Origin of the sequence: Actinomadura rudentiformis (genome assembly GCF_008923185.1) — a bacterium.
Lineage (GTDB): Bacteria > Actinomycetota > Actinomycetes > Streptosporangiales > Streptosporangiaceae > Spirillospora > Spirillospora rudentiformis.
The window spans coordinates 1-56,902 of record NZ_WBMT01000037.1; the positions used below are offsets into that span (position 1 = coordinate 1).

General features: G+C 69.9%; 50 protein-coding genes, 2 tRNA genes and 3 pseudogenes (1 of these 55 cut by a window edge). 20 read left to right on the forward strand and 35 right to left on the reverse strand.

Features of this window, described 5'->3' with window-relative positions; translation table 11 throughout:
• The first annotated feature begins 2,345 nt into the window (after positions 1–2,345).
• Positions 2,346–3,317 (forward strand): ATP-binding cassette domain-containing protein, encoded by a 972-nt coding sequence (locus F8566_RS48550; RefSeq protein WP_151571116.1) that lies wholly within the window; start codon positions 2,346–2,348, stop codon positions 3,315–3,317.
• On the forward strand, positions 3,314–4,111 hold the full coding sequence (locus F8566_RS48555) for an ABC transporter permease (RefSeq protein ID WP_151571118.1): 798 nt from the start codon (positions 3,314–3,316) through the stop codon (positions 4,109–4,111). The genes F8566_RS48550 and F8566_RS48555 overlap by 4 nt, the downstream gene beginning before the upstream one ends.
• Positions 4,112–4,130: 19 nt before the next feature.
• On the opposite strand, the gene F8566_RS48560 is transcribed toward F8566_RS48555, so the two are convergent.
• The gene (locus F8566_RS48560) at positions 4,131–7,397 is read right to left on the reverse strand and encodes an AfsR/SARP family transcriptional regulator (protein WP_151571120.1); all 3,267 of its coding nucleotides are present in this window, start codon (positions 7,395–7,397) and stop codon (positions 4,131–4,133) included.
• A 45-nt stretch (positions 7,398–7,442) separates the two neighbouring features.
• Here F8566_RS48560 and F8566_RS48565 point away from each other — a divergent pair, with 45 nt between their 5' ends.
• The 6 genes from F8566_RS48565 to F8566_RS48590 all read left to right on the forward strand — a co-directional run bounded on the left by F8566_RS48565 (position 7,443) and on the right by F8566_RS48590 (position 10,965).
• Positions 7,443–8,246, forward strand: coding sequence for an MBL fold metallo-hydrolase (locus F8566_RS48565; RefSeq protein WP_151571124.1), 804 nt, complete (start codon positions 7,443–7,445; stop codon positions 8,244–8,246).
• Between the two features lie 45 nt (positions 8,247–8,291).
• The gene (locus F8566_RS48570) at positions 8,292–8,549 is read left to right on the forward strand and encodes a DUF7218 family protein (RefSeq protein ID WP_151571127.1); all 258 of its coding nucleotides are present in this window, start codon (positions 8,292–8,294) and stop codon (positions 8,547–8,549) included.
• A 4-nt stretch (positions 8,550–8,553) separates the two neighbouring features.
• Positions 8,554–8,907, forward strand: a complete 354-nt coding sequence (locus F8566_RS48575) for a VOC family protein (protein ID WP_151571129.1) — start codon at positions 8,554–8,556, stop codon at positions 8,905–8,907.
• Positions 8,904–9,398, forward strand: coding sequence for a DUF1360 domain-containing protein (locus F8566_RS48580; RefSeq protein ID WP_151571131.1), 495 nt, complete (start codon positions 8,904–8,906; stop codon positions 9,396–9,398). The genes F8566_RS48575 and F8566_RS48580 overlap by 4 nt, the downstream gene beginning before the upstream one ends.
• A gap of 28 nt (positions 9,399–9,426) precedes the next feature.
• Positions 9,427–10,479: a baeRF2 domain-containing protein gene (locus tag F8566_RS48585; RefSeq protein WP_151571133.1), complete on the forward strand. Its 1,053-nt coding sequence runs from the start codon at positions 9,427–9,429 to the stop codon at positions 10,477–10,479.
• A gap of 114 nt (positions 10,480–10,593) precedes the next feature.
• Positions 10,594–10,965, forward strand: coding sequence for a VOC family protein (locus F8566_RS48590; RefSeq protein ID WP_151571135.1), 372 nt, complete (start codon positions 10,594–10,596; stop codon positions 10,963–10,965).
• Positions 10,966–11,110: 145 nt separating this feature from the next.
• On the opposite strand, the gene F8566_RS48595 is transcribed toward F8566_RS48590, so the two are convergent.
• Positions 11,111–11,983 (reverse strand): helix-turn-helix domain-containing protein, encoded by an 873-nt coding sequence (locus F8566_RS48595; protein WP_151571137.1) that lies wholly within the window; start codon positions 11,981–11,983, stop codon positions 11,111–11,113.
• A 177-nt stretch (positions 11,984–12,160) separates the two neighbouring features.
• Here F8566_RS48595 and F8566_RS48600 point away from each other — a divergent pair, with 177 nt between their 5' ends.
• Positions 12,161–12,460, forward strand: coding sequence for a putative quinol monooxygenase (locus F8566_RS48600; RefSeq protein WP_151571139.1), 300 nt, complete (start codon positions 12,161–12,163; stop codon positions 12,458–12,460).
• A 159-nt stretch (positions 12,461–12,619) separates the two neighbouring features.
• On the opposite strand, the gene F8566_RS48605 is transcribed toward F8566_RS48600, so the two are convergent.
• The 7 genes from F8566_RS48605 to F8566_RS48635 form a co-directional block, all read right to left on the reverse strand.
• Positions 12,620–12,692: transfer RNA gene (locus tag F8566_RS48605), tRNA-Ala, on the reverse strand.
• 60 nt (positions 12,693–12,752) lie between these two features.
• The gene (locus F8566_RS48610; RefSeq protein ID WP_225994218.1) at positions 12,753–12,944 is read right to left on the reverse strand and encodes a hypothetical protein; all 192 of its coding nucleotides are present in this window, start codon (positions 12,942–12,944) and stop codon (positions 12,753–12,755) included.
• A 443-nt stretch (positions 12,945–13,387) separates the two neighbouring features.
• Positions 13,388–13,460, reverse strand: a tRNA-Ala gene (locus F8566_RS48615).
• An 83-nt stretch (positions 13,461–13,543) separates the two neighbouring features.
• Positions 13,544–14,203: a histidine phosphatase family protein gene (locus tag F8566_RS48620; RefSeq protein ID WP_151571143.1), complete on the reverse strand. Its 660-nt coding sequence runs from the start codon at positions 14,201–14,203 to the stop codon at positions 13,544–13,546.
• On the reverse strand, positions 14,196–14,609 hold the full coding sequence (gene rsfS / locus F8566_RS48625) for a ribosome silencing factor (RefSeq protein WP_151571145.1): 414 nt from the start codon (positions 14,607–14,609) through the stop codon (positions 14,196–14,198). The genes F8566_RS48620 and rsfS overlap by 8 nt, the downstream gene beginning before the upstream one ends.
• 174 nt (positions 14,610–14,783) lie before the next feature.
• The gene (nadD, locus tag F8566_RS48630) at positions 14,784–15,386 is read right to left on the reverse strand and encodes a nicotinate-nucleotide adenylyltransferase (protein WP_151571147.1); all 603 of its coding nucleotides are present in this window, start codon (positions 15,384–15,386) and stop codon (positions 14,784–14,786) included.
• 139 nt (positions 15,387–15,525) lie between these two features.
• Positions 15,526–16,818: a phenylacetate--CoA ligase family protein gene (locus F8566_RS48635; RefSeq protein ID WP_225994219.1), complete on the reverse strand. Its 1,293-nt coding sequence runs from the start codon at positions 16,816–16,818 to the stop codon at positions 15,526–15,528.
• Positions 16,819–17,130: 312 nt separating this feature from the next.
• Between F8566_RS48635 and F8566_RS48640 the strand changes: the two genes are divergently transcribed.
• Positions 17,131–18,171: a M48 family metallopeptidase gene (locus F8566_RS48640; protein ID WP_151571149.1), complete on the forward strand. Its 1,041-nt coding sequence runs from the start codon at positions 17,131–17,133 to the stop codon at positions 18,169–18,171.
• A gap of 304 nt (positions 18,172–18,475) precedes the next feature.
• Here the strand turns inward: F8566_RS48640 and F8566_RS48645 are convergent, their stop codons facing one another.
• The 7 genes from F8566_RS48645 to F8566_RS48675 form a co-directional block, all read right to left on the reverse strand.
• On the reverse strand, positions 18,476–20,245 hold the full coding sequence (locus tag F8566_RS48645; protein ID WP_151571151.1) for a TIGR03767 family metallophosphoesterase: 1,770 nt from the start codon (positions 20,243–20,245) through the stop codon (positions 18,476–18,478).
• 126 nt (positions 20,246–20,371) lie between these two features.
• The gene (locus F8566_RS48650; protein ID WP_151571153.1) at positions 20,372–21,721 is read right to left on the reverse strand and encodes a glutamate-5-semialdehyde dehydrogenase; all 1,350 of its coding nucleotides are present in this window, start codon (positions 21,719–21,721) and stop codon (positions 20,372–20,374) included.
• 21 nt (positions 21,722–21,742) lie between these two features.
• Complete coding sequence (gene proB, locus F8566_RS48655; RefSeq protein ID WP_151571155.1) at positions 21,743–22,867, reverse strand: glutamate 5-kinase; 1,125 nt, start codon at positions 22,865–22,867, stop codon at positions 21,743–21,745.
• A 107-nt stretch (positions 22,868–22,974) separates the two neighbouring features.
• On the reverse strand, positions 22,975–24,369 hold the full coding sequence (obgE, locus tag F8566_RS48660) for a GTPase ObgE (RefSeq protein ID WP_151571157.1): 1,395 nt from the start codon (positions 24,367–24,369) through the stop codon (positions 22,975–22,977).
• A 96-nt stretch (positions 24,370–24,465) separates the two neighbouring features.
• The gene (rpmA, locus tag F8566_RS48665; protein ID WP_151571159.1) at positions 24,466–24,723 is read right to left on the reverse strand and encodes a 50S ribosomal protein L27; all 258 of its coding nucleotides are present in this window, start codon (positions 24,721–24,723) and stop codon (positions 24,466–24,468) included.
• A gap of 14 nt (positions 24,724–24,737) precedes the next feature.
• Positions 24,738–25,052: a 50S ribosomal protein L21 gene (gene rplU, locus F8566_RS48670; protein WP_151571161.1), complete on the reverse strand. Its 315-nt coding sequence runs from the start codon at positions 25,050–25,052 to the stop codon at positions 24,738–24,740.
• 568 nt (positions 25,053–25,620) lie between these two features.
• On the reverse strand, positions 25,621–25,809 hold the full coding sequence (locus tag F8566_RS48675) for a DUF397 domain-containing protein (RefSeq protein WP_151571163.1): 189 nt from the start codon (positions 25,807–25,809) through the stop codon (positions 25,621–25,623).
• Between the two features lie 103 nt (positions 25,810–25,912).
• Here F8566_RS48675 and F8566_RS53220 point away from each other — a divergent pair.
• Both F8566_RS53220 and F8566_RS48680 read left to right on the forward strand, forming a co-directional pair.
• Positions 25,913–26,338 (forward strand): annotated as a pseudogene (locus tag F8566_RS53220) (hypothetical protein); the annotation flags it as partial.
• Between the two features lie 35 nt (positions 26,339–26,373).
• Positions 26,374–26,592: a hypothetical protein gene (locus F8566_RS48680; RefSeq protein WP_151571165.1), complete on the forward strand. Its 219-nt coding sequence runs from the start codon at positions 26,374–26,376 to the stop codon at positions 26,590–26,592.
• 501 nt (positions 26,593–27,093) lie between these two features.
• On the opposite strand, the pseudogene F8566_RS48685 reads toward F8566_RS48680, so the two are convergent.
• Both F8566_RS48685 and F8566_RS48690 read right to left on the reverse strand, forming a co-directional pair.
• Positions 27,094–27,177: pseudogene (locus tag F8566_RS48685) on the reverse strand (IS5/IS1182 family transposase); the annotation flags it as partial.
• A gap of 103 nt (positions 27,178–27,280) precedes the next feature.
• On the reverse strand, positions 27,281–28,012 hold the full coding sequence (locus F8566_RS48690; protein ID WP_151571167.1) for an SDR family oxidoreductase: 732 nt from the start codon (positions 28,010–28,012) through the stop codon (positions 27,281–27,283).
• Positions 28,013–28,107: 95 nt separating this feature from the next.
• Between F8566_RS48690 and F8566_RS48695 the strand changes: the two genes are divergently transcribed.
• Positions 28,108–28,938: a LysR family transcriptional regulator gene (locus tag F8566_RS48695; protein WP_151571169.1), complete on the forward strand. Its 831-nt coding sequence runs from the start codon at positions 28,108–28,110 to the stop codon at positions 28,936–28,938.
• 8 nt (positions 28,939–28,946) lie between these two features.
• Here the strand turns inward: F8566_RS48695 and F8566_RS48700 are convergent.
• A pseudogene (locus tag F8566_RS48700) lies at positions 28,947–29,145 on the reverse strand (transposase); the annotation flags it as partial.
• A gap of 453 nt (positions 29,146–29,598) precedes the next feature.
• Here F8566_RS48700 and F8566_RS48710 point away from each other — a divergent pair.
• Positions 29,599–30,069: a nuclear transport factor 2 family protein gene (locus F8566_RS48710; RefSeq protein ID WP_151571170.1), complete on the forward strand. Its 471-nt coding sequence runs from the start codon at positions 29,599–29,601 to the stop codon at positions 30,067–30,069.
• 25 nt (positions 30,070–30,094) lie between these two features.
• A complete protein-coding gene (locus F8566_RS48715) occupies positions 30,095–30,643 on the forward strand; it encodes a TetR/AcrR family transcriptional regulator (protein ID WP_151571172.1) in 549 nt (182 codons plus the stop codon).
• Between the two features lie 73 nt (positions 30,644–30,716).
• Here F8566_RS48715 and F8566_RS48720 read toward each other — a convergent pair whose 3' ends face one another.
• Positions 30,717–34,106 carry a S8 family serine peptidase gene (locus tag F8566_RS48720; RefSeq protein WP_151571174.1) on the reverse strand — a complete coding sequence of 1,130 codons (3,390 nt, stop codon included), beginning with the start codon at positions 34,104–34,106 and terminating at the stop codon, positions 30,717–30,719.
• Positions 34,107–34,279: 173 nt separating this feature from the next.
• Here F8566_RS48720 and F8566_RS48725 point away from each other — a divergent pair, with 173 nt between their 5' ends.
• Complete coding sequence (locus tag F8566_RS48725; protein ID WP_151571176.1) at positions 34,280–34,777, forward strand: MarR family winged helix-turn-helix transcriptional regulator; 498 nt, start codon at positions 34,280–34,282, stop codon at positions 34,775–34,777.
• A 70-nt stretch (positions 34,778–34,847) separates the two neighbouring features.
• Positions 34,848–35,906, forward strand: a complete 1,059-nt coding sequence (locus F8566_RS48730; RefSeq protein ID WP_151571178.1) for a beta propeller repeat protein — start codon at positions 34,848–34,850, stop codon at positions 35,904–35,906.
• Here F8566_RS48730 and F8566_RS48735 read toward each other — a convergent pair whose 3' ends face one another.
• The 3 genes from F8566_RS48735 to F8566_RS48750 form a co-directional block, all read right to left on the reverse strand.
• On the reverse strand, positions 35,907–36,473 hold the full coding sequence (locus F8566_RS48735) for an HD domain-containing protein (RefSeq protein WP_225994221.1): 567 nt from the start codon (positions 36,471–36,473) through the stop codon (positions 35,907–35,909). It abuts the gene before it with no gap.
• Between the two features lie 23 nt (positions 36,474–36,496).
• Complete coding sequence (locus F8566_RS48740) at positions 36,497–37,072, reverse strand: SMI1/KNR4 family protein (protein ID WP_318836484.1); 576 nt, start codon at positions 37,070–37,072, stop codon at positions 36,497–36,499.
• Positions 37,073–37,583: 511 nt separating this feature from the next.
• A complete protein-coding gene (locus F8566_RS48750) occupies positions 37,584–37,802 on the reverse strand; it encodes a hypothetical protein (protein ID WP_151571186.1) in 219 nt (72 codons plus the stop codon).
• Between the two features lie 71 nt (positions 37,803–37,873).
• Between F8566_RS48750 and F8566_RS48755 the strand changes: the two genes are divergently transcribed.
• Entirely contained in the window at positions 37,874–38,446 is a 573-nt protein-coding gene (locus F8566_RS48755; RefSeq protein ID WP_151571188.1) for a TetR/AcrR family transcriptional regulator, read from the forward strand.
• Between the two features lie 70 nt (positions 38,447–38,516).
• Positions 38,517–39,596, forward strand: a complete 1,080-nt coding sequence (locus tag F8566_RS48760) for an SDR family oxidoreductase (protein ID WP_151571190.1) — start codon at positions 38,517–38,519, stop codon at positions 39,594–39,596.
• Positions 39,597–39,691: 95 nt separating this feature from the next.
• Here the strand turns inward: F8566_RS48760 and F8566_RS48765 are convergent, their stop codons facing one another.
• The 12 genes from F8566_RS48765 to F8566_RS48820 all read right to left on the reverse strand — a co-directional run bounded on the left by F8566_RS48765 (position 39,692) and on the right by F8566_RS48820 (position 56,273).
• Positions 39,692–42,583 (reverse strand): Rne/Rng family ribonuclease, encoded by a 2,892-nt coding sequence (locus F8566_RS48765; RefSeq protein ID WP_151571192.1) that lies wholly within the window; start codon positions 42,581–42,583, stop codon positions 39,692–39,694.
• A 208-nt stretch (positions 42,584–42,791) separates the two neighbouring features.
• The gene (locus tag F8566_RS48770; protein WP_192810281.1) at positions 42,792–43,652 is read right to left on the reverse strand and encodes a TIGR03936 family radical SAM-associated protein; all 861 of its coding nucleotides are present in this window, start codon (positions 43,650–43,652) and stop codon (positions 42,792–42,794) included.
• Between the two features lie 141 nt (positions 43,653–43,793).
• On the reverse strand, positions 43,794–45,716 hold the full coding sequence (locus F8566_RS48775; protein WP_151571194.1) for a TIGR03960 family B12-binding radical SAM protein: 1,923 nt from the start codon (positions 45,714–45,716) through the stop codon (positions 43,794–43,796).
• A 56-nt stretch (positions 45,717–45,772) separates the two neighbouring features.
• Positions 45,773–46,987 carry a rod shape-determining protein RodA gene (gene rodA / locus F8566_RS48780; RefSeq protein WP_225994222.1) on the reverse strand — a complete coding sequence of 405 codons (1,215 nt, stop codon included), beginning with the start codon at positions 46,985–46,987 and terminating at the stop codon, positions 45,773–45,775.
• The gene (gene mrdA / locus F8566_RS48785; RefSeq protein ID WP_151571196.1) at positions 46,984–49,086 is read right to left on the reverse strand and encodes a penicillin-binding protein 2; all 2,103 of its coding nucleotides are present in this window, start codon (positions 49,084–49,086) and stop codon (positions 46,984–46,986) included. The genes rodA and mrdA overlap by 4 nt, the downstream gene beginning before the upstream one ends.
• On the reverse strand, positions 49,083–49,676 hold the full coding sequence (gene mreD, locus F8566_RS48790; RefSeq protein ID WP_151571198.1) for a rod shape-determining protein MreD: 594 nt from the start codon (positions 49,674–49,676) through the stop codon (positions 49,083–49,085). Before mreD ends, mrdA begins: the two co-directional genes overlap by 4 nt.
• 1 nt (position 49,677) lies before the next feature.
• Positions 49,678–50,676 carry a rod shape-determining protein MreC gene (gene mreC, locus F8566_RS48795; RefSeq protein ID WP_151571200.1) on the reverse strand — a complete coding sequence of 333 codons (999 nt, stop codon included), beginning with the start codon at positions 50,674–50,676 and terminating at the stop codon, positions 49,678–49,680.
• Between the two features lie 42 nt (positions 50,677–50,718).
• Complete coding sequence (locus F8566_RS48800; RefSeq protein ID WP_151571202.1) at positions 50,719–51,753, reverse strand: rod shape-determining protein; 1,035 nt, start codon at positions 51,751–51,753, stop codon at positions 50,719–50,721.
• Between the two features lie 254 nt (positions 51,754–52,007).
• The gene (ndk, locus tag F8566_RS48805) at positions 52,008–52,418 is read right to left on the reverse strand and encodes a nucleoside-diphosphate kinase (RefSeq protein WP_151571204.1); all 411 of its coding nucleotides are present in this window, start codon (positions 52,416–52,418) and stop codon (positions 52,008–52,010) included.
• 74 nt (positions 52,419–52,492) lie between these two features.
• Positions 52,493–54,409: a hypothetical protein gene (locus tag F8566_RS48810; protein WP_151571206.1), complete on the reverse strand. Its 1,917-nt coding sequence runs from the start codon at positions 54,407–54,409 to the stop codon at positions 52,493–52,495.
• A 124-nt stretch (positions 54,410–54,533) separates the two neighbouring features.
• The gene (locus F8566_RS48815) at positions 54,534–54,860 is read right to left on the reverse strand and encodes a DUF4233 domain-containing protein (protein WP_151571208.1); all 327 of its coding nucleotides are present in this window, start codon (positions 54,858–54,860) and stop codon (positions 54,534–54,536) included.
• Positions 54,861–54,902: 42 nt separating this feature from the next.
• Positions 54,903–56,273, reverse strand: a complete 1,371-nt coding sequence (locus F8566_RS48820; RefSeq protein ID WP_151571255.1) for a bifunctional folylpolyglutamate synthase/dihydrofolate synthase — start codon at positions 56,271–56,273, stop codon at positions 54,903–54,905.
• Between the two features lie 149 nt (positions 56,274–56,422).
• On the opposite strand from F8566_RS48820, the gene F8566_RS48825 reads away from it, so the two are divergent.
• Positions 56,423–56,902, forward strand: partial view of a folylpolyglutamate synthase/dihydrofolate synthase family protein gene (locus F8566_RS48825; RefSeq protein ID WP_225994223.1) — the 5' portion only. The gene runs 753 nt beyond the window's last position; the window shows 480 of its 1,233 coding nt (coding positions 1–480); it begins with the start codon at positions 56,423–56,425; its stop codon lies off the right edge, out of view.

Consider the following 56,902-nt stretch of genomic DNA (forward strand, 5'->3'; position numbering starts at 1 on the left):
ACAAAGTGCCTGGCCTATAAAGGCACTGGCTTTTAACACGCTGTTGAGTTCTCAAGAAACGGACACCCACCGCACCAGACCACCGCTCCCGCAGCGCCCGGTTCCGGGGCAACCCTTCTAACTTACCGGAATCTTCGCTCCTGTCAACCGATCCAGCTGAATCGATCTTGTCGGAACGCAGCCCACCCGCCGTGCATCGTCACGGACGACAAGAACCGTCCGTAATCGATCTTCGGAGGAGTCCCTCGGGCCGGCCACCTTGCGGCGTCCTGCATCCCGTCTGGGCTGACCACTCCAGAGTACATCGACTCGAAGCAAGCTTCGAACCGTTTATCTGAGTGGCTTCCCCGCCGGGGCCGACCGCCTCTCGGCGTCCTGCATCCCCTCGGGGCATTGGAGACACTAGGTACTCACGAGTCACCCGTCAAATCGAAAGACCTACCCCGCACCGCCGACCAGCAAACCTGCTGGTCAACGACCCGGCCATGCGGTTCGCGCGTCGCGCCGTCCGCCGTGGCGTCCTGCACTGCTCCGCGCTGGTGTCTCTTCAACCCACCTCCTCCGTCACGTATTCCAGCCCCGGCACGCCGTCATGCTTCTGGTCGAACGCATCAGGTGTATGACTCAGAACACGTCCCAACCGTGGCACTGAGCGATCGGTTGGGCGAGCGCTCAGAGTGGCCGACGATTCGGCGGGCTGTCGGAGCTGGCCGCGCACTGCACCGGCCGGTATCAACGCCTGGTGTTGTCCGTCAGTGAACGCGACCAGGGCGCGTCTCAAAGTCGGCGTCCGTGGCGAGCGGCCTGTGCATTGTGTCGCCCGAACCCCACCTCGTGCGTGCATCGTGGGACCGGAGGAGGGGGTCGGGTCGCGTTTGGTCGTCGACCGCTCGCCCGGGCCCCCGCCGAACGCGTAGCTCTGCGGAAGCGGAACACCTCGGGGCGCGGACCCTGCGGAACGCGGAGGTCTGCGGAACGCGGAGGTCTGCGGAACGCGGAGGTCTGCGGAACGCGGAGGTCTGCGGAACGCGGAGGTCTGCGGACGCGGACGCTGCGGAACGCGGAGCGCCGCAGGACACGGAGCGCCGCGGAAGTAGACCCTGCGGAACGCGGAGGGCTGCGGAACGCGGAGGGCTGCGGAACGCGGAGGGCTGCGGAACACGGAGCGCCGCAGAAAGTGGACCCCGCGGAAGCCGGACCCCGCGGAACATGGAGCGCCGCGAAACACGGACCCTGCCGAACGCGGTGCCCTGCGGAACGCGAAGCGCCGCAAGACACAGAACACCGCGGGACACAGGCTCTGAGGAACGCGGAGCGCCGCGGAAAGCTGCCGAACGCGCAGGGCTGTGGGACACGGACCCTGCGGGACGCAAAGCGCTGCGCAAAGCGGATCCCGCGGAACACGGATCCCGCGGAACGCGCAGTGCTGCGGAATACGGACCCCACCGAACGCGGAGCCCTGCGGACGCGGGCTCTGCGAAAGCGGAGCGTTGCGGGAATCGGAACGCCGCGGGACACAGACTCTCTGGAACGCGGAGCGCCGCAGAAAGTGGACCCTGAGGAACACGGACCCCGCGGAACGTGGAGCGCCGCGAAACGCGGAGCCCTGCCGAACGCGGCGCGCCGCCGAACACGGAGCGCCGCTGAAAGTGGACCCCGCGGAACACGGACCCCGCGGAACGTGGAGGGCCGCGAAACGCGGAGCCCTGCGGAACGCTTTTTGGTGGGGTGGTGACCCCGCGGGTGTGTGCCTGGGCGTCGTACAGGAGGGGAGCTGACTTTGAGACGCGCTCTGGTCCTTGGGCCTACGGGTGGCGGCGCGTTCCACGGCCTCGTGTTTCGTGGCTTCACCGTGGAGCCGGAGCGCGACGACATGGGGGCGCGTCCCTTGGATGGGCTCAGCCTGGTGTTCCACATTGAGTGAGATCTGACCGCTGCGTCGTGGCAGCGTTCCGCCTGGTCGTAGCCGTCAGGTTCGACGTGTGCGTTGATGACGCCACCGCTCGTCTGCGGCGACCACCACGGCGAAGTCAGGTGCCGCGTTTCACACCAAGGGCTCGACCTTTCCGCTGATCCAGCCGACAGGCGGCTTTCGCCACGATGACACCAGAGAGCATCGGTCGCCGTTACGCCGCCCAGGGCGCGGCCTTCCGGCTGATCAGGTCGGCGATCCGTCGCTCATCACGGCGGTCGAGGACTTGGCCTCCTGGGGTGGGACCACTCAACCGAATCGAGCGAAGGCCTTCGGGGTGATGTCAGCGCGTGTAAGCGCCGCATCGGTGTCGCGTCAGTGAGGTCGCCGAACGTGGAGCTCGTCGAATCGGAAGAGCGACTGAGGACGGGATATGGACCATGTGATCCGGGCCGAGGGGCTGCGGAAGGCGTTCGGGGCCACCCAAGCGCTTGACGGAGTCGACCTCGCCGTACGCCAAGGCACGGTCCTGGGCGTTCTGGGGCCGAACGGCGCGGGCAAGACCACCGCCGTCCGGGTGCTGGCCACCCTGCTCAAGCCCGATGCCGGGCGGGCCGAGGTGTGCGGGTACGACGTGCTGAACGATCCCGCGCGGGTTCGCGCGATGATCGGGCTGACCGGGCAGTACGCGTCGCTGGACGAGGAGCTGACCGGGACCGAGAACCTCGTCATGATCGGACGGCTTCTGGATCTGAGCCGGAGCGCGGCGCGGGGCCGGGCGGCTGAGCTGCTGGACAGGTTCCGGCTCACGGACGCAGGCGGGCGCGCGGTCAAGACGTACTCCGGCGGTATGCGGCGCCGGCTCGACCTGGCGGCGAGCCTCGTCAACCGGCCGGCGGTCATCTACCTCGACGAGCCGACGACCGGGCTGGACCCGCGCGCCCGCAACGAGGTGTGGGAGACGGTCCGGGATCTGGTCGCGGACGGCGCCACGGTGCTCCTGACCACGCAGTACCTGGAGGAGGCGGACGCGCTCGCCGACCGGATCGCGGTGTTCGACCACGGCCGGGTCGTGGCGGAGGGCACGCCGTCCGAACTCAAGTCGCGGATCGGCCTGCAGACGCTGGCGGTACGGACGGCGGAACTCCACCGGACCGCCCAGCTCGCCGCGATCATCGCGGAGCTCACGGGTGAACGGCCGGACGTGCATGAGGGGACCGGTCTGGTGACGGCGCCCGCGTACGACCCGGCCGTTCTGCCGGCTCTGGTGCGGCGGTTGGACGAGGCGCAGATCGTGGCCGCCGAGCTCGCGCTGCGCATGCCGAGCCTCGACGAGGTCTTCCTCACCCTGACCGGCCAATCCACGACCACAACGGCCAAGGAGCTGGAAAGGACCCCGGCATGACGACTCTCGCCATCCCGCCTCGGCGGATCAGTCCGCGACGGACGCTGCGGCATGGGCTGACGCTGGCCTGGCGCAAGGTCGCCCAGTTGAAGCACTCACCGGAGAAGCTGCTGGACACCACTTTGACGCCGCTGGTTTTCCTGTTGCTGTTCCTGTACGTCTTCGGCGGCGCTCTAGCAGGCGATACGCATTCGTACCTGCAGAAGCTGCTGCCGGGACTGGTCGCCCAGATGACGTTCATCGGCACGATGGGCCTGGGGATAGCCCTGAACGAGGACATTCACAAGGGCGTCTTCGACCGTTTCCGGAGCCTGCCGATCGCGCGTTCGGCACCGTTGATCGGCTCGGTGCTGGGCGAGACGGTCAAGTTCTGCGTGATGATGACGATGCTGGTCGGCTTCGGCATGATCCTGGGGTTCCGGTTCGACAGCGACCCGTTGTCGATCGTGGCGGCGCTGGCGCTGGCGTACGTGTTCTATCTGGCCGTCTGCTGGATCTTCGTGCTGGTCGGGATGCTCGCGCCATCGCCGGACAGCGTGCAGGGCATCGGGTTCATCTTTGTGATGCCGCTGACGTTCGGCAGCAGCGTCCTCATGCCGAACATCGGCACAATGCCGGGCTGGCTTCAGGCCTGGGTCAAGGTCAATCCGGTCACGCATCTGGCCGAGTCGCTGCGTGCGTTGATGATCGGCGGGCCCATGGGCAACCACGTCTGGTACACCCTCGCTTGGGCGGCCGGGATCGTTCTGGTGACGTTTCCGCTGGCTCTGCGTTTGTACGCGCGCCGCACCTAGGGATCACGGCGCGCCGTGCCTAGGGCACCAAGGCGAGGACGCCTTCGCGGGGCATGGCCCGGCCTCGGTCGTACGCCTCCGCGAAGGCCTTTTCACCGAGGGCGCCGATGGCTGCGGACGTGACGCGCTTGGCGTCGATGCTCCAGCGGTCCCTGTAGCCGCGCAGGGAATGGGCGGCGCCCAGCAGTTCGGCGGCGCGTTCGTGGTCGCCGCGCGCGGTGTCCAGCGCCGCCACGCCTTCGATGATCTCGGCGAGCGTGGGGTTGCCGATGAGGACGCTTTCGGCGATGTCACTGAGGGCGCGGGCGTGGAACCGTTCCGCCGATTCGAGGTCGCCTTGCTGTTCGGCCAGGCGGCCCAGATGGCTGAACGTACGGGCGCACACCGAGCGGACGTCGGCTCGGTAGGCACGCGGTTCCACCAGTTCACGTGCCCGTTCGAGCAGGATGCGGGTGGTGGCCAGGTCGCCCTCACGGCGGGCCAGCTCGCTCAGGTTGAGGTAGCCGTTGGCGGCGTCGGCGTATTCGCCGAACCGCTCCATGTCGGCGACAGCGCGTTCGGTTTCGGCACGGGCGCGCACAAGGTCGCCGGTTTCCGCGCGGGCTCGCGCCAGGCTGAGGAGCACGGTGCCGCCCTGCTCGGGACTGACCCCTTCGGCGGCGTAGCCGTACGCTTCCTCGCCGAGTCGTACCGCCTCCTCGGCATCGCCGCGCGCGAGCGCCACCTGCATCGCACCGCTCAGCGCGGTGATCATCCCCCAGCGCTCGCCGATCGCGCGGAAGCCGGCGAGGCCCGCGCCGAGTTCGGCGCCCGCCCGTTCGACATCGCCGCCGTTCGCCGCCATGACGCCGAGCCCCACACGGGCGATCGCGCGGATCCACGGATCAGGGTGGTCGTAGGCGTTGCGCATCCCGCGCTCCGCTGCCGCGAGGTCACCCGTGAGGAACGCTCCCACTCCGCGCGCCAGGATCAGCGCGGGGTGCTGCGGCTCCTCGGGCACCGTGGCCATGATGACTTCCAGGGCCGCCTGCAAGTTCTCCAGAGTCGCAGGGTCGCATGACATCTCGGTGATGAGCGATGCCGCGCACTTCGCCATGGCGTACTGCTCTTCCAGGCCGGGCGGCGCGGTGTCATCGGCGATGTCCATGACCGCGACCGCCCAGGTGCCCGCCTCCATCTCCAGGTCCCGCATGACCCAGAACCACACCAGCGCGGCGACCAGCCGCAGCCCCGTGGTCACGTCGCGGGTTTCGATGATGTGGCGGAACGCGGCGCTGCAGTTGTCGCGTTCGGCGGTCAGCCGGTTCATCCAGAGGAGCTGGTCGGCGCGGCGCAGCTCCGGATCGGCGCGTTCGGCGAGTTCGAGGAAGTACGCGGCGTGCGCGGACCGGATACGGTCGCCTTCCCCTGCCTCCTCCAGCCGCTCCGCCGCGTACACGCGCACGGTCTCCAGCAGCCGGTACCGCACCTCGGCGTGCCCGTCCGCGATGACGAGCGACTTGTCGATCAGCGCGGCGACCACGTCGATGACGTCGTCGGTGAGCCGCCCGGGCGCGCACACCCGTGCGACGCCGTCCGGCGTCGCTCCCCCGGCGAACACCGAAAGCCGCCGCAGCACGGTACGTTCGGCGTCGTCGAGCAGGTCCCAGCTCCAGTCGACGACGGCGCGGAGGGTCCGGTGCCGCGGCAGTGCCGTACGGCTGCCGCCGGTGAGCAGCCGGAAGCGGTCGCCGAGACGGCCCGCGATCTGCGTCGGGGTGAGCGACCGCAGCCTGGCCGCCGCCAGCTCGATGGCGAGCGGAATGCCGTCAAGCTCGCGGCAGATCGCCACCACCTGCGGCGCCGACGCGTCGTCCACCGCGAAGCCGGGGCGGGCCGCGGCGGCACGGTCGGCGAAGAGCCGCACCGACGCGTACCGCATCGCTTCGCCCGCGTCAGAACCGGCCGGTGGCAACGGAAGCGACGGAACGGGGCACAACGCCTCTCCCGTGATGCCGAGGGGCTCGCGGCTCGTCGCCAGCACCCGTACACCGGGAGCGTCGCCGAGCGTGCGGTCCACCAGCGCGGCGACGGCATCGATCAGGTGCTCGCAGTTGTCCAGGACCAAAATCATCTGCTTGCCCGCGAGGAAGTCCGCCAGCCGGTCGGCGGGCCGCACCGTCGAACGGCTCTCGGCCGACCGGACCACGTCGACCACGCCGAGCGCGGCCAGCACCGCCTGGGTGACCTCGCCCGCGTCGCTCACCGAGGCCAGCGGAACGAACCACACCCCGTCCGGCAACTCGGCGACGAACGGAGCCGCCGCCTCGCTCGCCAGCCGGGTCTTGCCCGCGCCGCCCGGCCCGGTCAGGGTGACCAGCCGGCCGTCCCGCAGCAGCTTGCCAACGCGTTCGGACTCCTCCTCCCGCCCGACGAAGCTGGTCAACTGAGAGGGCAGGTTGGTCGTGCGACGCGTCCTATGGCTCGTGCGAGACGTCGTATGGCTCATGCGAGAAGTCGTATGGCTCGTGCGAGACGTTGTGCGGACGTCCGCCGTGGCGGACACGGATGCTCGGGGCGTGACCTGGCCCCTCAGGATGGCGAGGTGCGCGGCGGCCAGTTCGGGTGAGGGGTCCACGCCGAGACGGTCGGCGAGCTGCCGCCGACCGTCCTCGTACAGCTGCAGCGCGTCGGCCTGCCGGCCCGCCGCGTACAGAGCGCGCATGAGCAGGGCGCGGAGCCGTTCGCGGAGCGGATTCGCCTCGGCCAGCGCCTCGAGCTCGGGGACCAGCGGTGCCGCCGGGCGACCGAGCGCCAGCTCCGCGTCGGCCCGGTCCTCGATCGCCGACAGCCGCAGCTCGCCGAGGCGGCTCACCTCCGCCACCGCGAACGCCGCGTCCGCGACGTCGGAGAGCGCGGGACCTCGCCACAGGTCGAGCGCGTCACGCAGCCTCTCCGCACGCGACTCGGGCTCATGCTCCCGTCGGGCCGCCAGGACCGCCCGTTCGAACGCGAAGGCGTCGATCTCCGCGGGCTCGACCGCGAGCCGGTAGCCGGCGGGGCCGTGCCCGACCAGATCCCGGCCCGCCGCACCGCGCAACCGCGAGACCAGTGCCTGCAGCGCACCCGTGCCTCCGGCGGGCGGCGCGCCCTCCCAGAGATCGTCCAGCAGCCGTTCGGCGGACACCGCACGGCCCGCCTCGATCGCCAGCCGGATCAGCAGCGCACGCAACCGGCGGCCGCTGACCTCGACGGCCCGGCCGGCCTCGTCCCGTACCTCCAGCGGGCCCAGGATGCCGATGCGCACCCGGTCATTCTCCCCGACCGGGACACCACCTGAGATCGTTAGGCCATGAACCTGATACCGCGCATCGCCGCCGGCATTGAGATCGTCCCGCTCCTCGACGCGGTCGGGCCCATGGGCGGAGCCCTCCGCCGCCCGCCCGGGGAACTGTTCCCGGGCGGCTCCCCCGAGCTGTGGGAGCGGGTCACGGCCGACGAACCGAAGGCCTTCGGTCCCGATGGCGAGTGGGTCCTGCACTTCTACTGCTACTTGCTGCGCGTTCCAGGCGGTCCGAACATCCTGGTGGACACCGGCCTCGGTCCGCTGGACTCCCCCGCAGCGACGTGGGCTCCCGTTCCCGGTGACCTCGTCGGCGCCCTCACCCGGGCCGGTGTCGCCCCCGGCGAGATCGACACCGTCGTGATCACCCATCTGCACAGTGACCACGCGAGCGGCGCCGTGACCGACGGCAAGCCCGTCTTCCCCAACGCGCGCCACATCTTGCAGAACGATGAGCTCGCCTGGCTGGAACGCACGCGCGAGCCCATCCTCGCCGTGATCCTCGAACCCCTCCGCGAGGCGGGCCTGGTCGACACGATCAGCGGCGATCTCCGGCTGGCCCCGGACGTTCAGCTCATCCGCACCCCCGGCCACACACCGGGCCATCAGTCGATCCTGGTCGGTGACGACGAGATGCTGGTCACCGGGGACATCCTGCATCACCCGGTCCAGCTCGCCGATCCCTCGATCATCTACCTCTACGACGAGGACTCCGAGACCGCACGCGCCACCCGTACCGCTCTGCTGGCGAGGGTCCGCGAACGCGGCGGCACGCTGGCCACCCCGCATCTCCCCTCCCCCTTCAATGTGTGAGTTCGCGAGAGGGGGTAGGTGAGGTTGGGAAGGAGGTGGCCGACCATGCCAAGAGCACAGATCAAGGACGAGAAGAAGTACCAGAAACTCCGCGACAAGGGCGAGAGCAAGGAGAAGGCCGCCCGGATCGCCAACGCCCAGGCCGGGCAGGGCAGCAGCAAGGTCGGACGGAAGGGCGGCAAGAGCCCGTCGTACGACGACTGGACCAAGGAGGACCTGCTCAAGCGGGCCCGTGAGATCGGCATCGAGGGACGTTCGTCGATGAACAAGTCCCAGCTGGTCAAGGCCCTGCGCGACCACTGAGCCGATGAAGCTGGTCTTCGTCCTGGACTGCGCCGATCCCGAGGGCCTGGCCGATTTCTGGGCCGGGGCCCTGGGGTACCGGCGCGGCCCGTTCCATCCGCCCTACGCCCATCTGGTGGATCCGCAAGCGGAGCGTCCCGAGATCCTGCTACAGCAGGTCCCGGAACCAAAGGTCACCAAGAACCGCATGCACGTCGACCTGCGCGTCGACGACATGGACGCGGAGATCGAACGGGTGACCGCGCTCGGCGCCCGGATCGTCCGCGGTCCGTTCGTCGACGAGGGCTGGCCCACCACGGTGATGGCGGATCCGGAGGGCAACGAATTCTGTCTGATCGTCAACCCGGGAAATTCATGACGTCTGTCGTCAACACGGCACGCAAGCACAAGAACGCATACGCGCGAGGCGCGGACCGCCCTCTCGGCTCGTACCTGGGCACGCTGGCCGTCTACGGTCTGAGCGCGGCGGGGCTGGCGTTCCTCGCACGCGGCCGGACCCCGCGCATCACTCTCAGCGATCTGGTCCTGATGACGATCACGACGCACAAGCTCTCGCGGCTGATCGCCAAGGACCCGGTGACGAGCCCGCTGCGCGCTCCGTTCACCCAGTACGAGGGCACATCCGGACCCGCCGAGCTGCACGAGGAGGTACGCGGCCACGGCGCGCGGCACGCCGTTGGCGAGCTGGTGACCTGCCCGTTCTGCCTGTCGCAGTGGGTCGCCACCGCGTACACGGCCGGAATGGTGTTCGCGCCCGACGCCACCCGCCTGGTGGGAACGACCATGACGGCGGTGGCGGGCTCGGACTGGCTCCAGCTCGCCTACGCGCGGCTGCAACAGGCGGTTTGACACAGGCGAGACGGGTAGGGCCAGATTTATGGATTTGTCCTTCCTCAAATCGCTCTACGACCGACCGGGACCGTACGCGTCCGTGTACGCCGATCTCACCAGGACGACCGAGGAGGCGCCGAAGGCACCCGAGCTCCGGTGGCGGGCGCTGCGCGAGACGCTGCACACCCAGGGCACCCCTGAGGACACGCTGCGCGCGATCGATCAGACCGTTCAGGAGGAGCTCGCCGAAAAGCGCTCCGAAGGGCTGGTGGTCTTCGCGGCCGCCGGCGAGGTCGCGCACCTCACCCGCCTGCCCGGCCCGCCCGCCAACGAGCTGGCCCGCGTCTCGCCTCTCCCGCACGTGCTCCCGCTCCTTGCCGAACGCGGCGAACGATTCTCCTACCTCCTGGTCACCGTGGACCGCCGGGGCGGCGAGATCTGCTGCGTCGCACCCGATGGAACCCGCACCACGACCCATGTGGAAGGCGACGAGGAATACCCGATCCGCAAGGTCAAGGCCGGGGACTGGAACCAGTCCCGCTTCCAGCGAGCCGCCGAGAACGTCTGGAAGGCGAACGCCAAGAAGGTCGGCCGGGAGGTGGGCCAGACCGCCAAGCAGTGCGGCGCCGAACTCCTCCTGGTCTCCGGTGACCCGCAGGCCAGAAGCGCACTGATGGAGGAGATCCCCGAGCCGCTCCTGGAGCACACGGTCGAGGCCAAGGACGTCGAAGAGCTTCTGGAGCTGAAGCAGACGGAACGGCTCACTGCCATCGCCGAACGCTACGAACGGGAGCTCGCCCACGGCCAGCGCGCCGTCAAGGGCTTGAGCGCGACCGTGGGCGCCGCGAAGCGCGGGCAGATCGAGACCCTGCTCCTGCCCGACGACCCGCCCGCTCGCGTCTGGGTGGGCCCGAATCCCACCGACATCAGCGTCGACCTGGGCGAGCTACACCGCGCGGGCGTCACCGACCCGGTCGAAGAGCGCGCCGACGCCGCCCTCATCAGGGCCGTCGCCGCCACGGACGGGAACCTCGCCTTCCTCCACCAGTCCAAGATCGGAGCCATCCTCCGCTACACGGACTCCGCCACCCGCCACTAGCAGTTCGAGCTGCCCGGGAACGCCCGGGCAGCTCGAAGACGCGCTGCCGGACATGGATGCGGCCCCTGGCGTCGCCGCCGCTGCCGTAGTGGACTGGTCATTGAGGAGGCAGCCATGTCCATCGACCTCAACCACACGATCGTCCACGCCCGCGACAAGCAGGCCGAAGCCGAGTTCTTCGGGCACATCCTGGGCTTGAAAGTCGGCGCCCCATGGGGCCCGTTCGTCCCGGTCGAAGCCGACAACGGCGTCACGTTCGACTTCATGGACTCGACCGAGGTCCAGGGCCAGCACTACGCCTTCCTGGTCACCGACGAGGAGTTCGACCAGATCTTCGCGCGCATCAAGGAGGCCGGCATCACGTACTGGGCCGACCCCGCCCACCGGAAGCCCGGCGAGATCAACCACCACTACGGCGGCCGCGGCGTCTACTTTGACAGCCCCAACGGCCACAACCTGGAGGCCATCACCTCTCCGTACGCCTAAAACCACAAGAGCCGCTACTAGCGTGTGGGCCTACCCCAAGCTCACGAGCGCGAGGAGCACAAATTCGCGCGGACGGCTGTGCCGGAGTGATGCCGATAGCGTGCGCTTGCTCCTTGCTGGTCTTGGGGTGTGTGCCACCTTGGGATCAGAGGCTGTGTTGCTCCTGGAGGTCGGTTGTGGCCGTGGACGGGGTCGTAAGGCTTGCCAAGAGGTGGAGAGAGGCCGCGGCGTCGGAACCGCCGGGGGCGCTGTAGATCATCATGGTCATGTCAGGGTCGTCGGGGGCGCGCATGGCGACGTAGTCGAGGGCGAGTTCACCGAGTTGGGGGTGGGCGAAGCGTTTGCGGCCGCGGGTCTTGCCGCGGACGTTGTGGTCGGCCCACAGGCGGCGGAAGTCGGCGCTATGCAGGGAAAGTTCGCCGATCAGGGTGGCTAGTTGGGGGTCGTCGGGGTGGCGTCCGGCGTCGAAGCGGAGGTTGGCGACGGTGTCGCGGGCCTTGGTTTCCCAGTCGGGGTAGAGATCGTGGGCCGTTTCGTCGAGGAAGACCAGCCGGGCCATGTTCCGTTCGGCGGTGGGTAGGGCGGGGAAGTCGGCGATCAGGAGCCGGGCCAGTTGGTTCCAGGCCAGGACGTCCAGGCGGCGTCCGATGATGTAGGCGGGGACGGCGGACAGGGCGTCCAGGGCTTGGCGCATCTCGGGCCGGACCTGTTGGGGGCGGCTGGGGCGTTTGCGGGCGGTGCTGGGTTTGGCCAGGTTGTGCAGGTAGGCGCGTTCGTCGGCGTCGAGGCCGAGTGCGCGGGCGACGGCGTCCAGGACGTCGGCGGAGACGTTGCGGGCGCGGCCCTGTTCCAGGCGGGTGTAGTAGTCGACGCTCACTCCGGCCAGCAGCGCCAGTTCCTCCCGGCGCAGGCCCGGCACGCGCCGCTGGCCGCCGAAGTTGGGCGCACCGGTCTGGTCGGGGCTCAGGCGTGCGCGTCGGGTTTTGAGGAACTCGCTGAGCTGCTGTGCACGATCCATGATCCCAGTATCGGTGACGTTCAGCCTGTTCTGCCTGGTCCTGGCAGGCCCAGGCAGGGACGACCCCGGTTGAGCGGAGCTCTGGGTGGCCGGTGGCCGGGACCGCAGGATGGACATCGTTCGCCAGCGAACACACCACCACCCAAGATCAACCGTGGAAGATCAGGAGTTACTGCCGTGTCGAACACCCTCACCATTGTTGCCGGTTTCACCGCCAAGCCCGGTCAGGAGCAGCGCCTGCGGGACGAACTGGAGGCGATGATCGCTCCGTCCCTGGCCGAGGAGGGCTGCCTGGGCTACCAGCCCTATGCTGACCCGGCCCGCCCCGACCGCATGATCATTGTTGAGGAGTGGGTCGACAGCGCCGCGCTCGACTTCCACTTCTCGCTGCCGCACTTCACGCACATCGCCCAGGTCCTGGAGGAGATCCTTGCCGAGCCGTTCACCCTGCGCCGTCTGACTGACATCCCTGCCTGAGGGTCTGCTTCGCAGGCGGCCGCGAGGGCACACGCCATAAGGTGCCCGAACGCAAGCAGGACCCCTCCCCGGGAGGGGAGAGGCCCTGCTTGGACGGATACCGTGAAAGCCCTGCCAGGCGGCCTTGATTCAGCCGTTGTTCTAGTAGGCCTTCTTCGGTGGAGCTATGGGGATTCGAACCCCAGACCTCCTCCATGCCATGGAGGCGCGCTACCAACTGCGCCATAGCCCCGCGCGACCTTCCGGCCGACCAGGAAAAGCTTAGTGCACGCCGACCCCTGCTCGGTACGCGCTATCGCCAGCCAAGCTGCTCGCCCACCTCGTCCGGCGCGTACCCCTGCTGCCCGCCCTCGCCGATCCACACCATCCCATCGGCCTCCGCGACTGCTCCGACCAGGTGTTCCTGCGGCAACCGAGGCTGGACAGCCAGCCGAACTTCCAGATTGGGATCGAACCGGCTCAGCTCATCGATGAGGTCCGCCACTGTGACCTCCCTGCGCGCACCCCTGCGATGTCTGCCCATAACGCAATAAAACCATTCACCCTCCCCTGACCAGCCAGTTTGATCTTGCTTCGATAAAGAGAATTCCGGAAGGGGTGGGGGCGGAGCCCCCGCATCGGGGTTTGGGGCGGAGCCCAATAAGCACTGTCCGAGCGGAGCGAGGGCGATGCCCCTGCCTAGGCGAGGGGCGAAGCCCCACCCAGCGGAGCGGGGTGAAGCCCCCAAAGGGGGCAAGGGGCGGAGCCCCAACGGGGCGCAGCCCCACCCGAGCGGAGCGAGGGGTGAGGGCGGAGCCCTCTGGGGGTGCGGGGGGCGGAGCCCCTGCAGCGGGGATCTGGGGGTCGCCCCCCAGGTAAACATGACGAAGGAGTGGCGGGGAAGCCAGCCCAAAGGGCCTGCGACCACACCACTCCCAAACTCCGAAGTGGAGCTATGGGGATTCGAACCCCAGACCTCCTCCATGCCATGGAGGCGCGCTACCAACTGCGCCATAGCCCCGCAGCTGCGTGGACGTGCATCCCGCAGCGCCTCGCCAGTGTATAGGAAGGCGGGGGTCGTACTCGAATTGATTGCGGGGGGCTCTAGGCGCCGTTGTCGGTGCGGTCGTCGGAGAGGACGGGCTCGGGCAGGGTGCCGGCGTTGTGCTCGACGAGACGCCAGCCGCCGTCGCGCATTTCGGCGAGGACGGACCAGCAGCAGTTGGAGAGGCCGCCGAGGCGTTCCCAGATCTCCTCGGGGAAGCCGAGAAGGTTGGACATGCCGAGGCGCAGCGCGGCGCCGTGGGAAGCCACGACGAGGAGTCCGGTGGGCGGCAGCTCGTCGAGGGCGCGTTCCAGTGCGGTGCCGACGCGCTTGGCGACCTGGGCGCTGGTCTCGCCGCCGGGCGGTTGCCAGCGGGCGTGCTCGGCGGGGAAGCGCTCACGGATCTCGCGGGCGGTGAGGCCCTCCCACTGGCCGCCGTCGCGTTCGATCAGGTCCTTGTCGTGCGCGACCGGCAGCCCGGTGACGTCGGCGAGGGCCTGTGCGGTGTCGGCGGCGCGCTGCAAGGGCGAGGCCAGGATCGCGGTGGGGCGGAGGGCGGCGAGGAGGCGGGCCGCGCGGTGGGCCTGCTCGACGCCGGTCTCGTCCAGCGGGATGTCGGTCTTGCCCTGGAAGCGGCGTTCGACGTTCCAGGCGGTCTGGCCGTGCCGCCAGAGGACCAGGCGGCGCTTGCCGGGCTCGCGCCGGGGGGCGTCACTCACTCGCGCTCCCGACCCTTCGGCCGCGCTGTGCGGAGTGGGCGTTGACGCTCTCCGGAAGCTCCAGGACGGGGCAGTCCTTCCACAGCCGCTCGAGGGCGTAGAAGAGACGGTCCTCCTCGTGCTGGACGTGCACGATGACGTCGGCGTAGTCCAGGAGCACCCAGCGTCCTTCCCGCTCGCCCTCACGGCGGATGGGTTTGGCGCCGGCCTCCTCGCGGAGACGCCTTTCGATCTCGTCGACGATCGCGCGGACCTGGCGGTCGTTGGACGCCGAGCAGAGCACGAACGCGTCGGTGATGACGAGCTGCTCGCTCACGTCGTAGGCAAGAATGTCGTCGGCCAGCTTGTCGCCCGCCGCCTCGGCGGCGATCCGGACCAGCTGTGCGGCCCTGTCGGATGCGGTCACGATGTGTTCGCGATCCTCCCTGTCGGGGACGGTCCCGGTTCTACCCTCTCACGGCTCCCGGACACGGCCCCGTTTTGTCGGCACTTGAACGTTGCGATCCGGATTCGGCCACAACGTGTTCACCATCCAGGGTATGGGCGGAAGGTAAAGGCCGGTAATCAATATGCGCCCTGTTCAGGCTGCGGGATCGCGGTAGAGGCCGCGTTTGTTGATGTACTGAACGATCCCGTCGGGGACCAGGTACCAGATGGGCTCGCCGGCCCGTACCCGGTCGCGGCACTCGGTGGAGGAGATCGACAGCGCGGGCACCTCCATGAGGCTGACCCGGCCGTTCGGCAGGCCCGGGTCGGCCAGCTGGTGGCCGGGCCGGGTGACCCCGATGAACTGCGAGAGCTCGAAGAGCTCGTCGGTGTCGTGCCAGGTCAGCATCTTCGCGAGCGCGTCGGCGCCCGTGATGAAGAACAGGTCGGCGTCCGGCCCGTGCAGGGCCCGCATGTCCCGCAGGGTGTCCACGGTGTACGTGCGGCCGGGCCGGTCGATGTCGATGCGGCTGACGGAGAACGTGGGGTTGGACGCGGTGGCGATCACGGCCATCAGATAGCGGTCCTCGGCCGGCGCGATCTTCTGGTCGGGCTTGTGGGAGGAGATCCCGGTGGGGACGAAGACGACCTCGTCCAGCGAGAAGAAGTGGGCGACCTCGCTGGCGGCCACGAGGTGGCCGTGGTGGATCGGGTCGAACGTGCCGCCCATGATCCCCAACCGCCGCTTTTGCGTCATGCCGACGAGAATAGCCAGCGGCCCGTGATCCGCTACGCCGTGCCCCGCCCGTTGTGTCCGAGGTCACCGGGGCCACCGGCTTCGTCGAGTCAGGCCCGGTACACCGGAAGGGGACCTCAGGCCAGGCCGAGCGGGGACGTCAGGCCAGGCCGGGCAGCGGGGGTTCTCCTCGTTCCCATGTCACGACCCGTACGGCCTTGCCGATCTCCACCCTCGGGATCGTGCCTGCGGGCAGGACCCTCACGTCCGCGTGCAGCCCCAGGTCAGCGCGCAGGTCGGCGACCAGCCGGGCTTGGGGGTCGCCGGGACCGAGGGCCTCGCAGGCCACGATCAGCCGCACCGCCGCCTCCTGGCGCCGGTCCACGACCAGCTGGTAGTGGGGTGCGACGAGGCCGGAGCCCAGCAGGACGCGCTCGACCTCGCTGGGATAGACGTTGACGCCCCTGATCACGAGCATGTCGTCGGCACGGCCGCGGATCTTGCTCATCCGGACGAGGGTCCGGCCGCACGGGCACTCGCCGCGCGTGAGGGAGGCGATGTCACCGGTCCGGTAGCGCAGGAGCGGCAGGGCCTGCTTGGTCGGGGTCGTGAAGACCAGCTCGCCGGGCATCCCTTCGTCTGCGGGTGCACCGGTCTCGGGGTCGATCGTCTCGACGATGAAGTGGTCCTCGTTGACGTGCAGCCCGTTCTGCTCAAGGCACTCGGTCGCCACACCCGGCCCGATGATCTCGGAGAGGCCGTAGATGTCGATCGCCTTGATCGGGAGCACCTTCTCGATCGCGGCCCGCAACTCCTCCGACCACGGCTCGGCGCCGAAGACCCCGGCCCGGAGGGACGTGATGTCCACCCCGGCTTCGGCTGCGGCCTCGCCGAGCCGGAGGGCGTACGCGGGCGTGCAGGTCAGGATGTCGGGCCGCAGGTCGGCGAGCATCCGCACCTGCCGTTCGGTCATCCCGCCCGACATGGGCACCACGGTCGCACCGAGGGCGACCGCGCCCTGGTGGATGCCGATCCCGCCCGTGAACAGCCCGTACCCGTAGGCGTTGTGCACGATGCTGTCGGCGGTCGCGCCCGCGCACGAGAGCGATCGCGCGCACATCGCCGCCCAGAGGTCGAGATCCGCGCGGGTGTACGCGACGAGCGTGGGCCTTCCTCTCGTACCGCTGGACCCGTGCACCGCGACGACCTGTTCCTGAGGAACGGCGAGCATGCCGAACGGGTAGTTGTCCCACAGGTCTTGCTTGACCGTGAACGGCAGCCGGTGCAGATCCGCGAGATGGATGTCCGCGCCACCGGTGACACCCGCGTCCTTGAGGCGGTCGCCCTGCACCCCGCCCGCCGCGATCAGCCTGTCGACCAGGCCCCAGAGCCGGTGGCGCTGCAGCGCCGCCCGCTCGTCCAGCGACATCGCCTCGGCCTTCGGATCGAACATCGCCCCTCCTCGCGCCCCATTGCGCCCCACCCCAGCCACCGTCAGCCCCCACTGACGGTCAGCGTCAGCCCCGGGCTGACGGCCAACGTCAGCACCGACCGACGGCCAGTGACGGTCCCGGCTGACGGCCACAGCGTCAGCCACTGCTGACGGCCGGCGTCGGCCAGGCTGTCGCCCGTGGTTGCCGGAAGTAGAGCGTGTGTAACGCTCCGGGCGCAAGCCCTTCGGGGACCAATGCAGGCCGTTCCTGGTCGGCGCGCCCATGGCGGGAACCCTGGGGGTAGGTGGTTCGTCGGACTTACCATGCCGGACATGACGACGAACACACCGGATCGAGCACGAACGCGCTTCCCGGGCATCAGCTCCCGGGCCTACGAACACCCGGCGGACCGCTCGGCGCTGGTGGCGCTCCGGTCCCTGACGGGGTTCGACACAGTCCTCCGCAAGATGTCCGGCCTCTTCAATGAGCGGGCGTTCCGTCTGATGTTCCTGGGCGGCACCGTGCGGGTCGGCGAGAACCAGTTCCACAATCTGCACGACATGGTCCGGGACGCCTGCTACATCCTCGACCTGCCTGAGGTCCCCGAGGTGTACGTACGGCAGAGCCCGGAGCCGAACGCGATGGCCCTCGGCTCCGACCGCCCGTTCATCGTCATCAACACGGGGCTGATCGACCTGCTCGACGACGAGGAACTGAGGTTCGTCATCGCGCACGAGGTGGGGCACATCCTGTCGGGCCACGCGGTCTACCAGACGATGATGCAGATCCTGCTCTCGCTCGGGAGCCGGCTGGCCTGGCTGCCACTCGGCAATCTCGGCATCGCGGCGATCATCATCGGGCTGAAGGAGTGGTTCCGGAAGGCCGAGCTGTCCTCCGACCGGGCCGGGCTGCTGGCCGGGCAGGACCTGGACGCCGCCAAGCGCACGATGATGAAGCTGGCCGGCGGCACGCGGCTGCAGGAGATGAGCAGCGAGGCGTTCCTTGAGCAGGCGCGCGAGTACGACGCGGCGGGCGACGTGCGCGACGGGCTGCTGAAGTTCCTCAACCTGCTGCCGCAGACGCACCCGTACGCGGTGATGCGCTTCGCCGAGATCGACAAGTGGGCGCACGGCGGCGAGTACGAGCGCATCCTGGCGGGCGACTACCCGCGCCGTGATGACGACGGCAGCGCCTCGGTCACCGACGAGATCCGGAACGCGGCCAAGTCCTACCGGGAGTCGTGGGAGCAGACGGCCGACCCGTTCATCGGCAAGGTCCGCGACGTCGCCGACGCCGCCGCCTCGGCCGCCGGCGGGCTCTTCGACCGCTTCGGCAACCGCCGGGACAACGGCCCCACGAACAGCTCCAACTAGAGCCGCCGGCAAGCCGGACGGCCAGCAAGCCGAGCCGCCGGCAAGCCGGACGGCCGACAAGCTGAGCCGCTAGCGAGCTGGGCGGCCGGCAAACCGAGTGGTCGGCCAACTGGCCACCGGCAAGCTGAGCCCGTCGGCAGGCCAAGCTGCCAGCAAGCTGAGCTGCCGGCAAGCTGAGCCGTCGGCAAGCTGAGCGGTCGGCGAACTCGGCGGTCGGCAAGTCTGAGGGATCAAGCGCGCAGCCCCGCGCTTGATCCCTTTGTTGTTCCACCTGGGCCAGCGGCCGCGCAGGGTGCGTCGCGGGTTAGAACGGGGCGGGGAGAAGGAGTTCGACGTTGCGGTCCTTGCGTTCGCCGCGGCGGTCCTCCTCGCGGTCCTGCCAATCGTTCCCCGCGAGCTCGCGCGACAGGGAGGCCAGGCGGACCGGGTCGCCGATCTTTCCGCCGAACGACTCGGGGCCCGCGGAGTCGAGCACCGTCGCGAAGATCGACAGGGTGCCGTCGCCGTTGTCGGCCAGCTCCACGATGCGGCTCTGCTGAGGGAAGTCGACGTGCGCCGCCGTGTTGACCTCCCAGAAACCGCCGCTTCCGGAGGTCCGGGCGTGCGGGATGACCTCGTTGACGTGCGTGTGCCCGTTCACCCACAGCACCACGTTCGGATAGCGCAGGAGCAGGGCCTTCACCTCGTCACCGAGCACCCGGCCGCCGCCGAGCGGGTTGGCCATCGAGTCGATCGTGTGGTGGCTGAAGAGCACGAACAGACGGTCCTTGACGACCGGGCGCCGTACGACGTTGCCCTTGGCGTCGAAGTAACGGCTGCTGCCCGCCTGGAGCTGCGCCTCCAGCCAGGCGAACTGGTTCCGGTCGAGCGAGCCTTCCGCATAGCCGTTCGGGTTGACCGTGTCGAGCACCAGGCCGCGCACCAAGCCCTTGTCGAACGCGTAGTACGCCGTTCCATCACGCAGGTTGGCCTGGGTGAAGCCGTGGCCTCGCAGTGACGTGCTCGTCGTGAAGTGCTCCCGTACGACCTCGGCACGCGACAACATGCGCCGTTTACGGTCGGGGGTGACCTGGCGGAACAACCCGGTGCCGCCGCTGCCGCGCTGCGTGCTGAGCCGGACGAGCTCGCGGCCGTCGGCGGTACGGAGCATCCGCGCGAGCTGCTCGGCCTGGGCGTCGCTCGCCGGGGCGCCGATCTTGATGCCGCCGGTGGCGAGCCCGGACAGGAGCGGGTTGGGCGGCAGGTTGCCCTGCATGAGCCCGTCGTGGTTGCCGAACACCGCGAGCCACGGCGAGTTGAGCCCGGTCGCCTGGAACGGGCGGCGCGCCGCGTCCAGCAGGCCCCTTACACGCGGGAAGCCGTACTGGGCCAGGGCGACGTCGGGCTTGGCGCCGGGCGGTGGGCCGTCCGGGTGCCAGTAGCGGGTGTCGTACGCGGCCCAGTCCTGCACACCTTCGAAGCGCCGGAGGTCACCGGAGTCGGGGTGGATCCGCCCGCCGTCGAGCAGGTCGATGATCCAGCGGAGCTCGTTGTACTGCACGTTGTCGGCGGCGTCGCCGGTGTTGATGGTGAACGCGAGGCCGAGGCCGGTCGCCGGGCCCCGCCCGACGCGGTTGATCGCGCGGACCATCGCCTCGGCGACCTGGGTCGTGAGGATCTCCTGCGGCCGCCAGGCGCCCTCGACCGGGAGCACGCTCAGCGCGTCCTTGAAGCGGTCGAGGAACTCGACGCGCGCCGGAGACTGCGCGTCGATGATGTGAACGTCGGTCAGATGCCCGAACGCGAGAAGGCCGCGGCGGCGGGCCGCGCGCGTGGGAGCCGCCGTTCCGCCCAGATCGCGGCGGAGCAGGTGCGGCTCGCCCGGTCCGGCGACGATCTTGCGGTAACCGCCGGCGCCGGGACGGCCGAGGAGCAGCGTGCGTTCGAGCGTGGTGCCCGCGACCGGACCGCGCAGCCGGGGGGCGGCGGTCGCGGCGGCGGGACGGGCTGGGAAGGCGGTCAAGCCTGCGGACGCGATCCCCGCGCCGAGGGCGGCGTTCTTCAGAACGCGGCGGCGGCTGATCTCAGCTGTCACAGCCGAGATCAGACCACACCGGTCGACGTGACATCAATAGCCAATTTGTCACACGATGAGTATCGCCAGGTCGCCGCCGCCATGGCCGGTATCGGCGCTCCCGCCGGTCGAGGCGCTCCGGGTGGTTCAGACTCCCTTGAGGTGGCCCTCCCCGACGACCACGTACTTGGTGGAGGTCAGTTCCGGAAGGCCCATCGGACCGCGGGCGTGCAGCTTCTGGGTGGAGATGCCGATCTCCGCGCCGAAGCCGAACTCCTCGCCGTCGGTGAAGCGCGTCGAGGCGTTCACCATGACCGCGGCCGAGTCGACCAGCGCGACGAAGCGCTTGGCGGCGGGCTGGGACGTGGTGACGATGGCCTCGGTGTGCCCGGAGCCGTACGTGCGGATGTGGGCCACGGCGTCTTCGAGGGTGTCGACCACGCGGGCGGCGATGTCGAGCGAGAGGTATTCGGCGTACCAGTCGTCCTCGGTGGCGGTGACGACGTCGTCGCCGTACGAGCGGACACGGTCGTCGCCGTGGACGGTGACGCCCTTGGCGCGGAGGGCCTCCAGCGCACGCGGGACGAAGACGTCCGCGATGTCGGTGTGCACGAGGAACGTCTCGGCGGCGTTGCAGACCGAGGGCCGCTGCGTCTTGGAGTTGACGAGGATGTCGACGGCGAGGTCCACATCGGCGTCGGCGTCCACGTACACCGCGCAGTTGCCGACCCCGGTCTCGATCACCGGCACGGTCGACTCCTCGACCACCGAGTTGATCAGCGAGGCGCCGCCGCGCGGGATGAGCACGTCCACCAGGCCGCGGGCGCGCATGAGGTGCTTGACCGACTCCCGGCTGGTGCCCGGCACGAGCTGGATCGCGTCGGGCGGGACGTCCGTTGAGCGCTGTTGGGGTTCGGCGGGGTGGGATGAACGGAGCGCGTCCTGCATGATGCCGACGAGGGCGGTGTTGGAGTCGAACGCGGAGGACGAACCGCGGAGCATCGCCACGTTCCCGCTCTTGAGGCAGAGGGCGGCGGCGTCGACCGTCACGTTGGGACGGCCTTCGTAGATGATGCCGACGACGCCGAGGGGCACCCGGATCTGGCGGAGCTCCAGACCGTTGGGCAGGACGTTCCCCCGTACGGTCTCCCCCACCGGGTCGGGCAGGGCCGCCACCTGTCGCACGGCGGCGGCGATCGACTCGATGCGCGCGACCGACAGGCTCAGCCGGTCGATCATGTACTCGGACGTGCCGGCCTCGCGTGCCCGCGCCACGTCGCCCTCGTTCGCCTTGACGATCTCGTCGGCGCGGGCGACGAGCGCGTCGGCGATCGTGTGCAGGGCCGCGTCCTTGGTGGCGCGCGGCAGCGGCGCCAGCACGGCGGCGGCCTCCTTGGCCCTGTTGGCCACGCGCAGGAAGGCGGCGCGCTCCTCCTCAGCCTGAGCGTTCGGCTCAGTCCGAGGGGTCGACTCCGCCTGAGCGTTCGACTCACTCATCACCGGCTCCCATCCAGGCCGTCAGGCCCGTGCCTCTTCGTCGGTTGTCAGGACGACGAGGTCATCACGGTGGATGATCTCGCGTTCGTATTCGGGGCCCAGTTCGCGGGCCAGCCAGCGGGTGGAGCGGCCCATCAGGTCCGGGATCTCCCCCGCGTCATAGTTCACCAGGCCGCGGGCGACCACGCGGCCGTCCGTTCCGCAGAGGTCCACGGGGTCGCCGGCGGCGAAGTCGCCCTCCACACCGGTGACCCCGGCGGGAAGGAGAGACTTGCGGCGCTGCACGATGGCCTCCACCGCGCCCGGGTCCAGCACGATACGCCCCTGGCCGGTGGTGGCGTGGGCCAGCCACAGGTGCCGGGTCGACCGGTGCCGCGTGTCCGGGTGGAAGTACGTGCCCACGGGCTCGCCGGCGATCGCGGCGGCAGCGGACGCGGCGTTCGTCAGGACGACCGGGATGCCCGCGATGCGAGCCGCCTCGACCTTGGTGACCATGCCGCCGGTGCCGACCCGGCCGGAGCCGCCCAGCTGGATGCCGCCCAGGTCAGCGGATGTGCGGACCTCGTCGATGCGGCGCGCACCGGGCTGGCGCGGGTCGCCGGTGTAGAGCGCGTCCACGTCCGAGAGAAGGATCAGGGCGTCGGCCCGGGTGAGGTGCGCGACGAGAGCTGCGAGCCGGTCGTTGTCGCCGAACCGGATCTCGTCGGTCGCGACCGCGTCGTTCTCGTTCACGATCGGCAGGACACCGAGGTTGAGCAGCTGCGCCATGCAGCGCTGCGCGTTGCGGTGGTGAACGCGGCGGATCATGTCGTCGGCGGTGAGCAGTACCTGCGCGACGCCCACCCCGTACCGCGCGAACGACGAGGTGTAGCGCGCCACCAGCAGGCCCTGGCCCACGCTCGCCGCAGCCTGCTGGGTCGCCAGGTCCGGTGGCCGCCGGGTCAGCCCGAGCGGCCCGAGCCCGGCGGCGATCGCGCCGGACGACACGAAGATGATCTCGGTGCCGGTGGCGCGCCGCGCGGCCAGCACGTCCACCAGCGCGTCGATGCGGTCGGCGTCGATCCTGCCCTGCGGGGTGGTGAGCGACGAGGAGCCCGCCTTCACCACGATGCGCCGGGCGGTGGCGATCGACTTTCGCGCGTTCATGCTCTCCCTCGGGGTGCGGAGGCACCGGAATCCCGGTGCCCGCCGGTCAGCCGGTCGGCCGTTGGCCCGGCGCGGGAAGCCGGGTGCCCGCCGGTCGGCCCATCTGCCTATCGGAACCCGTCCAGACGGCGGTCGGTGCCGCGCGGGCCGGGCGCGGTCTCGCCCGCGACGATCTCCGGCTCCCAGTCGAAGACGATCGACTCGTCGTTGGTGCCGATGAGAACGGTGGCGCCGGGCTCCGCGCCCGCGTTCGCCAGCGCCTCCTCGACACCGAGCCTGGCCAGCCGGTCGGCGAGGTAGCCCACGGCCTCCTCGTTGTTGAAGTCGGTCTGCCGCAGCCAGCGGACCGGCTTGGCACCGGTGATCAGGTACGTGTTGTCGCCCACGCTCTTGATCTCGAAGTCCACGCCGCCGATCTCCTTGGGCCGGATGACCAGGCGTGTGGGCTCGGGCGCGGGCAGCGAGGCCCGATAGTCCGCGACCATCTCGGCCATGGCGAACGACAGCTCGCGCAGGCCCTCGTGGGCGGCGGCCGAGACCTCGAAGACCCGCAGGCCGCGCTTCTCGAACTCGGGCCGCACCATCTCGGCGAGCTCCCGCGCGTCCGGCACGTCGATCTTGTTGAGCACCACGATGCGCGGCCGGTCCGACAGGGGCCGGTCGCCCAGCACCCGGTCGTACGCCTGCAGCTCCTGTTCGATGACCTCGAAGTCGCTGATCGGGTCACGGCCCGGCTCCAGCGTCGCGCAGTCGAGGACGTGGGCGAGCGTGGACGAGCGTTCGATGTGCCGCAGGAACTCCAGCCCCAGGCCCTTGCCCTCGCTGGCGCCCTCGATCAGCCCCGGCACGTCCGCGACCGTGAACGTGGTGTCGCCCGCGCTGACGACGCCCAGATTAGGGATCAAGGTCGTGAACGGATAGTCGGCGATCTTGGGCTTGGCCGCCGACAACGCCGCGATCAGCGACGACTTGCCCGCACTCGGAAAACCGACCAGCGCCACGTCCGCGACGCTCTTGAGCTCCAGCACGACGTCGGCCTCGTCACCGGGCTCGCCCAGCAACGCGAAACCGGGCGCCTTGCGCTTGGCCGAGGCGAGCGCCGCGTTCCCCAGGCCACCCGCGCCGCCCTTGGCGATCACGAACCGGGTGCCCTCGCCCACCAGGTCGGCGAGGATCTCGCCGTCCGGCGCTTTCACCACGGTCCCGTCAGGCACCGGCAGAACGACATCGTCGCCGTTGGCTCCCGTGCGATGGCTGCCCTGCCCAGGTTTGCCGTTGCCCGCCTTCCGATGGGGCCGCCGGTGATACTCCAGCAGGCTCGCCGCGTTGGAGTCCACGACCAGCGTCACGTCGCCCCCGCGGCCCCCGTTGGCCCCGTCGGGCCCGCCCAGCGGCTTGAACTTCTCCCGGTGGATCGAGGCGCAGCCATTGCCTCCGTTGCCCGCGGCGACATGCAGCACCACCCGGTCCACGAACTGGGCACCCTGTGCTCCTGCTGCCACGGTTTCCTCCCAAACGCCCCGTTCCGGGGCCTCAACCAAAACAAAAGGGGCGGACCCATCCGGTCCGCCCCTTTGTCAACGTCTCTGAACGGCGGACTACTCCGCCGGCGGGACGATGCTCACCGCGTTACGGCCACGGTAACGGCCGAACTCGACCTTGCCCGCGACCAGCGCGAACAGCGTGTCGTCGCCACCGCGGCCCACGTTGAGGCCGGGGTGGAAGTGCGTGCCCCGCTGGCGAACGATGATCTCGCCGGCGTTGACGGCCTGGCCGCCGAACCGCTTGACACCAAGGCGCTTGGCATTGGAGTCGCGACCGTTACGGCTGGACGATGCACCCTTCTTGTGTGCCATCTCCTACGCCTCCTTTACTTCGCAGCCTTGATACCGGTGATCTTGACCTCGGTGTACGGCTGACGGTGACCCATCCGCCGCTTGTACCCGGTCTTGTTCCGGTAGTGCATGATGTTGATCTTCGGGCCCTTGACCGCGCCGAGGATCTCGGCGGTCACCTCGACCTTGGCCAGGTCGCCGGGAGAGCTCACGACCTTGTCGCCGTCGACGAACAGCACGGCCGGGAAAACGACCGTGGAGCCGACCTCACCGGCCAGCTTGTCGACGGTGAGCACGTCGTCGACGGCCACCTTTTCCTGCCTGCCGCCTGCGCGGACAATCGCGTACACCGCGAAACCCTTCGTCTGCGCGCGCTTCCGGTCTGACCCGGTCCCGCGCGTGGTCTTCCAGCCCCCGGATGAGGGCCTACCCCCGGCCGGCGCCAAGAGCGGCACGCCAAAGGAGGCTCCTCCGGCGCTCTCTGCTTTGATCCCGCCACAGCGGGAGATGCTCACCGAGTCATGCCCGCCGGGGCCTCGGTGGCAAGTCAAACGGCGCGCTCACACGCGCCGAAGCCCAAGAATACCGGATCCCCAAGCCACAAAGCCAACCAAGCCAGAGAGCACCCCTCAAGAGCGACCCCAAGGGCACGGCCCTCGCTCCGCGAGGCCCACTCCACCGCCCCAGGCCCCAAGAGCATGGCCCTCGCTCCGCTCGAACAGCCTTATCGGGCCTCCCGCCCCGAGCCCCGAGCTGGGGGCAAGTCCCCAGACCCCCACCCCTTCAGTGGCCCAACCCCTCCGCAAGGCCAGTCCGCAAGGCCAGCGAGGCTCGTACAACTTCGTGGACAGCACGGAGACCCGAAACGCAGCAGAGCCCCAGCACACGGCCAAGGCTCCACGAACTTTGCTACTTAGATCAGACGCTCAGTTCGCCCCGCTTCACGCGGGCGATGAGATCAGCGAAGGTGTCAGCGGGGAGGCTGAGGTGTCCTGCCTCAGGAGCCTTGCTGTCCCGCACTACAACGGCTGAGGCAAGACGGGCCAACTCGACACAGTCTGTGCCCTGGGTTGTGCCGCTGTGGCTGGATTTGCGCCACTTCGTCATTCGTAGATCTCCAACTTGCTAGCGATGATGCGCTGCGAGGAGGCGACGGGCTCGGCCAGCGCCCCGATGCGGTCGTACCTTTTCCCGTACTTGCGCGGAGGCCCTCGTCGTGCCTGGGCTCCTCCAGACCCCCGACTATGCGGGGGCGCTCCTTACGGCTGGCAGGGCCGACGATGTGGAGGCCGCTATGTCTAGCGGAGACGCGACAAGTGTCTCCGGAAAGCGGATGCCCGTCAGGAGATGTCAAGAAGTCGCAGTAGATGGGCGGTGGGTGGGCGGAATGAGGCGCGACATGCGACACAACAGCGGCAATTCTCTTCAAACTCCGCAAGAGCGGGCAGAAGCCCTACGACAGAAGCACCGTGGCCGGTGGATGGTCCTCTGGTCGGTGTATGAGACGCGCTTCATCGCTTATCCAGTGTGGATAGGCGGCGGTCATATGCTCCGGGCAAGGACCGAGGCGGAGTTGGAGCGGCAGATGTCCGAGATCGAGCAAGCGTCGCTGCCGGTTCAGCCGGATCAACCGTGACGGCCGATGACGTTGGACGGGAGTCACAGCGGGCCATGCTGCTGGCAGCCATGGAGGTGGCCAGAGCCGCCTACGAAGAAGCCCTGCTCAAGCACGGTATGTTGCCGTCCACGGTGGCCTTGATCCACACCTACGCGGAGGCCAACCTCGCCGCGCTGGAAGAAGAACCGGACGATCCGATGGTTAGCTTGCTGGACACGGCGACCCCTTTTCCAGACAACGATCGCGACGTACCGGAGCAATCACCGCCATAGACCTCTTCAGGCTTGGCAGAGTGAATTTCGTTCCATGCAGGACACTAAGAACTGCCCATCGAGACCGTCGTGGATAACAAGAAGGAAGAACGCCACAGCTGGGGCGCGGCGCGAGCGGACAGGTGTGGGTTCTCAGCGATGGTTGACGTCGAGCCACGTTCCCAGCGTTGGTGGCGGCCTGCGGGCAGGTGACACACCGATGATGCCGGCGGGATAACCGTTTCCACATCAACGAGCACCATGTGTTGGAGCGGTCCTGGGCGCTCTGACCCTCGCGGCCGCCTTTCACGTTCTTGGTGACCCCTGGCCAACGTCACGAGGATGATCGGCATCGCTCCTGCGGCTCGCCGCAGCTCTGGATTCCTGACCCCGGCGGCTTACCACCGGGCATGTCCGGCCGGTGGTGCCGGGAGTGGCCGCAGACCAGGACCCGGAACGTGATCGGGCTGCTGTTCCAGTCAGCTGAGACCGCCGCCCCGGCCCAGCGGGTTAAGAGGTCGTTCATTTGGTGAGCCGGCGGCAGCAGCTGAGGGTTGCGGCGATGCCGACGAAGGCGGGGAAGTGTTCGGGTTTGCGTTCGTAGCGGCCGTTTCGGCCCGCGTGGGCGACGTGCGTTTGGCCCATCGCCGCCCGAAGCCTGGGCCGCTGCAGACCGGGGACGCGGGTTTCGTACGGCCTGGTTGACGAGCTACCAGGGCACCACCCCGGCGTCTTCGAAGAAGGAGCCGGTTGGGCCGTTGTCGGGCAGGGTGGCCAGGTGGATGGCTATGGCGGCGCCTTGTTGGGCGGTGCGGATGCCGCGGAAGCCGTTGAGGTCGGTTGCGCAGTAGCCGGGGCAGGCGGCGTTGATCAGGATGTTGGTGTCGTGCAGTTCCTTGGCGTACTGGAGGGTCACGGCGTTGAGGAAGGTCTTGGAGGGCGAGTAGGCGGCGGAGATCGGGCCTACGGCCTCCACGCCGGACTGAGAACTCTGGCGGGTGAGAGACCCGACGCTGCTGGACATGTTCACGATTCGCGGTGCGGCGGACCGCCTGAGCAGCGGCAGCATGGCGTTGGTGACGCGGATGACGCCGATCACGTTGGTCTCCACGACCGTTCGCATGGTCGCGGGGTCGACGGTCGTGGGTGTCTGTGGCATCCCACCGGTCACCCCGGCGTTGTTGACCAGCACGTCAAGCCGTCCGAAACGCTCGGAGAACAGGGAGGCTGCGGCAGTGACGCTCTCGTCGGAGGTCACGTCGAGGGGTACCGCGAACGCGTCGACTCCCTCGGCGCGGAGTTTCTCGACGGCCGCCGAGAGCCGCTCCGGGGACCTGGCCCCCACGCCGACGGTGTGGCCAAGGGCGCCGAGTCCGACGGCGATCTCGTATCCGATTCCCTTGTTAGCGCCGGTGATCAGCGTGATCGTCTGTTCGCTCATACCCGAAATCCTGGCCGTACGGCCGAGAGCACTCCAACACCGCCTGGGTAGCGATCAATACCTCGCGGGTATTGATCCCCGGGTACGGTGAGAGCATGGAGACGCGAGAGTTGCGGTACTTCGTCGCCGTCGCCGAGGAACTCCATTTCGGCCGCGCCGCCGAGCGCCTCGGGATCGCCCAGCCGCCCCTCTCGCGGGCGATCAAGCAGCTGGAACGCCGCCTGGGCGTTCAGCTTCTCGAACGTACCAGCCGTACGGTCGAACTCACCGAGGCCGGAAAGGTCCTGCTCAGAGAGGGCCGGGCTGCCCTCGACGCGGTCGACGCCGCCGCCCGCCGCACCCGCCGCGCCGCCGCCGGGGAGCCGAAACTGGTGCTGGTCACCAAGGCCGGGGCGTCGGGTGAACTGCTGCCCAAACTCCTGGACGCCTACGCCGCCGAACCCGGCGCGGTCTCCGTCGAGGTCCTGCTGTGCGGGATCGGGCAGCAGGAGCGGCTGCTCCGCGACGGCCGGGCCGACGTGGGCCTGCTGCACAGGCCGTTCGACTCGACGACCGGCCTGGACATCGAGGAGCTGAGCACCGAGGGCCAGATTCTGGTCCTGCCGAAAGACCATCCCCTCGAAAGCCGTACGGACCTGCGCATGGCCGACATCGCCGGCCTTCCGCTGCCACGCTGGCCGCACAGCGACGGCGGCTACCCCGACGGACCGGGACCCGAGGTGCACGACCACGCCCAGCTCCTGCAGCTGATCGCGCTGGGCAGGGCGGTGGCCCTACTGCCGGAGACCGCCCGGACCCATCTCCGCCGCGACCTGGCCTTCGTGCCGATCCTGGACGCGCCGACCGTCACCACCGTGATCGCCTGGCCGCCGCACAGCCGGTCCCTGGCCCTCGCCGGGCTGATCCAGACGGCCACCCGCCTTTAGAGCTGGACTCATGTGGCGGGGCAGCGGTAGCAGATGAGTGTGCAGGCAATGGCGGCGAAAGCCAGGAAATGGTCGCCTGTGCGTTCGTAGCGGCGGTGCAGGCGGCGGCAGCCGTTCAACCATGCCATCAGGCGTTCTACGACCCAGCGGTATCGGCCGAGCCTGGTGGAGGAGTCGATGCCGAGTCCGGGCGATGCGCGGGGTGATCTCCGCGCTGGCGTAGCCATTGGCGATGCCGGGCGAAGTCGTCGGCTCCTCAGAATCTGCCGCACGCTGGCAACTGGGTACTGTGATCGCCCTCACCGACGACACGGGTCGACTGCTCTGGGTCTCGGCGGCCCGGCCCGGACATACCTCGGAGATCACCGCCTGCCGTCACGACCGGCTCACCGTCAGGCTGCGGGCGGCCGGCCTCGGAGCCGTATCCGACCCGGGATTCGTCGGGCTCGACGACAGCGGTCCCGACGCCGATCCGGCGGTGATCACCGGTTACAACGCCGCCCGGAGCCGAGCCGCCGCCCGCCGCCGAGGGGCGTTTTCTAAACGCCATCCTCTGCGTGAACCAGGCCGGGCTCCCCTGGCGTCACCTCCTGCTCGACCACCCGAACAACGACTCACGGCGTGGTAGGTTATAGGTCGACCACTAACATAGGAGCGAAAATGACGGTCAAGGAAGACGCCGCCCGCCGCGCCGCTGCCCAGCACGCCGTGGCCGAGCACCTGCGCCTCACCGCTGCCGGCCACACCGAGGAGTGGGTGAAGCTGTTCGCCCCGGACGCGGTGCTCGAGTTCCCGTACGCCCCGGCCGGCGTGCCTCAGCGGGTCACAGGGCGAGACGCACTGCGCGCGCACATGAGCAACTTTCCCAAGACCTTTGACGTGGAGTTCGTCGACCTGGTGTTCCACGAGACGGTCGATCCGAGTCTGGTGATCGCCGAATTCCGCTCGAAGGGCACGGCCCTGCCGACCGGCAAGCCGTACGAGCAGACGTGCATCTCCGTCGTCCGGACCGATGGCGACGCGCGGATCATCCACTACCTGGACTACTGGAACCCGCTGGTGGCGATCGAGGCGCTCACCTCCCACGACGTGCCGTCCGACGCCGACCGCAGCGTGGCTTTTGGAGGCTGAGGGGAGCCGTGCTTGACTGACGCCCATGCCTGCCGCCGGTACCAGCACGAAGAGCGACGAACGACGTCGGGCCATCGTGGCCGCCGCGGTCGACTGCTTCGCGCAAAAGGGTTTCTACGGTACGACGACGCACGAGATCGCAGACTGGGTCGGCGTCTCTCAGCCGTATCTCTATCGCCTGTACCCGAACAAGGAAGCACTGTTCGCGGCGGTGGTCGACCACGTGTCCGTCGTCATGACCGACACGCTGGTCACTCACTCGCCGGCGTCGGATGGGGCCAGGCCGGCGCCCGAGGCGGCGTTGGACGCGGCGCGCGGCGCCTACGCCGCGCTCGTCGCGGACCGGAACATCCTGCGTTTCCTCATGCACGCGAACTGTGCCACCGGCGAGCCGCTGGTGGAGCAGGCCGTGCGCCGGTGCTACGCCAAGCAGGTTGACACCGTTCGGCAGCTGCTGGGCGACGACGAGGCCGTGCGGCGCTGGTTCGGCGCCGGAATGCTCGACAACGTGGTCGCCGTGCTGGGTCTGGCCGACATCGATGAGCCGTGGGCGCACGTCCTCACCGCTCGATGACCCGACACTGGCAGGGAAGGGCCCCGCGCGAAGGGCCGGTGTGGGTCTCGTGCGGGGCCGGTTCAGAAAGGGATCAGCGGATTCTGTAAGCGCGGATGATGTCCTGGTCGATGGCGTTGCCCTTGGCGTCCGTGGCGTGGACGCGAATGGAGACGCCCTGGCCGGAGGTCGCCTTGGGCAGGGGGGCGCTGAAGCGGCCGGATCCCAGGGACGTGACCTGCGCCGACTGCCAGGTCTTGCCGTCGTCCAGGGACGTCCAGAGCTTCAGGCTCTTGCCCGCCGGGACGTCGAACGTGGCGGGCTTGCCCGTGGGCTTGCCGAGCAGGTCGAGCGCCAGGTCGTAGTCCACGGTCACCAGTGGGAGGGCCACGCTCTCCTGTCCCGACGGCGCTGCCGAACGGAACGTCCACTTCGTGGAGGTCCGCACCGACACGGGTAGCACGTCGGACGCGTCGTTCTCGTACGTCAGCTCGTAGTTCGCCGCGCGGGTGGGAACGGCGAAGCGGGCAGGACGGTCATGGCTGTCGCCGTCGTACTCGCCGATCTTCTTGCCGTCCGCGCTGAGCGCCATGCGCCTGCCCTTGACGCCGTCGAGAATGCAGTCCCAGCCGTCCGGACGCGCCTGCATGTCGACGAGTGCGATCGTCATCTCGCCCCGCGTACGGGCCGTCTGCGCGGGTTGGCACTGGTTGTCGGTGAGGTTCGGCTGGTTGGCGGGGCCCGGCCTCAGCGGCTGGCGGCCCCAGGTGAGGGTCGTCCTGCTGCCCGGCTTGAACTCGGAGGCCGGAGGGAGATCGACCCACTCGATGGTGCGCGGAGCTCCATAGCCGAACCAGATCGTGCCGGCCGGCGCCAGCAGGTAGTCGGTCCGGGTGGAGCCCGCCGGCACGTCGCTGGACGAGTCGGCCAGCTGCAGCCCCTCGGGCGTGACCCCGACGCGCCGTTCGCGCATGTCCATGGAGGTGTCGCCGTCGAACGCGGCGAACCGCTGCTCCACCTGGGCCATCCGCGCCTGGTCGGCCGGGGTGATCACGGTGGCGGGGTCGCCGGTCGAGAAGGGCTCGATCAGGTCGTACACCTTCCCGGGCGCGGTCAGCCGGTGTCCGCCGTACGCCTTGAGGCTGCCGGTCTGGACGCCGCCCATCGGCTGGACGTACACGGTCTGGCCCTCCGCCATGCCGTTGTAGAGCATCGTGGCCCAGGAGCCCTGCCGGAGCGTCCGGAGGAGGGCGGCCGTCGTCGTGACCTCCTTGGTCTCCAGTCCCTGCACGCTCGCCTTGACAGGCTTCGCCACGGATCCGTCCAGGGTGACCGTGAGGTCCCGGTCGACGAGCACCTCGGGAGTACCGGCTATGGCGCCGCGCATGACCTCACCGTTGCCGTCGGTGTCGTACACCTTGCCCAGCACGCCGTAGCGGCCCGCGGGCACGCGCACCTGGGTCGTCCCCTCGGTGTTGACCTCAGTCCAGTTGCTGTAGATCGCGGCGTTGGCGAGGTTCATGATCTCGGCTTTCGCCGTGGTCTTCCCCTCGGCCGAGTTCGGTAGGGGCTTGGCCACGATGGTGAGGGTGTGGCTCGGTGGCTCGACGTAGAACGTCACGGGCGTGCGGATCGTCACGCCCCCGCCCTTGGCGGTCACCTCCGCTGTGTAGAGGCCAGGGGCCTTGGGTGCCTTGACCTCGAACGCGACATGGTTGCTGCCGCCCGCCGGGATCTCCACCGTCGCGGGCACGGACGCCACTCCGGAGATGATCCTGCCCTCGCGATCGGTGACCTTGACGGACAGGTCGAGCGAGGCCGCGCCCGCCGTGGACCTCCAGCCGATCTTGGCGGACAGCGCCGGGTGCGCGGGGTACGCGGACGTCCCCAGGTGCGGTGCGGCCAGGGCCGCGACGACCGGCGCGGTCACCGCCGTGCCCGCGTTGAGGCGTCCGGAACCCCGTTCGAAGGCGTCGCCGCCGGTGGCCGGGTCGGTGGAGCCGACGAGCGCCGCTTTGATCTGCTGGGGCGTCCAGTCCGGGTGCCTTTGCAGGACGAGTGCCGCGGCGCCCGCGACGTGCGGAGCCGCCATGGACGTGCCCGAGGAGGACGTGTACTCGGCGTCGAGCACGTTGCCCATCCTGGTGCCCTGGGCGCGGGCCGCGATGATGTCGACGCCGGGTGCGACGATCTCGGGCTTGGCGGCGTACCGGCCAGTGCGCGGGCCGCGGCTGGAGAACTCGGCGAGCTTGTCGGACCCGTTGACGGCACCGACCGCGAGGGCCTCGTCGGCCGTCGCCGGGGTGGAGACGGAGGAGATCTCCCCTGCGTTGCCCGCCGCCACGACGAACAGGGTGCCGTGCTTCTGGGTCAGCGTGTTGAGGGCCTCGGCCAGCGGGTCGGTGCCGTCGGACGGGTCGCCACCGAGGCTCATGTTGACGACCTTGGCGCGCGAGGCGGCCCACTCCATGCCCGCGAGCACGCCCGAGTCCGTTCCGTTGCCGTCGTCGTCCAGGACCTTGCCGATCAGCAGTTCGGCGTCCGGGGCGACGCCCTTGCGTTCACCCTTGGCTGCGGCGCCGGTGCCCGCGATGGTCGCGGCGACGTGCGTGCCGTGCCCGAACCGGTCCGCGGTGTCGGGCGACTCGCTGAAGTTCGCCGTCTCGGCGACGCGTCCCCTGAGATCCGGATGGTCCGGATCCACCCCGGTGTCCAGCACGGCGACCCTCGTCCCGCGCCCGGTGGCCCCCGCGCCCCATGCCCGCGGCGCCCCGACCTGCGTCAGGTTGCGGTCGAGCTTCCCCGCCGCCCGCGCACTGCCGGGCGTCACCGCGCCCCGCGCACTGCCGGGCAGGGCGGTCGCCGAGCGGGCACCGGCAGGGAGGGTGGTGGCCTTGAGCTTGCGGTCGAGCCAGATGTGCTTGACGCCGGTGGTCAGCGCGCGAGAGGACGTGCGGAGGCCGGCGAGCGCGTTGCCCAGGTTGGGCGCCTTGGCCCGCGGCTGGCGCACAGCGACCGCGCCGATGCTCGGCAGGGCCCGGGTCTCCCGCAGGTTCCCGCCGAGGGCGGCCTTGGCGCGGGCCGTTCCCGAGCGTTGGACGATCAGCGGCAGCTCGCGGCTGCGCGCGTCGTCGTACCCCTGCTCGATCAGCTCGGTCACATCGAACAGCGCGGGGTCGATCACCTTCCCGACCAGCCCGGTCATGTCGGCGGGCAGCACGACCACGTGGCCGTCGGGCCGGATGCTGGTGCTGAACGTCCGGTTCTTGCGCCCGCTGCCGGGGGTGACCGTCACGAGCGGCAGGCGGCCTTTGACCGGTCGGACCTTCACCATGTCGCCGGTGAGGAGCGTCACGGTCCGCGTGGGTCCGGCCGGGGCGGGCGCCGTGTCGGCACCCGCCGGGAAGGTCGGGCCGAGCGGTACGGCGAGAGCGCCTATGAGGCCCGCGCCGAGCGCGGCGCGGGCGATACGTCTAGGGGGCATTTGATCTCCTTCCACTGCGGTATCACCCGAAGGGATGGATCACGTTCCCCGAGAGGCTCAGCGGGCGCGGGACACGACAGCGCGACTCTCTGCGCGCCGGTAAGGTGAGCGCTAAGATAATTAGGGCTTGCGTGAATATCAAGTAGATGAACGCTCATCTATTTGGAGGTGTCATGGCCGACGCGGTGGCGGCGTTGATCGAGCAGTGGCGACATGAACGGCCCGATGTGGACGTCTCTCCACTCGCCGTGGTGGCCCGGGTCATGCGGATCTCCCGCCTGTGGGACAAGGAGATCAAGGACTTCCTGGCCGGTCATGATCTTGAGCCGGGCGAGTTCGACATGCTGTCCACCCTGCGGCGGTCGGGAGAGCCCTACGAGCTGACCGCCGGCGCGTTCCTCAAGGCCTCATTGGTGACCACCGGAGCGATCACCCTGCGGGTCGACCGGATGGACGCCAAGGGCCTGGTCACCCGAGTGCGCGACGAGGGCGACCGGCGTTCGGTCAAGATCCGGCTCACCCCGCGCGGCCTGGAGGTGATCAACCGGGTGCTTCCGCTGCATCTGGCGAACGAGGCGCGCCTCCTGGAGGCGTTGGACGAAGGGGAGAAGGGGGAACTCGCGTCGATGTTGTGCCGCCTGCTCGAGTCCTACGGGGATACGAGCAACTAAGGACTGTTCCAGCAAACACTGGCATGGTTGAATCTCGGCAGTGCGCCTAGCCCTTCCCCGGGAGCAGCCGATGAGACCAACCGTGTTCGTCGTGTTCGTCCTTGCCGTTGCGAGCCTGTTCGCCGGCCCGAGCGCCTTCGCGGCGGAGCCACGGGAGCTTCGCGGTGCAGCCACTCCGTGGTTGTGGCCGCGCAGCGGGCTGGAGGCCGTCTCGGCCACCGGGCCGGACGATGTCTGGGCTGCCGGCTACCAGGGCTATCAGGGCATCGACTGGTCGGTTCCCGGGTGGGGCGCGGGGACCATCCACGTCCTGCCGCCCAAGGGCGCGGTCGTCCGGTGGAACGGGTGGTCCTGGAAGACGTACGACCTGCCGGGTTTCGGCGGCGACGGAGTGGTCCGGGAGATCAACGCGGTGGCGCCGGACAACGTTTGGGTGACCGGCACACTCCACCCCCACGACAGCAGCAAGCTGGCGCCGTACGTCGCGCGGTGGGACGGGGTCACATGGCATCAAGTGCACAAGCCCGAGAGCGGGTGCTGGCCGAAGAAGCCGGCGGCCGATTCCAGCGGCGCGTGGTTCGCTTGCGGCGGGGGCCTCTACCGGTGGGAGAACGGGCAGTGGAGCAAGCAGGAGGTCGGCGCGCCCAACGGATGCTGCATGGCCGTCGAGAGGATCTCGGTGGTCTCTGACACCTCTGCCTGGGCCGCCTCGACTTGGGGGATCTTGCACTGGGACGGGCAGCGGTGGACCAACGTGCTCAAGGAGGAACAGACGCACTGGATCGACGTCCTGGCGGTCTCTGACACCGATGTATGGGTCAAGGGGAGGTACTCCGGCGGATCCGCCTACACGCAGGTCAGCCGACGCTGGGATGGACAGACGTGGCGTGACGTCCCCCACACGCCGTCCAACGAACAACTGATCAGGACCGGCGACGGCAACCTGTGGGCCCTCCAGACGTACTGGGGCGACCTCTACCGGTTGGACGGCGACACCTGGACGGAGGTGACATTGCCCGTTCCCGCTGACGGCAACGTCACCGGCGGCACGGCCATCCCGGGGAGCCCGGCCCTGTGGCTCGTCGGCAAGTCCAAGAACGTGCCGATCGTGATCAACAACGTGGGCTGATCAAGGGGAGTCGCCGAGGGCTTGGGCCAGCCACTCCAGCGAGCCGGTCGCAAGGGCCTCCTCCGCCAGCCGTTTGGCGGAGGAGGTCTGGAGCCGGGCCAGCGAACTGTCGATCCACGGCTGGGTGTTCCGGTTGCCCTGCTCGCGGTACTCGATGGCCTGGATGAGGCATTCGAGCTTGTCCGCGTCGCGCGCGCAGGCGGCTTCACGGCTCGTCCCACCCTCGTACTCCCCCACCGCCCCAGTGATCATCGTCAGGACCGGCTGCGGCAGGCCGCGCGTCTGGTGCTCGGTGACCTCTTCGTTCGACGCCTTGGTCACGTACGGCCTGGCCAGGTAAGGAAGGTCGGTGAGCCGCGTCTCCTGGCTGTCGTGGAAGAGGCTGAGCATCACCGCGCGGTCGGGATTCGCGCCTTCCATCGCGGCGAGGACACCCGCGATGACCGCCGCACGGAACGAATGATCGGCGATGCTCTCGGGGTCACCGACTCCTGCGACGAGCCACCCGGTGCGCTTGTAGCGCTTGAGAAGCCCGATCTCGTACAGGAATCCCGTCAGCCTCGCCATCTCGCCCGGCATGTCCACCCCGTTCAAGGCGCCGCGAGCCGATCGGCCGCCGAGCTCCACGGCGACGGCTCCGGCAACTCCTCATCGCCGTCATAGTCATCTACGCTGAACCAGCCGCTGTCGTTGAGCCAGCTCTCCAGCCAGTCTTCCAGCGAAGCGGCATCGACGAACCAGGCCTTCGTCCAGTCGCCGTCGATACCGTTCGGCTCGAAGAGCAGGACGGAGGCCCGCTCGTTCTGGCAGTCCACGGCGGCGTACATGCCACAACCCCAGGTGAGGATAGGCAGGACGCCCGCTGGCCAATGCGGATTGCCCCCGTCAGACGACTCGGCGCGTTCTTCCTGATAGATGCCCACCGCTGTGAGCTCACCCGCGTTCAGCGGATAGAGCTGGTAGTCGGGGCCGAAGCCACCGTCGGCGATCTCCACGTACAACCGCGCGAGCAGAGGCGGCAGCGTGAAGCCCAAGGCCTCCTCGGCCGCCGCGACCTCTGCGGCGGAGAGACCTGGAGGCAACTCAGGGGTGGTCTCGCGGGCCTTGGCCGCAACTCGTCGAACGAGAGAATCAAGATCCGTCACACCGCAGATCCTCCCAGCCACCTCCGACGAACGCGCCCGTTCGATCAACTCCGCATCCGTTCACCCGCCCGTGCCCGTCCACCTATGCCTCGACCGGTCGCCCACGCTGCAGCCAATCACCCTCACGCCACCGACACGCCCTGTCGAACGCCCACGCCCCCATCGGGCCGCCGACGCTGCGACCAACCACCCACACCTCCATCGGCCGCCCACCCTGCCGCCGGTCACCCCACCCCGACCATCCACCCACACTGCGGCCGCCCACCCCAGCCTCGATCGGTCGCCCACGCCTCGGGCGATCGCCCCGCCTCGGCCGGTCACCCCGCCCCGGTCGTCCATGCCTCGATCGGTCGTCCTTGCTGCGGCCGGTCGCCCACGCCTCGGCCGGTCACCCCGCCCCGGCCGGTCGCCCCACCTCGGCCGGTCACTCCGCCTCGGCCGGTCGCCCCACCTCGGTCGATCGCTCCCACCTCGGTCGTCCATGCCTCGATCGGTCGTCCTTGCTGCGGCTGGTCGTCCAGGGCACGGCCGGTCAATCGATGCCTCGGTCGCGGACCTGGCGGCGGAGCTCGGCGGCGCTGAAGGGGGTCTCGGCGGCGAGTTCCTCGACACTCGTGCCGGACCGTACAGCTTTGGCCGCGGCGTCGAAGAGCGCGACCCTGGCGTCCTCTTCCTGCTTGCGGGCATCCTCATAACGAGTGGCGGCGAGCTGGAACTCGGCGTCGGCTCGGGATGTGTCGTCTCCAGGCATACACACGACCGTAGCGAACCGACCTCTGCATCAGTTGGACAAGATTATGTAGATCGGTCTAATTTGGGCGCATGGCTGTCAAGGGTGACGAGACGCGGGCACGGCTGATCGACGCCGCGCGCACGCTGGTCGAGGCGCGGGGCTACTTCGGCGTGGGGCTCAACCAGGTGCTCGAAGCCGGCAAGGCTCCCCGCGGCTCGCTCTACCACCACTTCCCCGGCGGCAAGGACCAGCTGACCGCGGAGGCCCTCACCGCCTCCGGCCAGGAGATCGACGCCTTGATCCGGAGCCTCGCGGATGCCGTTCCCGATACGAGAACACTGATCGAGTCGATCCTGGACGCGCTGGCCGACCGGATGGAGGGGGCCGAGTACGCCAAGGGCTGCCCGATCGCCACGGTCGCTCTGGAGGTCGCGGCCACCAACGACTCGCTGCAGAAAGTCTGCGCGGACACCTACGGCGGCTGGCAGCAGGCGCTTGCGGACCGCCTGGTCGCCGATGGCCGCACACATGACCAAGCCGAGGACCTGGCTTGCTCCCTGCTCGCCCTGATCGAGGGGGCGCTCGTCCTGGCCCGCGCCCAGCGCAGTCGAACGCCCATTGACCGGGCACGACGTTCCGCCGTGATCCTGCTCAACGCCTGAGCCCTGCCTCAGCCACGCCGGGCATCCGCATGTCCTCGAAATATGTAGATCGGTCTATTAGGAGACGTCCATGCCTGACCGACCCGACACCTTGGTCGTCGGCGCGACCGGCCTCATCGGCCGGTGGCTGACCGCAGAGCTCCTGGCTCAGGGCCGGTCGGTAGCCGTGACCGTCCGAAACGACCCCGCTCGCGGCGCCGAACTCCGCACTTGGCTGCGTCAGCACGACATCGACGATCAAGCGCTCACCGTCATCACCGCCGACATGATCCAGCCGGGGCTCGGGCTCGCCCAGGAGGACCAAGACCGGCTGAGTTCAGTGCGGGACGTCTTCAACACCGCCGGGGTGTACCGCTTCGGCATGAGCCGTGAAGAGGCCCGGCGGACCAACGTCGACGGGGCCGTGAACGTCGTCCGCTGGGCCGGTGCACGCCCGCACCTGCGACGCCTGATTCACATATCCGGATACCGCGTCGGCACGACAGAGGCCGCCCTGGCCTCCGAGGACCAGCTGACCAGCCTCTACCAGCGCCTCGGCGCGTACGAGGCGTCAAAGCGTGAAGGCGACTCAGCCGTACGGATCATCGCCGCGCGGCAGGGCGTTCCCCTGACCGTGGTCAATCCAGCCACCGTGATCGGGCACTCGGTCACGGGCGAATCCGGGCAGTACATCGGCCTCGCCGAAATGGTCGAGAACCTGTGGGCCGGACGGCTCCCCGCCCTGGCCGGCACCCGGCGCACGTTCGTCCCCGTGGTCACCGTCGATCACCTCGCCCGCTTCCTGGCCGCCGTACCCGAACACGACCATGAGCCCTGCCGCGCGCACTGGCTGCTGGACGACGCCACCCCTCCGCTGCCCGACCTGATCGCGCTCCTGGCCCGGCACCTCGGCGTGCGCGCACCACGCCTGGTCCTGCCGCTCGGCCTCGTACGACGATTGCCCCGCGCGCTCACCCGAGCCGACCCCGAGACGCTGACCTTCCTTTCCGAAGATCGCTACGACACCTCATCCGCCGATGAGCTTGCGGCCGCCGCCGGGCTCAGCCACCCGCCCGTGCAGGACGCCCTGCGCCGCTGGGCCGACCGGCTCGTGGCAGAACGATTCGGCCACACCCGCCCGCCAGTGACCGGGGGATCCAGTCCCCGCTGATCCGCAATGTGCATCGGCGCTGATGCCGAAGACGCCCCGCCGTTCACGAGTGAACGGCGGGGCGTCGTCAAACCGCTACGGCACTACTCAGATCGTCAGTCTTCGGTCGTGCTCTCGGCCTTGGCGCGGGGACGGCGGGTGCGGCTGCGGCGGCGGCCGTTGCTGGCGGCGGTCTCCTCTTCGGCGGGGGCGGCGCCGTTGAGGTCGGCCTCGGCCGAGCCCGGCTCCAGGGTGCCGGGGACGGTCTCGGTGGCCTCGATCGCGGCTTCGGCGGCCTCGGCGGCGGCCTCTTCGGCGGGCTCGTCGGTCTTGGCGAGCTTGTCCTCGACGGCCTTCTCGATGTCGCCCTTGCGCTTGCGGCGGCGGCCGCCCTCCTTGGTGGCCTTGCCGTCCGGCTTGGGCTCGACAGGCGTCAGGTGAACGTGGATGCCGCGGCCGTTGCAGGACTCGCAGGTCTCCGAGAACGCCTCCAGGAGGCCCTGGCCGACGCGCTTGCGGGTCATCTGGACCAGGCCCAGCGAGGTGACCTCGGCGACCTGGTGCTTGGTACGGTCCCGTGACAGGCACTCGACCATGCGGCGCAGGACCAGGTCGCGGTTGCTCTCCAGGACCATGTCGATGAAGTCGATCACGACGATGCCGCCGATGTCGCGCAGGCGGAGCTGGCGGACGATCTCCTCGGCCGCTTCGAGGTTGTTGCGGGTGACCGTCTCCTCGAGGTTGCCGCCCTGGCCGGTGAACTTGCCGGTGTTGACGTCGATGACCGTCATGGCCTCGGTGCGGTCGATGACCAGGGAGCCGCCGGACGGCAGCCACACCTTGCGGTCGAGGGCCTTGGCGATCTGCTCGTCGATCCGGTACGCGCCCAGGACGTCCTGGTCGCCGACCCAGCGTTCGACGCGGTCACCCAGGTGCGGCGCCACGTACTGGACGTAGTCGGAGACCGTGTCCCACGCGTCGGCACCGGCGACGACGAGCTTGGTGAAGTCCTCGTTGAAGATGTCGCGGACGACGCGGATCGTCAGATCGGGCTCGCCGTAGAGCAGGGAGGGCGCCGAAGCGGTCTTGACCTGCTTCTGGATGTTGTCCCACTGGGCGGCCAGGCGGGAGACGTCGCGCGAGAGCTCTTCCTCGGTCGCGCCCTCGGCGGCGGTACGGACGATGACGCCCGCGTTCTCCGGCATGACCTTCTTGAGGATCGACTTGAGCCGGCTGCGCTCCTTGTCGGGCAGCTTGCGGCTGATGCCGGTCATCGAGCCGTCGGGCACGTAGACCAGGTAGCGGCCGGGCAGGGACACCTGGCTGGTCAGGCGGGCGCCCTTGTGCCCGAGCGGGTCCTTGGTGACCTGGACCAGGACGGACTGCCCGGACTTGAGCGCGGACTCGATGCGGCGGGGCTGGCCCTCCAGGCCGGCGACGTCCCAGTTGACCTCGCCCGCGTACAGGACGGCGTTGCGACCCTTGCCGATGTCGACGAACGCCGCCTCCATCGAGGGCAGGACGTTCTGGACCTTGCCGAGGTAGACGTTGCCCACGTAGGACTGGTGCGTCGCGCGGTTGACGTAGTGCTCGACGAGCACGTCGTCCTCGAGAACGGCGATCTGGGTGCGCTCGCCCTCCTGGCGGACCACCATGACGCGCTCGACGGACTCGCGGCGAGCCAGGAACTCGGCCTCGGTGATCACCGGCGGGCGGCGCCGACCCTGCTCGCGGCCCTCGCGGCGGCGCTGCTTCTTGGCCTCCAGGCGGGTGGAACCGCGGACCGACTGCACCTCGTCCTCGGCTGCGCGGGACTCCGCGCTCCGCACCGCCCGGACGTGGGTGACGGTGTTGGGCGGGTCGTCGGGGCCGTCGGCGTCGGTGGTACCGGAGCGGCGGCGCCGGCGGCGCCGGCGGCGGCTGGAGCCACCAGCCGAATCGTCCTCGTCGGTCTCGTCGCCTTCGTCGGCCTGGTCGGCCTCGGCGGCCTGCTCCTCCTTGGCCTCCTTGGCCTCCTGGGCGGCCTTGCGGGAACGGGACGCCCTCGTGCTCTTGGCCGGCTCGGCGCTCTTGGCCGGCTCGGCTTCCTTGGCGTCTTCGGCCTCGGCCTCGTCGGCCGGGCCCTCCTCGTCGCCTTCCCTGCCGGTGCGGCCACGGCCGCGGCCACCCCTGCGGCGGCGACGGCGCGACGGCTTGTCGTCGGACTCGTCGTCCTCGTCGTGCTCGGCCGCGGCCTCGTCGGCCTCGTCCTCGGCCAGGTCGGCGCCCTTGGCCTCGTCCTTCGGCTCGTCCTTGGGCTTGGCCTTGGACCTGGTCTTGGCCGGGACGGCGGCGGGCTCCGGGGCCTGGAAGACGACCATGGGCGGCTGGAAGCTCACCGAGGGCACTCCCCCGGCGGCCTGCTCACCCTCGTCGGCCTCAGCCTCCGGCTGGACGGGCGGGACGACGGGGACCGCGGGAACGACCGGAGCCTCGGCCGCGGCGCTCTTGCGGCGCGTACGGGTCCGGGTGGTCTTGGCCGGCTCCTGCGCCGGGGCGGCGGACTCCGCGGACGGGGTGCCGGCCGCCTGCTCGGCCTGGTCGGCGGCCGCCTCGACAGCCGTCTCGGTGGCAGGCCCAGCGGCAGGCTCCGTTGCCGTCTCGGTGGCCTTGGCCTTGGTGGTCTTCGCGCGGCTCGTCCGGGTGCGGGTGGCCTTCTTGGGCCGCGCGGGCTCGCCGGACGCCGCCTCGTCGGACACGGCCTCATCGGATGCGGCCTCGCCGGGGCCCGCACCGGCGGGTGCCGGAGGTGGTGTCTCCGACGCGGCGGCAGCAGCAGCGGCGGCAGCGGTCGCCGTCGTCGCGGTCGCCGCCGGGGGGGTTTCGTCGATCTCGGGCGGCGGACCGGCAGGGCGGCTGGCCGCGCGGCGGCGCGTCCTTGTGGTCCGCACGCCGGTCGTCGCGTTGGTCGCGTCAGTCGCGTTATCGGTGCCTTCGGCGTTCGCCGAATCGGCTTCGTTATCAAGCATCCGGGCAATCTCCCGTCAGGCTCCCGGGCGCGACCGTCCGTTCCGCCTCGGGCGGATCGGTGCGGTGCGCCGCACGGGAACACTCCGTCAGTCGTCGGCGCCGTCGCGTCCGGGCGGTGGCCCGGCAGCGACGACAAAGTCGTCGGGGGCGCGCCGATCTTTCCCTGCGGGCCGGTTCCGTGGCGGCGCCACGGCTTCAGCCCGTCGATCAGGCGCTGACGGCATCCGCGCTCACGGCTTCGCCGGAGATCGGGAGAGCAGACCCCTGGGCCGCCTCGGCATCATCGCCGGACGGCTGGTCGTTCTCCCGGTCGGAATCCAGCGGATCCGCAAGGCCACCGGTGTCCGCGTCGAGGGGCCCCTGCGCCAGCCTGGTCACCAACGGCGGTGACGGCGGCGCGAGGTCGGCGACCTGGCGCAGTCCGGTGAGGATGTCGTCGGGTCGTACGGCAGGTGTTGTATGCCGAACAACCATTCGAAGTATCGCACAAGGGGCATCGGCCGTCTCCTCGGCACGCCGGTCCAGCTCCAGAGCGGACACGGCGGCACGGACGTCGAAACGGCGTCGTCCCTTTTTCGTGAGGCGTTCCACCTCGATCTCGGCGGCGGCCAAGAAGGCGGCCACGGCCGAGGCGGCGTCGTCGGAGGCGACACCGTCCAGCCGGATCCGCCACTCGGACGCCTCGAGCCGATCCGCCAGCGCGCCCGGCTTGGCCTGGGCTTCGCCGGTGCGCACCGGCCGGACCGTCACGACATCCACGATGTCGAGACCGTCGGGCAGGGCGGCGTCGAGATCGGCCCGTACCCGCGCAGGGTCGCGGGGCTCGGTGAGCCCGATCTCGAGGTACTCGGCCTCACTGGCCACCCCTGTTGCCGCCGCACCCGCATACGAGATCTTGGGGTGCGGAGTGAATCCCGCGCTGAACGCGACAGGAATCCCGGCACGCCGAACGGCGCGTTCCACGGCCCGGGAAATGTCGCGATGGCTCGTGAACCGCAGCCTGCCGCGCTTGGCATAGCGCACGCGCAGGCGCTGGACCACGGGGGCCGGCGCAGGGCCCTCCGGCATGGGAGCCAGGGCACTCGTCCTTCCTACTCGCGTCGAGTCGAAAACGTCTCTCTATAGAGTACGGGCTCCCGGTGGTGCTCATCGCTTTCGCGACCTCGGGCCCTGGGGCCCCGCGCCCGGAACCTCGGGCTCGACTGGGCTTCAGACTACCGAGAGAGGAAGCAGGCGCTTTCCGGTGGGGCCGATCTGGATCTCCGTGCCCATGGTGGGGCAGACGCCGCAGTCGTAGCAGGGAGTCCAGCGGCAGTCCTCGACTTCGGTCTCGTCAACCGCGTCCTGCCAGTCCTGCCAGAGCCACTCGCGGTCCAGCCCGGCGTCCAGGTGGTCCCAGGGGAGCACCTCGACCTCGTCGCGTTCGCGGGTGGTGTACCAGTCGACGTCGACGCCGTGCTCGGCCAGGACCTTGTCGGCGCTTCCCAGCCAGCGCTCGAACGAGAAGTGCTCGCTCCAGCCGTCGAAGCGGCCGCCGTCCTCCCAGACCGCGCGGACGACCTGGCCGACGCGCCGGTCACCGCGCGAGAGCAGGCCCTCGACGATCGACGGCTGGCCGTCGTGGTAGCGCAGGCCGATGGCGCGGCCGTATTCGCGGTCAGTGCGCAGCGCCTCTTTGAGAGCCTTCAGGCGCCGGTCCACGGTCTCGTGGTCGCACTGGGCGGCCCACTGGAACGGGGTGTGCGGCTTGGGCACGAACCCGCCGATGGAGACCGTGCAGCGGATGTCACGGCGGCCGGTGGCGTCGCGGCCCGCCTTGATCACGCGCTTGGCCATGTCGGCGATGGCGAGGACGTCCTCGTCCTCCTCGGTGGGCAGCCCGCACATGAAGTAGAGCTTGACCTGGCGCCAGCCGTTCTCGTACGCGGTGGTCACGGTCCTGATCAGGTCGTCCTCGGTGACCATCTTGTTGATCACCTTGCGCATGCGCTCGGAGCCGCCCTCGGGCGCGAACGTCAGCCCGGACCGGCGCCCGCCGCGCGAGAACTCGTTGGCCAGCGTGATGTTGAACGCGTCGACCCGCGTGGACGGCAGCGACAGCGAGGTGTTGGTGCCCTCGTACCGGTCGGCGAGGTCCTTGGCCACCTCGCCGATCTCGCTGTGGTCGGCGCTGGACAGGCTGAGCAGCCCGACCTCCTGGAAACCGCTCTGCTTGAGGCCCTCGTCGACCATCGCGCCGATCGTGGTGATCGACCGCTCCCGCACCGGGCGCGTGATCATGCCCGCCTGGCAGAACCGGCAGCCGCGTGTGCAGCCCCGGAAGATCTCCACGCTGAACCGTTCGTGCACGGTCTCGGCCAGCGGGACCAGGGGCTTCTTGGGGTACGGCCACTCGTCCAGATCCATGACGGTGTGCTTTTCGACCCGCCAGGGCACGCCGGGCCGGTTGGGCGCGACGCGCTGGATGCGCCCGTCCGGCAGGTAGCTGACGTCGTAGAACTTCGGCACGTACACGCCGCCCGAGGCCGCCAGCCGCATCAGCAGCTCGTCGCGCCCGCCGGGGCGGCCCTCGGCCTTCCACTCGCGGACGACCTCGGTGATCGCCAGCGCGATCTCCTCGCCGTCGCCGAGCACCGCCGCGTCCAGGAAGTCGGCGATCGGCTCGGGGTTGAACGCGGCGTGCCCGCCCGCCAGCACGATCGGGTGCTCGTCGCCGCGGTCGGCGGCCTCCAGCGGGATGCCGGCCAGGTCGAGCGCGGTCAGCAGGTTGGTGTAGCCGAGCTCGGTCGAGAACGAGACGCCCAGCACGTCGAACGCCGCGACCGGGCGGTGCGCGTCGACCGTGAACTGCGGGATGCCCTGCTCCCGCATGATCGCCTCAAGGTCCGGCCAGACGCTGTAGGTCCGTTCGGCGAGGACGCCGGCGCGCTCGTTGAGGATCTCGTAGAGGATCTGCACGCCCTGGTTGGGCAGCCCGACCTCGTAGGCGTCGGGATACATCAGGGCCCAGCGGACTTCGGCCTCGTCCCAGTCCTTGACCTGGGAGTTGAGCTCGCCGCCAACGTACTGAATCGGCTTCTGCACCCGTGGGAGCACCGGCTCCAGGCGCGGGAAGATCGACTCAACTGGCATGGGGAGTCCTCCAAGGAAGGATGTGTGGGATCCGACCAGCGTACCCCCAGCTCGGGTCAGTCGAAGGCCCGGCGGCGGACATGGACGGCCTGGAGCAGCCCCAGCGCGATCATGTTGGCGAACGTGGCGGAGCCGCCGTAGGAGACGAACGGCAGCGGCAAGCCGGTGATCGGCATGATGCCCAGCGTCATGCCGACGTTCTCGAACGTCTGGAAGCCCATCCAGCAGACCACGCCGGTGGCGACCAGCGTGCCGAAGAAGTCGGCGGCCTGCGTCGCGATGCGCAGCCCGCGCCAGAACACCACGCCCAGCAAGATGATGATCACCGCGGCCCCGAGGAAGCCCAGTTCCTCCCCCGCCACGGTGAAGATGAAGTCGGTCTGCTGCTCGGGGACGAAGTGGCCGCCGGTCTGCTCGCCCTGGAAGAGCCCCTTGCCGGTCACGCCGCCCGACCCGACCGCGATCCGGGCCTGCTGGGCGTTGTAGCCCGCGCCGCGCGGGTCGGCCGACGGGTCGATGAACGCCGTGAACCGCGCGAGCTGGTAGGGCTTGAGCAGGCCGAAGAACCACGCCGAGAACGCGGCCAGCGCCGCGCCGCCGACCAGCCCGGTCAGCCAGCGCTTGCGCACGCCCGACACGGCCAGCACGCCGAGCACCGTGGCGCAGAAGACCAGCGTCGTGCCCAGGTCCGGCTGCATCATGATCAGAACGGCCGGGATCCCCGCCAGCCCCAGCGCCAGCAGGATGTCGCGCCGTCCCGGGCCGACCTCGCCGTCGCGCGGCTCGCCGAGGAGCATGGCGAGCAGCACCACCAGGCCGACCTTGGCGAACTCCGACGGCTGGATCTGGAACCCGCCGCCGATCACGATCCACGAGTGCGACCCGTTGATCGTCGAGCCCACGGGCGTCAGCACCAGCACCAGCCCGACGCAGGCGAGCACGTACAGGATCGGCACGTACGCGCGCAGCAGCCGGTAGTCGAGCACGGTCGCGACCCCGCCCAGCACGAAGCCGATGACCAGGTTGAGCAGGTGCCGCTTGAAGAAGGCCTCGGGGTCCTTGCCCTGCTCGGTCAGGAGCTGGAACGTGGCGGACCGCACCAGCAGCGCGCCCACCACTGACAGCGCGAACACGACGAGGATCAGCGTCCAGTCGAGCCTGCGGAGGCTCGCCAGGCGCCGCCGCCAGATGCCGTGGTCGCCGTAGCCGCCGACCGACCCGGCGCCGCCCATCCCGCCGATGCCGCCGATGCCGCCGATGCCGCCGATCATGAGGGCGCCCCGGTGCCGGCCCTGCCCGTGACGCCGCCCGAACCGATTCCCAGCTTGGGCAGGGTCGCGGGCAGCTTGCCGTCCTTGAGGGCAGGCTTCTTGCCGCCCAGGCCGTACATCGCCTCCCAGATCTCCCGTACGGCGGGCGCGGCCAGACCGCCGCCTGTGCCGCCCTGGGAGAACATCGCCACCACCGCGAAGCGGGGCTTGTCGGCCGGGCCGTACGACGCGAACCACGAGGTGTCGTCCTTGCCCCAGACCTCGGCGGTGCCGGTCTTGCCGGCCACGGCGACCTTCTTGAGGTCGAAGCCGGCGAACGCCCCGCGCGCGGTGCCCGACTTGGGCACGTCGGCCAGGCTGTCCCGGATGTACTTGAGCACCTTGGGATCCACCGGAAGGCGCTGCGCCTTCGGCGTGTCGATGCGGCGCGCGACCGAGCCGTCCGGCCGCACGACCGCCTGCGCGATCCGCGGCACGACCAGCCGCCCGCCGTTGGCCACCGCCGCGTACGCCCTGGTCAGCTGGAGTGGAGTGACGAGCATGTCGCCCTGGCCGATGGCGAGGTTGGCCGCGTCACCGGCGCGCCAGGCGAAGCCCTCAAGGCAGTTTTCGGCCGCGATCTTCTTGACGTAGGCGGCGCGTCCCGGGTCCTTGCGTTCGAGGTCGGGGTAGCCCTCCTTGGCGGCCTTGCAGTCGGCGTTCTTGGTGGCGTTCCAGTAGTCGCGCTTCCACTGCCGGTCCGGGATCCGCCCGGGGGTCTCACCCGGCACGTCGATGCCGGTGCGGGAGCCGAAGCCCCACTTGCGGATCATGGTGACCATCGGGTCGGCGGGCTTCTTCTTGGGCTTCATGCCGCCGTCGCGCAGCCACGCCTCGTACGCGAACTTGTAGAAGATCGTGTCGCAGGAGACGACCAGGGCACGGTGCAGGTTCATGCTGCCGTGGGCCTGGCCCTCGAAGTTGCGGAAGGCGCGGCTGCCGACCATGTAGGAGCCGGGACAGCTGTAGGTGCCGTGCAGGTCGTAGCCGTCGGCGATCGCGCCGGTCAGGGTGGCGATCTTGAACGTGGACGCGGGAGCGAACTGGCCCTGGGTCGCCCGCGAGATCAGCGGCTCGCCCTTCTTCTTGCCTAGGAGCCCCTCGTACTCGTCCTCGGAGATGCCGCCGGTCCAGATGGCCGGGTCGTACGTGGGGTAGCTGGCCAGCGCCACGACACGGCCGGTCTGCACGTCCATCACGACCGCGGCGGCGGAGTCGGCCTTCCTGCCCTGGGAGCGCGCGCTTTTGATCCCGTTCTCCAGCGCCTTCTCGGCCGCCTCCTGCACCTTGGCGTCGAGGCTGGTCACCAGGTTGCCGCCGGGGATCGGCGACTTCTCCTGGGCGGTGCCCGTCACCCGGCCCTGGCTGTCGACCAGGACCTTGCGGAAGCCCGGCTCGCCGCGCAGATCGCTGTCATAGGTGGCCTCCAGGCCGTCCCTTCCGATCAGGTCGACGCCGCTGTAGCCGGTGACCTTGAGGCCCTTGCGCTTGTCGAGCTCCTCCTGGGTGATCGGCTGGAGGTAACCGAGGGCCTGGACCGCGGCGGCGCCCTCGGGCTCGGGGTACTCGCGGACGGGCTGGACGGCCGCCGTCACACCGGGGTACTCCTCCTGCCGCTCCATGATCTGCAGCGCGCGCTTGGGGTCGACCCGGTCGTCGACGGGGATCGGCTGGTACGGAGATCCGGGCCAGCAGGGCCGCTTGACCGTGGGCCCGCAGAGCCGGATCCGCTTCTCCAGGTCGGCCCGGGAGGTGCCGAGCGTCCTGGCGAGCCGGTCGAGGACGCCCTTGCCCTTGTCCTTCTGCCGCGCGAGCGCGGTGCGGTCGACCGAGACGACCAGCGCGGTGCGGTTGCGGACCAGCGCCCGCCCCGAGCCGTCGAGGATCATGCCGCGGACGGCGGGCACCACGATGTCGCGGGTGCGGTTCTCGGCGGCGATCTGGCGGTAGTGCGCGCCGTCGAGGACCTGCATCGTCCACAGCCGTCCCATCAGGACCAGCAGCATCGCCCCGACGAGCACGTACAGTACGACGAGCCGGAAGTGGGTCCTGGAGTTCACAGCCGCGTCCCCACTCCGCTCCGGTAGCTCGCGGCGGGCACCACGGAACGATCCCGGGACGGGCGTTCTCCGCGTTCGAAGCGGCGGGTCACGCGTAGCACGGCCCACACCACGAAGGGGCTCGCCATCACGTCGTAGAGGACCTGCAACGGCACGATGCGCGTCACGATCGTCCAGCTCGCGCGCGGGTCGCCGAGCAGCATCCCGGTCGCCGCGTACAGCACGGTCGCGACCAGGGCGCCCGCCGCGACGGCGAAGAACGGCACCAGCGACTGGCGGTCCATCTCGTCGGAGGCCAGCCCGCAGACATGGCCGATCAGGCAGTAGACCAGCGCGTACCGGCCGATCGTGTGGTCGGCGGGCGGGATGATGTCGGCCGCCAGCCCCGCGCAGAACCCGGCCACCAGCCCGGTCAGCGACCCGTTGACCAGCGCCAGCGCCACCACCGTCAGCAGGACCAGGTCGGGCGTCACGCCACCGGGCAGCGGCAGCCGGTTGGCCACCGACACCTGCAGGATCAGCGCGGCAACGATCACGACCGCCGTGAGGACGTTGCGGCCGGCCGGCGACACCTCCGGTGTGTTCAGCACATCAATCCCCCGATGACGGCTTGGTGGACGGCTTCTTGGACGGCTTGCCGTCGCCCGCCGGCTTGCGGTCGCCCGGCTTGCCGCTCGGCGTGGCGGAGGGGGTGGCCGACGGCGTCGGCTTGGGCTTGGGCGGCAGCACCGCGTCGCGCGGATCGGCCTTGGGCGGGGCCACCACCACCGCGACGACGTCGAGGCTGGTGAACTTGGTGAACGGGCGCACGTAGGCGATGCGGTTCAGGTCCCCGACCGGCTGGTCGATCCGTTCGATGACGCCGATCGGCACGCCCGGCACGTACGGCCGCTCCGCCTGGGAGCCGAGCGTCACCAGCCGCTGGCCCACCTTCATCGGCGCGGTGGCGTTGAGCAGCTGGAAACGCAGCGGCGTGCCGCCGCCGTCGCCGAGACCCCGGCGGCCGCGGCCCTGCACGATGCCGATCTCCTGGGAGTCCTCCAGGCGGCTGCCGACCTGCGAGGTCACGTCGGTGGCGAGCAGCACCGTGGCGGTGGCCGGGCCGACCCGGACGACGCGGCCGACCAGGCCGTCGGCGCTCATCACGGTCATCTCCGGCCGGACGCCGCTGCGCGAACCCACGTCGATGGTGACGGTGTCCTCGAAGCCCTGCCCGGCGGAGATCACCTTCGCCGCCGCGATCTTGTAGCCGCCCATCCCGGCCGAGCCCAGCAGCCGGTCGAGCTGCGCGGCGCGGTTCTGGTCGAGCCGGCTCGCGCGCAGCTGCTCGCGGAGCCGCTGGTTTTCGCGTTCGAGCCGGTCGGCGCGGCGCCGTTCACCCGGCGCGTCGGTGAACGCGTCGAAGGTGTTGCCGATCGGCCGCACCACCGCCGCCGACGCACGCTCCACCGGGCCGAACACCGTGGCGCCGACCCCGCGAAGGCCGCGCAGCGGCGAGCTCTCCCCACCGCGATAGTCGACTGTGATCAGCGCGAGCGCCACGACGAGGAGCAAGCCGAGGACCAAGCGGGTCCGTCGGGTGTCCTTCACCCACTGACCTCCCTTTTTCCGTGCGCGAAGGGGGCTGGGCGGTCAGTGTCGCGGCTCGGGGACGAGGACCTGACGCAACGATTCGAAGTCCTCGACGCACTTGCCGGTGCCGAGGACGACCGAGTCGAGCGGGTTGTCGACGAGGTGGATCGGCATGCCGGTCTCCTCGCGCAGCCGCTCGTCGAGGTTCTTGAGCAGGGCTCCGCCCCCGGTGAGGGCGATCCCGCGGTCCATGATGTCGCCGGACAGTTCGGGCGGGCACTTGTCGAGGGTGGTCTTGACCGCGTCCACGATGGCGTTGACCGGCTCCTCGATCGCGCGGCGCACCTCCTCGGAGGAGATCACCACGGTCTTGGGCAGCCCGCTCACCAGGTCGCGGCCGCGGATCTCCGCGTGCGGTTCGTCGTCGCCGCCGGGATAGGCCGACCCGATCGCCATCTTGATCTCCTCCGCGGTGCGCTCCCCGAGCATCAGGGAGTACTCCTTCTTGGAGAACGAGATCACGGCCTGGTCGAGTTCGTCACCACCGACACGCACGGACTGGCTGGTCACGATGCCGCCGAGCGAGATGATGGCGACCTCGGTGGTGCCGCCGCCGATGTCGACCACCATGTTGCCGGTGGGCTCGTACACGGGCAGCCCGGCGCCGATCGCGGCGGCCATGGGCTCCTCGATGATGTAGACCCGGCGGGCGCCGGCCTGGTAGCCGGCCTCCTTGACGGCGCGCTGCTCCACCCCGGTGATGCCGCTGGGCACGGCCACCACGATGCGTGGTTTGGCGAAATGCCGTCGCTTGTGCACCTTTTGGATGAAATAGCGCAACATTCGTTCGGTGACGTCGAAGTCGGCGATGACACCGTCCTTCAGCGGACGTACGGCGACGATGTTGCCGGGAGTGCGGCCGATCATGCGCTTCGCCTCGATGCCCACCGCAACGATCTTGCCTGTATTGGTATTGATCGCTACCACAGAGGGCTCGTTCAGGACGATGCCGCGCCCGCGCACGTACACCAGCGTGTTAGCGGTACCGAGATCGACCGCCATGTCACGGCCAAGAAAAGACAGCTTGTTACCCATGAAGAAAGGGAGCCCTTCATGTTGGCGGGCGTGCAGAGCGGCGTAACCATCGTAACGCGCTGAAGCGGTGCGAGGCAGACACCGCACCGGGGCGTCTTGCCTAAAAATCAGAGGCCTACCAGGCCAGTTTTGGCAAAAACACACGCGGGCCGGATCCATCCGGCCCGCGTGTGTCAGCTTTCCCCGTCCCCCGTCCTCTGAAACTGCCGGACACGTGGACAGGTCGGGACGCTTGTCGGCGCCCCTCAGGGGTGTCAGCCCAGCTCAGGGAAGAACAGCTTGATCTCGCGCGCGGCGGACTCGGGCGAGTCGGAGCCGTGCACGATGTTCTCGCCGATCTCCAGCGCGTGGTCGCCGCGGATGGTGCCGGGCGTGGCCTTGACCGGGTCGGTGGCACCGGCCAGCGCGCGGAAGGCCTCGATCGCCCGCGGGCCCTCGACCACCATCGCGACCAGCGGGCCGCCGGTGATGAACTCGACCAGCTCGCCGAAGAACGGGCGCTCGCGGTGCTCGCCGTAGTGGTCCTCGGCGGTGTCCCGGGACAGCGTGCGCAGCTCCAGCGCCACGATCTTCAGGCCCTTGCGCTCGATGCGGGAGATGACCTCACCGACCACGGCACGGCGGACGCCGTCGGGCTTGACCAGAACAAGAGTGCGCTCGGACACGGATAGTTCTCCTCGTACAGGTGGGATTACGCGAGAAGGTTACCCGGCCCGGCAGCCCGTTTTCGCCCCGATGGCTACGCCTCGCTCGCCGCCTTCGCAGCGGCCTTCGCGGCGGCCTTCGCGGCGGCCTTCTCCGCACGGCGACGGCCCTCGGGACGGGAAGCCCGCTCGCGTGCCGCGGTGACCCGGACACAGGCGGCGACCAGCACGACGGTCAGGACACCGGCCGCGATCACCCAGATGCGGAATCCGGCGGTGAGCCCGTAGAGCTGCTGGGCGCCGTTCTCCGGACGCAGGCGCTGGATCTGGCCCGCCTGGAGCGCGAGCACCAGAAGCTGGCCGACCAGGACGGCCGGGAAGCTCAGCGTCAGGCCGAACAGCGCCGCACCCACACCGGCGTCCCGGAGCGACGCGGCGAGCGCCATGCCGAGACCGGCCCCCAGGGGAACGAGCGGAGCCAGGAGCAGCCAGGGATCCGAGGCGACGTCGGTGGCCAGGCAGACGAGCACCGCCACGATGGCGAGGCCGTGCCCGCCCAGTACCGCCCCGCGCGCGGCGTCCCGTGACATCCGTACGGTGGCGACGGCTCCCAGGAGCGCGGCGAGAGCGGCGGCGCCGAACGGGACGAGATACAGGCGCGGGTCGGCCGCGCCCCGCATCATCGCCGACGCGTTCGCCAGCCCGGCCAGCGGCCCGGCCAGCGGGTAGGTGAGCAGGCCGATGGTCACCATCACGACCGCGCAGCCGAACGGGCTGCCCGTGGCCGTGTCGCGGCTGCCCACCACCGCCAGGCCGAGCAGCGCGGCCATCGCGATGCCGCCGACGACGAGCTGCGCACCCGGCGACCATCCGTAGGTGGTGACGACGGCGAGGAACGCGAACCCGGCGGCGGGGACGGCGGGCAGCAACAACTGGCCGCGTTCGGCCCGCCGTGACGAGGCCAGCCGGCTGCGGCCCCTGAAGATCATGCAGAGGAACGCGGCGGCGAGCGCGGCGGCGGCGATGGCCGGGTACGGCGCGAGCGCCACGCGCCAGTCGGCGGGCGGGACACCGCCGCCAGGGAGCGGCGTCGCATGCAGCGCCAGCGGCATCGCGACGATGAGCGAGGCGGCCAGCATGCCCGCCCAGATCACGGTGAGGAAGCGGCTCCGCCTCTCCGCCACCAGGACGAGAACGGCGGGCAGCACGGCACCGGCACCGGCACCCTGGAACACGCGGCCACCGGCGATCATCGGCACCGTCTCCGCGTACCGCGCCGCGCCGATACCGCCCAGCAGGAGCGCGAACCCGAACACGAGAACGAGGCGCGGCGAGAACCGCCGGGACGCCACGGCGAAGACCGGTACGGCCAGCAGGAGCGCGGGCAGCGCGAGCCCGGCGGCGCGGATCAGGGCCGGCAGGCCCGCGTTGTCGAGGCCGAGGGCGTCACGGGCGGGCACCAGCACGTTCATGCTGGTGTTGGGCAGTGCCAGCGCGATCGCGGGCAACGCGGTGAGCGTCAACATGAAGACGCCCATGGATGCGAACCACTCCCGCACCCGCCACGGCCGCACTTCCGCGCCATCCCCCTCGACGTCCTGATCAGAGGGATGCCGGGTGGACGGATCAGTGCGCTGCTCAGCGGACGAACCTGCGTACGGCTCGGTGGGCGAACCGGTGTCCGATTCAGCGGACGAGCCGGTGGGGAGCGGGTCGCCGGACGAGTCGACAGGCGGACCGGCGGGTGAATCGGGGGACGGATCGGTGGGTGAGTCGGGGAACGGATCGACGGATGAGTCGGGGCGCGGATCGGCGCGCAGGCTGGCGGGTGAGCCGATGCGCGTGCCGGTGGGCCGGGCGAGGGGCTGACCGGCGGGCGGTTCGGTGGTGACCCGGTCCCGGCGGACGGGACGTTCGACCGGGATGGTGAAACCGTCGGGGCGGTCGAAGGTGACGGTGCGGTCGGCGGGGTCGTCGGTCGGGAATTCGCTGGGATCCTCGTGGGGGGACACGGCCTTCTCCTTCAAGAGGGCGTCATCCACCGAGGCACTTCCCGCAAAAGTGCAATGTCCGATTTGTGCGATAAATTAGAATCGCGAATATCGGCGGATGAGTTGAAACGCCGTGCCCGCGAATTTAGCGCGCCTGCGCGCTTTCCGCCTTGCGTCCGAGCCAAATGGACGTTCCCCAAAGCAACCCGAAAAGGGCACCAAGGAAGAACATGGTCGGCACCATGAAACCGGTGGCAATGATCAGCACCTGGAGCCCGCTGCCCGCCGCGACCGCCCACGGGAAGCGCAGCGTCCCGGCCAGCAGGAGGCAGGCCACCGCGAGCCCGCCGCAGACCAGGCCCGCGACCGCGCCGTTCACGTCCAGCACCGAGATCGCGACCGGGATGGCGAGCGCGATCACGATCGCCTCGCAGGTCAGCACCGTCGCCAGCAACCGTCGTGCGGCGTTCATCGGCTCGCTCCGCTCGCGTTCATCGGCTCGCTCCGCTCGCGTTCACTTCGATCCCTCCACCCGCAGCAGGGTCCGCGCGTCGCCGACGGTGACCACCGAGCCGGTGATCAGCACGCCCGCACCCTGGTATTCACCGGTCTCCTCGGCCAGCCCGATCGCCCGGTCGATGGCGTCGTCCAGACGCGGGGACACGTGCACCCTGTCGGCGCCGAAGATGCCCTCGGCGATCTCGGCCAGTTCCTCGGCCGGCAGGGAACGGGGCGAGGAGTTGCGCGTCACGACCAGCTCGGCGAGGACGGGTTCGAGCTGGTCGAGCATGCCGGCGACGTCCTTGTCGGCGAACGCGGCGAAGACGCCGACCAGGCGGTTGAAGTCGAACGCCTCGGTCACGGTGGCGACGCTCGCCTCCATGCCCGCCGGATTGTGCGCCGCGTCGAGCAGCACCGTCGGCCCGGTCCGGACGACCTCCAGCCGGCCGGGCGAACCGGCCTTGGCGAAGCCGCTGCGGACCAGCGCCGGGTCGAGCTGGCCCTCGTCGCCGCCCACGAAGGACTCGCCCGCGGCGATCCGCGTGGTCGCCTCCAGGTTGGCCTCTCCCCTGGTCGGCGCCCCACTGGCGAAGGCCTCCACGGCGGCCAGCGCGCATGCGGCGTTGCTCGCCTGGTGGTCTCCGAACAGCGGCAGGAAGACCTCGTCGTAGACGGCGTGCAGGCCCTGGATGCGCACCATCTGGCCGCCGAACGCGATGTCGCGGTGCACCGCGCCGAACTCGATGCCCTCCCGCGCCGCCACCGCGCCCACCTCGGCGACCCGGCGCAGCAGCACCTCGGCCGCCGCCACCGGCTGCTGCGCCAGGACGACGATCGCGCCGGGCTTGATGATCCCGGCCTTCTCGGCCGCGATCTCCTCGATCGTGTCACCGAGATAGCGGGTGTGGTCCAGGCCGATCGGCGTGATCACGGCCACGGTCCCGTCGGCGACGTTGGTCGCGTCCCAGGCGCCGCCCATGCCGGTCTCGATGATCGCGACGTCCACCGGCGCGTCGGCGAACGCCGCGTACGCCATCGCGGTCAGCACCTCGAAGAACGACAGCCGTGCGCCGTGCTTGTCGTCGATCAGCCGCACGTACGGGAGCACGTCCCGCAGGGTCTCGACGAAGTGCTCCTCGGAGATCGGCTCGCCGTCGATCGCGATCCGCTCGCGGAGGGTGGTCATCTCCGGGCTGGTGTAGAGGCCGGTGCGCAGGCCGCGCTCGCGCAGCAGCGCCTCGATCAGCCGCGCGGTGCTGGTCTTGCCGTTGGTGCCCGCGACGTGGATGACGGGATAGGAGCGCTGAGGCTCCCCCAGCAGGTCCACCAGATCGCGGATCCGGTCAAGGGTGGGATCGATGTCCCATTCGACCCCGCGGCCCATGATCTCGTTGACGGCGTCGCGGTAGTCGAGCGGCTCGTTTACCTGGCTCACGTTGCTCCATGCCTGCGGAAAGTGACCTTTGCAGCCTACTTGCCCTGGGTCCGCGGCCCGGCCGCGACGCCCGGGAAGGCGCCTGTAACCATGGGCAGGTGACGGCCGACGAGGTGTTCTTCCGGGAGTGGCAGGCGCGGGCCGCCGGCGAGACCCGCAGCCTGGCCCGCGCCCGCGCCCTGGCGGAGGTCCTGGGCGTCCTTCCCGCGGGCGTTCCCGTCCTCGTGGTCGTCGGCTCCAAGGGCAAGGGCACCGCGGCGACCTATGCCTCCGCTTGCCTGGCCGCGGCGGGCCTGCGCGTCGGCACGGTGACCAGCCCGGGCCTGCGCGGCAACCGCGACCGCATCCGGGTGAACGGGCAGGCGGTCAGCGAGGCGGAGTTCGCGTCACTTGCCGAACGGCTGGAACGGGCCATCGGCTCCCTGCCGCCGAGGACCGGCGGCTACCTCGCGCCGACGGGTCTCTTCACGTTGTCGGGAGTCGTGCAGGCTCGGGAACGAGGTGCGGACGCCCTCGTGCTGGAAGCGGGCATGGGCGGCCTGGGTGACGAGGTCTCGCTGTTCAGGCCGGAGGTCGTC

Excerpts from the sequence above, each read along its gene's own strand:
- rodA (WP_225994222.1), bottom strand. The coding sequence starts at position 46,987 with ATGATCGGCGGCATCGGCGGCATCGGCGGCATCGGCGGGATGGGCGGC.
- F8566_RS48730 (WP_151571178.1), top strand. The coding sequence starts at position 34,848 with ATGAGACCAACCGTGTTCGTCGTGTTCGTCCTTGCCGTTGCGAGCCTG.
- F8566_RS48815 (WP_151571208.1), bottom strand. The coding sequence starts at position 54,860 with ATGAACGCCGCACGACGGTTGCTGGCGACGGTGCTGACCTGCGAGGCG.
- F8566_RS48735 (WP_225994221.1), bottom strand. The coding sequence starts at position 36,473 with ATGGCGAGGCTGACGGGATTCCTGTACGAGATCGGGCTTCTCAAGCGC.
- F8566_RS48695 (WP_151571169.1), top strand. The coding sequence starts at position 28,108 with ATGGAGACGCGAGAGTTGCGGTACTTCGTCGCCGTCGCCGAGGAACTC.
- F8566_RS48590 (WP_151571135.1), top strand. The coding sequence starts at position 10,594 with ATGTCCATCGACCTCAACCACACGATCGTCCACGCCCGCGACAAGCAG.
- F8566_RS48775 (WP_151571194.1), bottom strand. The coding sequence starts at position 45,716 with ATGCCAGTTGAGTCGATCTTCCCGCGCCTGGAGCCGGTGCTCCCACGG.
- F8566_RS48710 (WP_151571170.1), top strand. The coding sequence starts at position 29,599 with ATGACGGTCAAGGAAGACGCCGCCCGCCGCGCCGCTGCCCAGCACGCC.
- F8566_RS48725 (WP_151571176.1), top strand. The coding sequence starts at position 34,280 with ATGGCCGACGCGGTGGCGGCGTTGATCGAGCAGTGGCGACATGAACGG.
- F8566_RS48680 (WP_151571165.1), top strand. The coding sequence starts at position 26,374 with ATGCTGCTGGCAGCCATGGAGGTGGCCAGAGCCGCCTACGAAGAAGCC.
- F8566_RS48550 (WP_151571116.1), top strand. The coding sequence starts at position 2,346 with ATGGACCATGTGATCCGGGCCGAGGGGCTGCGGAAGGCGTTCGGGGCC.
- F8566_RS48575 (WP_151571129.1), top strand. The coding sequence starts at position 8,554 with ATGAAGCTGGTCTTCGTCCTGGACTGCGCCGATCCCGAGGGCCTGGCC.
- F8566_RS48715 (WP_151571172.1), top strand. The coding sequence starts at position 30,095 with ATGCCTGCCGCCGGTACCAGCACGAAGAGCGACGAACGACGTCGGGCC.
- F8566_RS48755 (WP_151571188.1), top strand. The coding sequence starts at position 37,874 with ATGGCTGTCAAGGGTGACGAGACGCGGGCACGGCTGATCGACGCCGCG.
- F8566_RS48650 (WP_151571153.1), bottom strand. The coding sequence starts at position 21,721 with ATGAGTGAGTCGAACGCTCAGGCGGAGTCGACCCCTCGGACTGAGCCG.
- F8566_RS48585 (WP_151571133.1), top strand. The coding sequence starts at position 9,427 with ATGGATTTGTCCTTCCTCAAATCGCTCTACGACCGACCGGGACCGTAC.
- F8566_RS48640 (WP_151571149.1), top strand. The coding sequence starts at position 17,131 with ATGACGACGAACACACCGGATCGAGCACGAACGCGCTTCCCGGGCATC.
- F8566_RS48770 (WP_192810281.1), bottom strand. The coding sequence starts at position 43,652 with ATGCCGGAGGGCCCTGCGCCGGCCCCCGTGGTCCAGCGCCTGCGCGTG.
- F8566_RS48690 (WP_151571167.1), bottom strand. The coding sequence starts at position 28,012 with ATGAGCGAACAGACGATCACGCTGATCACCGGCGCTAACAAGGGAATC.
- F8566_RS48820 (WP_151571255.1), bottom strand. The coding sequence starts at position 56,273 with ATGGGCCGCGGGGTCGAATGGGACATCGATCCCACCCTTGACCGGATC.
- F8566_RS48675 (WP_151571163.1), bottom strand. The coding sequence starts at position 25,809 with ATGACGAAGTGGCGCAAATCCAGCCACAGCGGCACAACCCAGGGCACA.
- F8566_RS48570 (WP_151571127.1), top strand. The coding sequence starts at position 8,292 with ATGCCAAGAGCACAGATCAAGGACGAGAAGAAGTACCAGAAACTCCGC.
- proB (WP_151571155.1), bottom strand. The coding sequence starts at position 22,867 with ATGAACGCGCGAAAGTCGATCGCCACCGCCCGGCGCATCGTGGTGAAG.
- F8566_RS48635 (WP_225994219.1), bottom strand. The coding sequence starts at position 16,818 with ATGTTCGATCCGAAGGCCGAGGCGATGTCGCTGGACGAGCGGGCGGCG.
- F8566_RS48760 (WP_151571190.1), top strand. The coding sequence starts at position 38,517 with ATGCCTGACCGACCCGACACCTTGGTCGTCGGCGCGACCGGCCTCATC.
- F8566_RS48765 (WP_151571192.1), bottom strand. The coding sequence starts at position 42,583 with ATGCTTGATAACGAAGCCGATTCGGCGAACGCCGAAGGCACCGATAAC.
- F8566_RS48595 (WP_151571137.1), bottom strand. The coding sequence starts at position 11,983 with ATGGATCGTGCACAGCAGCTCAGCGAGTTCCTCAAAACCCGACGCGCA.
- F8566_RS48565 (WP_151571124.1), top strand. The coding sequence starts at position 7,443 with ATGAACCTGATACCGCGCATCGCCGCCGGCATTGAGATCGTCCCGCTC.
- F8566_RS48555 (WP_151571118.1), top strand. The coding sequence starts at position 3,314 with ATGACGACTCTCGCCATCCCGCCTCGGCGGATCAGTCCGCGACGGACG.
- nadD (WP_151571147.1), bottom strand. The coding sequence starts at position 15,386 with ATGACGCAAAAGCGGCGGTTGGGGATCATGGGCGGCACGTTCGACCCG.
- F8566_RS48720 (WP_151571174.1), bottom strand. The coding sequence starts at position 34,106 with ATGCCCCCTAGACGTATCGCCCGCGCCGCGCTCGGCGCGGGCCTCATA.
- rpmA (WP_151571159.1), bottom strand. The coding sequence starts at position 24,723 with ATGGCACACAAGAAGGGTGCATCGTCCAGCCGTAACGGTCGCGACTCC.
- F8566_RS48580 (WP_151571131.1), top strand. The coding sequence starts at position 8,904 with ATGACGTCTGTCGTCAACACGGCACGCAAGCACAAGAACGCATACGCG.
- F8566_RS48800 (WP_151571202.1), bottom strand. The coding sequence starts at position 51,753 with ATGGGTAACAAGCTGTCTTTTCTTGGCCGTGACATGGCGGTCGATCTC.
- F8566_RS48750 (WP_151571186.1), bottom strand. The coding sequence starts at position 37,802 with ATGCCTGGAGACGACACATCCCGAGCCGACGCCGAGTTCCAGCTCGCC.